Consider the following 57,671-nt stretch of genomic DNA (forward strand, 5'->3'; position numbering starts at 1 on the left):
CCTCAGCCTTGGTCTGCAGCGTCAGCAGTGTCTAAGAGACAGGGCGCCCTCTCCGGCGCGGGCGCCTTTGCGGCTGCCGCCTTGGCGGGCGCGCCGTTACCGTCGGCCTTTGCCTTCTCCGCCGCGGGCTTTGCTCCACCGAGGGATTCGCGCAGTCGGCGCGCGACGGGGGCCTCCACTGTGGAGGATGCGGATTTAACGAATTCGCCCTGTTCGCTCAGTCGGGCGAGTACTTCCTTGCTGGTTACACCGAGTTCCTTAGCCAACTCGTGTACGCGGGCCTTGCCTGCCACTTCTCTCCTGTCTTAGAGGCGACAGCGGTGGTAGGGCCGCGCCTCGGGTTTAGCTATGACGCATGGTCATCGTCTGGACTTCACGGTGTGCTCATGTTCTTCGCTGCCTGTTCTGTAGCCGGGCGCCGGGGCGCTTCGAATGATTCGAAGTACTCCAGCACCGCGGACGTTTCCGGTGAGCCGGTGATGCGCAACGCTCGGGCGAATGCTCGCCGCCGGATTGCTGCGTGCAAACACTGCTGATCGGGATGCAACCAAGCACCCCGCCCAGGCAGGTTACCTGCTGCGTCAACGGTCACGGCACAACTGCCATTCCCGCCGCCCACAGCAACTACCCGAAGCAGTTCGGCGGTCAGCTCTCGCTTCCGGCAGCCGACGCACGTCCGTACGGGTCCTTCCGTACTTCGATGCGGCGTTGCCGAATTCTCGCGCTGGATCACGCCTGAGTCTACCGTCTGAGCTCCCGCGGACCGAACCGGCTGCAGACTGCTATCGGTCGCGCGCAGCGCCGTGTGTCGCGCCCGGGCTCGACGGGCTGTCCTGCGCAGTTGCCGCGTCGCTGCGAATGTCGATGCGCCAGCCGGTCAACCGGGCCGCCAGCCGGGCGTTCTGGCCCTCCTTGCCGATGGCCAGCGACAGCTGGAAATCGGGGACCACCACCCGAGCCGCACGCCCGGCCTCATCGATGACCTGCACGGACACCACCTTGGCCGGGGACAGCGCGTTGGCGACGAACTTGGCCGGGTCCTCGTCGTAGTCGATGATGTCGATCTTCTCGCCGGACAGCTCACTCATCACGTTGCGCACCCGCTGGCCCATCGGCCCGATGCATGCACCCTTGGCGTTGAGCCCGGGCACCCGCGAGGTGACCGCGATCTTGGAGCGATGACCCGCCTCGCGGGCCACCGCGACGATCTCGACGGAGCCGTCTGCGATCTCGGGCACCTCGAGGGAGAACAGTTTCCGAACCAAGTTGGGGTGGGTGCGCGACAAGGTGATCAGGGGTTCGCGGGCACCGCGGCTGACGCCGACGACGTAGCAACGCAGCCGGTCGCCGTGTTCGTAGCTCTCGCCGGGGACCTGCTCGGCGGACGGAATGACGCCCTCCGAGCCCTTCGTCTCGCTACCCATCCGAACCACGACGAGGCCACGGGCATTGGCGCGACTGTCACGCTGGATGACACCGCCGACGATCTCGCCCTCGCGGGTGGAGAACTCGCCGTAGTTCTTCTCGTTCTCGGCGTCGCGCAACCTCTGGAGGATGACCTGTCGCGCTGTGGTGGCCGCGATACGGCCGAATCCCTCTGGGGTGTCATCCCATTCGTTGAGAACGTTGCCGTCTTCGTCTGTCTCCCGCGCCAGCACCTGGACCACGCCGGTCTTGCGGTCGATCTCGATGCGCGCGTCGGCTTCGTGGCCCTCGGTGTGGCGATAGGCGGTGAGCAACGCCGACTTGATGGTTTCGACGACGACATCGACCGTGATGCCCTTGTCGGCCTCGATGGCGTGCAGTGCGGCCATATCGATATTCATGCCGGCGCCCCCTTACCCGTTTGGCCTGCCAGTTCGAGCTCCCGCTGGTTCGGAGTCGAGAACTCCACCTGGACAACGGCTTTGGCGATGCCGCTGAGAGGCAGCTCGCGAACCGAGTAATTCCCCCTTGCCCCTTCGGGCACCACCAGGTACACGGCGCCGTCGCGGGTCTCGCCTAGCCTGCCTGTCAGCACAGAACCGTCGGACAGCGTCAGCTCGACCTTGCGGCCGCGGGCCCGCCGATAGTGCTTCTCGGCGGTGAGCGGCCGGTCCACACCCGGTGAGGTCACCTCGAGGACATATTCCGAACCGGACTTCGACGAATCCACCGTGTCCAGCAGGTCGGACGCGGACCGGGAAAGCGCGGCGATCGCCTCCAGATCGAGCCCATTGTCACCGTCGGCAATCACGGTGATGCGCGGTGGACGCGCGCGTGCGTCGATGACGACGTCTTCAATTTCGTATCCAACGCGCGCGAACTCACCGTCGAGTAGCTCGATCACCTGCTGCTGCGAGGGCAACCTCGCAGCCCGCAGCTGCGGATCCGATGCCACGGCGAGCTCCTCATGTTGAATTGTTCCGACGGGGCCAACGATACGCCAGTGAACATCTGGCGAACCGCAATCTGGCGGCCGTGCCCAGCGAATACACAGCGCCGATTTCGACAATGGCAGGATGTCGTCGTGCCGAGTGCCCTCCCCGTCGTCAGCAGGCGGCGCATGCTGTTCGGGACCGCGACCCTTGCGGCGTTGGGCCTCACCGCCGCCGCATGCGGCAAGCCACCGCCACCGCCAGACCTGGACGACCTCATGACGCAACTCGATATGGCGCACGGCGACAGCCAGCTGGCCAGCGACGCGGCCACCGCGGCGAAACCCGCGATGCGGCCTGCGCTGGCCGCCGTCTCGGCCGAGCGGTCCAAGCATGCCGAAGCACTGGCAAGCGAGATCGCCCGGATGACCGGTGAGCCGACGACGTCGTCGTCGACCACGACGACCAGCGCCCAGCAGCCGACGGCACCGACCACGAAAGACGTCATCGCAGCGTTGCGCCGGTCCGCAGATAGCGCGGGCCAAACAGCTGCCCAGCTATCCGGCTACCGCGCCGGGCTGCTCGGCTCGATCGCCGCGTCCTGCGCGGCGGCCTACCTGGTGGCCCTCGCGTGACCTCTGCTGAGTCGACCGGGCCGTCCCGGCCGCCCGACGCCGACGTCGCAGCCCTGTTCGACGCCGTGGCCACCGAGCACGCGGTCATCTACGGCTACGGGCTGGTGTCGGCGCATTCCACTCCGGACGACAACGATTTGGTGGCGGCGGCGATGTCGGAGCATCGCGAACGCCGCGAGGCCGCGATCGAGATGCTGGCGGCCCGCGGGGCGGACCCGCCGCTACCCGCCGCCGGGTATCAGGTGCCGATGCAGGTGGACAACCCGACCGACGCCGCCAACCTCGCGGTGCGGATGGAAGAGGACTCATCGGTGGCGTGGCGTGCGGTGGTCGAACAGGCGACCAGCACGCAACAGCGCGCCTTTGCGGTGACGGCGCTGACGCAGACGGCCGTCACGGCTGCGCGCTGGAGCAAGGTGCTCGGCGTCTGGCCGATCACCGTGCCGTTCCCCGGCGGCAACGAATAGTCACTTTTCCGCGCGAGCAGACGCAAAAGTACCCCAAAGTTGCTGATTGAAGGCACTTTTGCGTCTGTTCGCGGTTAAGAGGCGAGCGCCGCGGCGATCTTGGCGGCCGCGCCGTCGACGGCGATCTCGCGCGCCTCACCGCTACGCCTGTTGCGCAGCTCGACGACACCGTCGGCCCAGCCGCGGCCGACCACCACGATCCACGGCATGCCGAGCAGTTCGGCGTCCTTGAACTTCACCCCCGGTGAAGCCTTCCGATCGTCGAGCAGCACCTCGATTCCGAGCCGGTCCAGTTCGGCGGCCAGCTCGCCTGCGCCTGCGCGGGCCGCCTCGTCCTTGTTGGCGATGACGACGTGAGCGTCGAACGGCGACACCGACGACGGCCAACTCAGCCCGAGGTCGTCGTGATGCTGCTCGGCGATGACAGCGACCAGCCGAGACACCCCGATGCCGTATGACCCCATGGTCGGCCGGATGGGTTTTCCGTCCTCCCCGAGGACGTCGACGGTGAACGCGTCGGTGTATTTGCGGCCCAGCTGGAAGATGTGGCCGATCTCGATGCCGCGAGCGGACACCAGCGGGCCTGCCCCGTCCGGCGACGGATCGCCGTCACGCACACCGGCCGCCTCGATGGTGCCGTCAGCGGTGAAGTCGCGGCCCATCACCAGCCCCACGACGTGTTTGTTGGGCGCGTCGGCCCCGGTGATCCACGACGTGCCTGCCACGATCCGCGGATCGACCAGATATCGAACGCCGTTGTCCCGCAATGCCTTCGGACCGACATAACCCTTAACAAGGAAAGGATTCCTTGCGAAGTCCGCATCGTCGAGTAGGGCGTACTCGGCGGGATCCAGCGCGGCACCGAGCCGCTTCTCGTCGACGTCGCGGTCACCCGGCACGCCGACGGCCAGCAGCTCCCATTCGCCGCCGGGCTTGCGGGTCTTGAGCAGGATGTTCTTCAGGGTGTCGGCGGCGGTGATCTCCCGGCCCAGGTCGACGGTGTTGGCCCAATCCACCAGCGTGGCGATCGTCGGGGTGTCGGGAGTGTCGTACACCTTGGCCTCGGCCAGCCCGTCGACGGGCAACGCGGCGGGCGCCGAAGTCACCACGGCCTCGACATTGGCGGCATAGCCGGACTCCAGACAGCGCACAAACGTGTCCTCGCCGACCTCGCTCTCGGCGAGAAACTCCTCCGAGGCGCTGCCGCCCATCGCACCCGACACGGCCGAGACGATGACGTAGCGAACCCCGAGCGTGTCGAAGATGCGCTGGTAGGCGTCACGATGGCGGCGGTAGGCGGCCCGGAGACCATCGTCGTCGACATCGAATGAGTAGGAGTCCTTCATGACGAACTCGCGCCCACGCAGGATGCCGGCCCGCGGCCGCGCCTCGTCGCGGTACTTGGTCTGAATCTGGTACAGCAGCACCGGGAAGTCCTTGTAGCTGCTGTACTCCCCCCTCACCGTCAGCGCGAACATCTCCTCGTGAGTAGGCCCGAGAAGATAGTCGTTGTCGCGGCGGTCCTTCAGCCGGAAGACCCCGTCGCCGTACTCCGTCCACCGGTTCGTCGTCTCGTACGGTCCGCGCGGTAAAAGCGCGGGAAACAGGATCTCCTGCCCGCCAATCGCATTCATCTCGTCGCGAACCACACGCTCGACATTGCGTAGTACCCGCAGCCCCAGCGGCAGCCAGCTGTAGAGCCCTGGTCCGACCGGGCGGACGTAGCCCGCGCGGATCAGCAGTTTATGGCTGGGGACCTCGGCGTCGGCTGGATCGTCGCGCAGCGTGCGCAGGAACAGCTCGGACATGCGGGTGATCACAGCCCGCAAGCTTAGTGAGCGCTTTTGTGGCCGACGATTCAGGCGACCTTGACGCGGAAAACCTCGGTGTCCTCGGGCAGTCCCTTAAGGCGGTGGGCCCCCAAGTCTTCGAAGACAAGGCCGGACCCGACGGAGAGGTCACGCACCGTTCGGCTGGTCAGCACCTCACCGGCACCCGCCATCGCGCCGATCCGGGCGCCGACGTGGACGGCCATCCCGCTCCACTCGTCGCCACGCTTCTCGCATTCGCCGATGTGCACGCCCGCGCGGATCGGGATGCCGTGGGTAGCCAGCGCGGGCACAAGGTCGAGGCCGCACCGCGCCGCCTTCGTCGGGCCGTCGAACAATGCGAAGACCCCGTCGCCGGTGTGCTTGGCGCGGCGGCCGCCGTACCTCGAGAGCACGCTGTCCACCAGCCGGTCGTGATCGTCAAGCTGTCGACGCCAGTGCTCGTCGCCGTGGGCGGCAAGAAGTTCCGTCGAGCCGACGATGTCGGTGAACAGGACGGTGCTCAGCACACGCTCGGTCAGCGCGGCATCGGCCTGCTGGCCGACGAATTCGAGCACTGCACGAGGCAACAGATCCGTCAGGTCGATTGCGTAGTGCTCACCGGGCGGCAGTTCGCGAAGCTCGGCGTTGGGTATGCCCGACGCGAGAGCTGCCGATGCCTCAAAGGCGGCGACGCGATCTCCTCGCCTGGAGAGCACCAATGTCGGTGTGTGGACAGAGCCGAGCACCTCGCGAACATCGATCTGAAGGACGGCCTCCCACAGCAGACGGGCCATCATCGGACTCGCGGAGGCCCGCTGTTCCTTGCCGAGCATCTCGCGGACCCCGGGTACGTCGGCGATCGGCCCGAAGAACATCTCTGCGAATGCACCTGCGCCCCAATTGTTCTCAATGTCCTTACGAACCTCGTCAGCCTGTTCGGGACTAACACCCCATGGAAAATCAGGTAGCTCGGGTGAGAAACGTGCAGCTGTCCCGTACAGAACGAGAGAGCGCACACGTTCCGGGTAGGTAGCGGCGAACAAGATGCTCATCGTGCCGCCTTCGGACATTCCGACCAGGGCAGGCGATTCCATTTCGGCGGCGTCGAGCACGGCACGCAGATCATCCATGCGTTCGTCCAGGGTGGGCACGTCGGTCACTGGATCGGACAAACCCGTCCCGCGCTTGTCCCACACCACCAGACGGGTGCCGTGGGACATCCGCTCCGCCACCGCGCCATAGAGAGTCGTCGGATCTGCGTAGAGATCGACATTGCTCACCCAGCCAGGAATGAAGACCACGGGGATGTCGCCGTCACCCATCACCCGATAGGCAAGCCGGATGTCGCCGTTGCGTGCGTATTTGACGCGGCCGACGCTCACGCCGAAAGTGTGACATGCGCGCGGCTATGAGGTCGGACTTCTACACCGCGTCTTGTTCGAGGTCTTCCTCGAGCTCGCCGGCCTCGAACGCCTCGCGGGTGTGTTGCGCGGCCGCGATCTGTCGCGCGCTGAAACCGATCCCGAGCGCCGCGGCGCCGACCACCACCGCGATTCCGGCGACCCACAGCAGCGAGTAGGTGTATCCGGCGTCCAGCGCGTCGAGCTGGCTGGACGTCATGTCGGAGACCGGTCCCGTTGTGCCGCCCAGGTACAACGTCCGCGACGTGATGACGGCCTGAATCACCACCAGCACCAACGGGCCACCGAGGTTGTAGACCATCAACTGGATGGCCGACACCGGCCCGATCTCACGCGGGCCGACATCGGCCACCGCACAAAGCGGCAGGACCACCGAGATCACGCCGATTCCGAAACCGCCCACCAGGATCAGCACGACGAAATCGGGGAAGTACGAAATCGATCGGTCCAGCGTCGAGCCGTACAGCATGGCTGCGAGCACCAGCGTCCCGCATCCGATGATCAGCCACCGCGGGGCGATGTGCGGCGCGGCACGCGTCGCCAGCAGCGTGCCCAACCCGAACGCCCCGGCGAACGGCAGGAAGGCCACCCCGGCTCGCAACGCCGAATAGCCCATCACGTCCTGGACGTAGAGCCCGATGATCACGGTCGCGGTCAGCATCACCCCGCCCGCCATGAACAGCGAAACGAACGTCATGACGCGGCTGCGGTTGTCGAACACCGAGAACGGCACGATGGGGTGCTCTGCGGTGCGTTCGACGAGCAGGAACGCGGCAAGGAAAACCACGGCCGCCACGCCTGCACCGATCACCCACGGGTCGATCCAGCCACGGGCCGGGCCCTGCGTGAACACCAGCACCGCCGACGTGCAGGCCAGGGTCGCCAGCGACGCACCGGCGACGTCCAGTTTCAGTCGCTCATGGTGCGTCTCGGCCAGCCGGGTGACGGCGACCCAGATGATGAGGATGCCGATCGGGATGTTGATCAGGAATGCCAGCCGCCACGACACGACGGTCAGCGCGCCGCCGAGCACCAGGCCAAGCACCGAACCGGACGCCTGCATGGCTGCCGATACCGCGAACGCGCGATTGCGGGCATGACCGACGGCGTAGGTGGTCGCTATCAATGCCAGCCCGGTCGGCGCCGCGATGGCCGCGCCGGTGCCCTGCACTGCCCGCGCGATGATCAGGGTGACGCCGTCGGTGGCCAGGCCGCACACCAGCGATGCGATCGTGAACACGCCGACGCCGGACAGGAACGCGCGCTTGTGCCCGATGGCGTCGCCGACCCGGCCGCCGATCAACAGCAGGCCGCCGAACGTCAGCACATAGGCGGTGATGACCCAGCTCTTGCCTGCGTCAGAGAGGTAGAGATCGGCCTGCAGCCGTGGCAGCGCGACGATGACGATGGTGCCGTCGAGCGTCGCCATCAACTGCATGCCGGTGATCGCGAAGATCGCGATACCGAGAACGTGCGTTGTCAGACGCTGCCGGGAGGGGTCCGTCGACTCGCTGGAATCCCCCGCCGCAGACATGGACTGCCAGCCTACAGAGCCGTGATTTCGGCGCGCTCATCGACGCTGAGCGCACGCGAGCGCGCCGAAATCGCTACAGCTCTCCGTGGTCGATCGCGTCCTTGACTTCCTGCGCGTGCGCGACCTGATCGGCGGTGTAGCCGATGAACAGCGCGACAACGCCGACGATCACCGCCACTGCGGCGACCCAGAGCAGGCCGTAGGTGTAGCCCTGGTCAAGGGCGTGCAGTTGCACCGAGTCCATGTTCTTCACCGGGCCGGTGGTGCCGCCCAGGTAGAGGGTCCGCGATGTGATGACGGCCTGGACGATCGCCAGCACGATCGGGCCGCCGAGGTTCTGCAGCATCAGCGCGATGGCCGAGACCGGGCCGATCTGGTCGAAGCCGACGCCCGCGATGGCCGAAACTGTCAGCGGGACGACGATCATGCCGATACCGAAGCCACCAATGGTGATCGGTAGCACCAGATCGGGAAAGTATGGGATGCCGAGGTGCAGCGTCGACCCGTAGATCATGGCGCCGAGCACCAGGATGCCGCCCGCGATCGTCAGCACCCGAGGGCTGAACATCGACACCAGCTGCGACGACACGGCCAACCCAATGCCGAGCGCGATCACGAACGGGATGAAGCCGATGCCTGCGCGTAACGCGCTGTAGCCCAGGATGTCCTGCACGTAGAGGCCGATCAGCACCGTCAGGGTGAACATCACCCCGCCGGCCAGGAAGACCGCGGCGAAGGTGGCCACCCGGTTGCGGTCCTTGAACAGGTCGAACGGAACGACGGGGTTTTCCGCGGTGCGCTCGACGATCAGGAATGAGATGAGGAACACCGCAGCGGCGCTCAGCGAACCGATGGTGACCGGCTCCAGCCAGCCATTCTCCGGGCCCTGGGTGAACCCGAAGACCGCCGCGGTACAGCCAAGCGTGGCGAGGATCGCCCCGGCGGCGTCCAGCTTCAACCGTTCTTTATGGGTCTCCCGCAGCGTGGTGCGGGCCAGGTAGATCATCACAAGGCCGACCGGAACGTTGACCAGGAACGCCAACCGCCATGACACCTCGGTCAACGCGCCACCGAGGATGAGGCCCATGACGGAGCCGACGCCGGTCATCGCGGCGAACACCGCGGTGGCGGCGTTACGCGCCGGTCCCTTCGGGAACGTCGTGGCGATCAGGGCCAGGCCTGTCGGGGAGGCGATCGCGGCGCCGACGCCCTGCAGCAGTCGGGCGATCACCAGCGTGGCCTCGTCCCACGCCACACCGCACAGGATCGATGCGATGGTGAACAGCGCGACGCCGACGATGAAAGTGCGTTTGCGGCCGATGGTGTCACCGAGTCGTCCGCCGAGCAGCATCAGGCCGCCGAAGGTCAGCACATAGGCGGTGATGACCCAGCTGCGGCCCGCGTCGGAGAGGCTCAGCTCGTCCTGGATCTTCGGAAGCGCGACGATCGCGACCGTGCTGTCCATGGTCGCCAGCAGCTGCATGCCGCCGATCGCAATGACCGCGGCGATGAAGCGGCGCGATGGCAGCCACTCGGGGGACCTGCCGGTTTTCGCCGTGGCAGAGCGCTTTGCCTGTTCGGGAATAGCCCGTTCCGCGCGGCTTTCTGCGTCCCGGCGGATGGCGGCGCGCTCTGCATCGTTGAGAGCCGTCATAGGTGGTTACCTTACAGTAATCTTAAGATCCCTTTAACTGCCGAAGGCCGCTACCGGGCCGATCACGATGATCGCGGGAGGTCGCACACCCTCCGATCGGATGTCCTCTGGCGCGTCGCCCAGCGTCGTACGCAGCGTTCGTTGTGCGGCCGTGGTGCCGTGCTGAACCACCAACACCGGCGTTTCCGCAGGTCGGCCGCCCTTCAGCAGCACATCGGCGAATTGTTCGATCCGTTCGACGGCCATCAGCAAGACGATCGTGCCGCTCATCGCGGCCAGCGCATCCCAATTCACTAACGATTCGGGGTGCCCTGGCGCAACATGTCCGCTGACCACCACAAACTCGTGCGTGATGGCTCGGTGGGTAACCGGAACACCCGCCAACGCAGGAACTGCTATGGCACTTGTCACACCCGGCACGACAGTGACGGGGATGCCTGCGTCGGTGCAGGCGATCACCTCTTCATAGCCGCGCGCGAATACGAACGGATCGCCGCCTTTGAGACGCACGACGAACTTGCCCTCCTTGGCGCGCTCGATGAGGACGGCGTTGATGGCGTCCTGGGCCATTGCCCGGCCGTATGGAATCTTCGCCGCGTCGATCACCTCGACGTGCGGGGCCAGTTCTGCCAGCAGTTCCGGTGGCGCGAGCCGGTCGGCGACCACCACGTCGGCGTTGGCAAGGAGGCGCCGGCCCCTGACGGTGATCAGCTCGGGGTCACCCGGCCCGCCGCCGACCAACGCCACACCGCCGTGCACGACGCCTGGCGCTTCGCCGGTGATCAGGCCCTGCTGGAACGCCTCGTGAATCGCCGACCGGATCGCCGCCGAGCGACGGTGGTCGCCGCCCGCCAACACACCGACCGCGAGGCCCTCGTACTCGAAGGTCGCAGGAGTTACCGCGGTGCCCTCCCGGCCCGCATCGGCGCGGACGCAGAAGATCCGAAGGCGCTCGGCCTGGTCCACCACGGTGGCGTTGACGTCCGGATCGTCGGTGGCGGCGATGACGTACCACGCGCCGTCGAGATCAGCCGCCTGAAAGGGCCTCAGCGTCAATGTGATTCCGCTCATCGCCTCGACGGCCGGGGTTGCCGACCTGGAGATGACGTGCACGTCGGCGCCGGTGGCGATCAAAAGCGGTAGCCGGCGCTGGGCGACGGTGCCGCCGCCGACAACCACGACCTTCTTGCCCGCCAGGCGCAGGCCGACGAGGTAGGGGTTATCGGTCACCCGGCGAGCCTAGAGGTTGCCGCCGGGCCATCGGAAACGGTCACGAAAAGCCGGTGGAAAAAGTGTCCGGCCGGTCGGGCTTAGCCGCTCCTATCTCTGAGAGCAGCCCAATCCGGGCCGCCGTCACAGAATGGACAAGAACATGAAGAACGTCAGCGCGACTCAAGCGAGATCGGCTCCTGCTTACCGTTCGGCGAGCGTTGAGGGCTGGCTGACCAAGGATGAACCGCCAAGCGTCTACTCGACGAAGAGGCCGGCAATCGTGGCCGAGTTCAGGACCGCATCAGGCGTGGAAGTTCGGCTCGTGAACCTCTCGCACAGCGACGACAACCCCGACATCGGTGTGGTGTACACGAGTCCTAGGGTGTCGCACGGACGCAGTCCGGCGGCGACAATGATGTCACCCCTGGAGCTGTATCTGGCCTGCGAAAGTGGAAAACCAGCCCCCAAGTCGCTGCTGCGTCACCACCAGGGTCTAGCTCGCCGCGGCGTTTTCGCGCCGCAGCCCCGGGCACTACCGTTGCCGTTGTGGGCCGAGCCGAACCCGACCGCGGGCGATTCGCCCGGACTGTTCGGGACGTACGGACTCTGCGAGGGCGACTTCGCCGCGAATTGGCTCACCTTCTCGCTGGGTCATGGCGTAAACCGTCCCTACACGCAAGAGCCGTTCGAGATGTGGACTGGGTGGAGCGTGGTCACCGGTGTGTCGGGACCGCGGGCACTCGCGCTTTGTGCGCCACCGAGTCTGAACCCAGACCTGTTCTTCACCTTCACCTTCCTCAACCGAGAAGCCGGTGGCCAGTGGGAGGAGATTTGGGAGATAAGCAACCTCCATGACGTCGGCTTTACATCCTGGGGGCCCGACGCGGGCACAACGAAGATCCAGATCGCAACGGCGTTTGACCACCATGGCCTATTCCTTGCCGGCGCCAGCTGGGGTGAGCCGCAGGATTGGCTCAGCCCAAATCCGCTGCCTTAGCGAGGGATCGATGACTCACTTAGCACTTGCGGCGGCCGCGACGAAGTTTGTTACCGCGTCGGGCCGACCCGCCGGATGGGTGTGCAGATAGCTCGCGTGCACGCCCGCGCATACGGCGCCGTGGCGAACCGCCGCTTTGTCGTGGCCGCGATACACCCATGCCGGCTGGTAGCTGTCGGTGAACATCACTGTGGTGCGGTGGAATTCATGCCCGACGACGCGCTCCCCCTCGCTGTACAGCGACGAGCCGACGGCGGCCACGGCGTCGCGATAGGCCAGCGTGAGCTTGTCGGTGAACCGTGCCGTGCCGGCAAGCACACCACACATCGGATACCCGTCGAGTTCGTCGACCAGATATGTCAGGCCCGCGCACTCGGCGTGCACGGGTGCACCACCTGCCGCCAGCGCTGCGATCTGATGCCGAACGCGGTCGTTGGCGGACAATTCGGTGCTGAATTCCTCGGGGAATCCACCGGGCAGCACAAGTGCGGCTGTGTCCGGCGGCAACTGTTCGGTCAACGGGTCGAACTCGACGACGTCGGCACCGGCCGCCGTGAGCAGTTCGGGGTGTTCGGCGTAGCTGAAGCTGAACGCCTTCCCCGCCGCGAGCGCGACGGTGACCCGGTCGGCTGTGCGGTCGCCGACGGCGTTCTCGGGACTCCACGGTCGCGCCGCGACGTGCCCACCTGCGGTGGCAACGACGCCGGACAGGTCGACGTGCGCGGCGACCAGCGCGGTCATCGCATCGACCGCGGCACGGGCGTTCTGACCATGCTCCACCGCGGTAACCAGGCCCAGATGCCGTGCGGGAACGGTCAATTCGTCGCTTCGCGGCAATGCCCCGAGGACCGGGATGCCTGCGTGCTCGCACGCTTGCCGCAGCACATCGGCATGGCGCGGTGAGCCGACGCGGTTGAGGATCACCCCGGCAATTCGGGTGGAGTCGTCGAACGTCGAGAAGCCGTGCAGCAGTGCGGCCATGCTGTGGCTCTGCCCCTTGGCGTCGACGACGAGGATCACCGGAGCGCCGAGCAGCGCGGCCACCTGTGCCGTCGATCCGGCGGCAGGGCCGGTCATGGCGCCGTCGATGCGTCCGTCGAACAACCCCATCACGCCCTCGATCACGGCGATGTCGCAGCCGTTGCTTCCGTGCCGGTACAGCGGACCGATCAGTTCGTCACCGACCAACACCGAGTCGAGATTGCGGCCGGGCCTGCCCGCCGCAAGCGCGTGATAGCCGGGGTCGATGTAGTCGGGACCCACCTTGAACGGCGCCACCCGATGCCCCGCCTGCCGCAGGGCACCTATCAAACCCGTTGCCACCGTGGTCTTTCCGCTGCCTGACGCAGGCGCGGCGATCACCACGGCCGGGGTCACCATTCGATGCCCCTCTGGCCCTTGCGGCCGGCATCCATCGGGTGTTTCACCTTGGTCATCTCGGTGACCAGGTCGGCGGCGTCCACCAGCGGCTGAGGGGCGTCTCGACCGGTGATCACGACATGCTGGGTGCCGGGTCGCGATGTCAGAGTGGCGATCACGTCATCGATGTCGATCCAGCCCCACTTCAGCGGGTAGGTGAACTCGTCGAGCACATAGAAGTCGTGCCGCTGCGCCGCGAGCCGCGCCGCGATCTCGGCCCAGCCGTCGGCGGCGGCCGCGGCGTGGTCGACTTCGGTACCCGCCTTGCGCGACCACGACCAGCCGGCCCCCATCTTGTGCCACTCGACGGCCCCGCCGACACCGTGCTCATCGTGGCAGCGGCCGAGCTCACGAAAAGCCGACTCCTCGCCCACTTTCCACTTCGCGCTCTTGACGAACTGGAACACCGCGACGTCGAAGCCCTGGTTCCAGGCCCGCAGCGCCATCCCGAACGCGGCAGTCGACTTTCCCTTGCCCGCACCGGTGTGCACGGCCAGCAGCGGCGCGTTGCGGCGCGCGCGCGTCGACAGGCCGTCGTCGGGGACGGCGAGCGGACGGCCCTGCGGCATCTGAAGAGTCCTCTCTTACGCGGCGCTGGACTGGGTCGCGACGATCTGCGTCAGGGCGTCGGCCCGCAGCTGCGAAAGCCGCACCGACGGCGCGCCGAGCGCAACAGCCAACTGTTGCGCCAACCCCAGCCGCACGTAAGACGTTTCGCAGTCGACGACGACGGCGGCCGCGCCCTCGGCAACCAACCGCGCCGCGGCGACCCGGGCCCGGCCCAACGGGTCGGGTCCGCCCGTTGCCCGCCCGTCGGTGAGTACCACCACCAGGCTGCGCCGCGCGCGGTCGCGTGCCTTCTCCCGCACCACCACGTCACGAGCCGCCAACAACCCCTGCGCCAGAGGCGTTTTCCCACCGGTGTCGAACCGCGCCAGCCTGCGCCCGGCGATGTGCACCGACGACGTCGGCGGCAACAGCACCGAGGCCTGCTGCGCACGGAATGTGATCACCGCGACCTTGTCGCGGCGCTGATAGGCATCGCGCAACAGCGACAGCGCCGCGCCGCTGACCGCCGCCATCCGATCGCGCGCCGCCATCGAACCCGACGCGTCGACCACGAAGATCACCAGGTTCCCTTCGCGGCCTTCCCGAAGCGCGCGGCGGACGTCGTCGGCTTCCGGACGCGGACGCCCCGGTCGCTGCTGCCGACGCGCAGCCGCCAACAGTGTCGCGAAGATATGCACACCGTGGCCCTCTTCGGGTTCCCTTGTCGAGGACACGGTCGTCCCGGCGCGATTGCGCGCACGTGACCGCCGCCCCTGCGCTCCTTCCCCCACGCCCGGCACCACCAGTGTCCGGGTCCGGAAAACCGGAGAGGGAGCCGAGCTTCGCCGTGTCTGCGACGAATTACCTTGCGGTGCGGCGTGATCCGAATCGGCTTCCGGCGTGCTTCCGCCGCCGGGGGGTTCCGAGTCGGGATCGGGGTCGTCTTCCTGCTGCTGCGTCTGCGCCATCGCGTCATCGAGCTGCTGGGGGTCCAGCCCGGGATCGTCGAACGGGTCGCGCCTGCGCCGGTGCGGAAGCGCCAACTCGGCGGCCACCCGGATGTCCTCTTCACCGACGGTGTCAGAGCCACGCCAGGCCGCATGCGCCGCTGCGGTGCGCGCGATCACCAGGTCGGCCCGCATCCCGTCGACGTCGAACGCCGCACACAACGCGGCGATGCGCCGTAATTCGTTGTCCGGCAACACCACATCGCCTACTGTTACGCGAGCCGCGGCGATACGGCTGGCGAGGTCGGCGTCCTGTTCGGCGTATGAGGCGACGAAAGCGGCCGGGTCGGCTTCGAAGGCCATCCGGGCACGGATGACGTCGGCCCGCACGTCGACATCGCGCGACGCGCGCACGTCGACGGTGAGCCCGAACCTGTCCAGCAGCTGCGGACGCAGCTCGCCCTCTTCGGGGTTCATCGTGCCGATCAACACGAACCGGGCCTCATGGCTGTGCGAGACGCCGTCACGTTCGATGTGCACCCGGCCCATCGCCGCGGCGTCGAGCAACACGTCGACAAGGTGGTCGTGCAGGAGGTTGACCTCGTCGACGTACAGAACGCCGCCGTGCGCGCGGGCAAGCAGACCCGGCGAGAAGGCGTGCTCGCCGTCGCGCAACACGCGCTGCAGATCGAGAGAGCCGACCACCCTGTCCTCGGTGGCGCCGATGGGCAACTCGACCAGCGTCGAATCGGCATCAACCGCAGAAAGAACATCGGCAAGGCCGCGGACGGCCGTCGACTTCGCCGTGCCCTTCTCGCCGCGGATCAGCACGCCGCCGATCTCGGGCCGCACGGCGCACAGCACCAATGCCAGCCGCAGCTGGTCGTGACCGACGATGGCGCTGAACGGATAGATCGCTGTCACGACTGCTCGGTTTCGCTGTGCCCGCGCAGCATCGGCACGTGCGGGATTCCGTCGTCGAGAAATTCGTCGCCGTCGCGGACGAAGCCGTGCTGTTTGTACATGTCTTCCAGATAGGTCTGGGCGTCGATCCGGCAGGCGTAGTCTCCCACTTCGGCCAGCGCCGCCTGCAGCAGCCGACTCGCGTGGCCGTGTCCACGCGCCGTGCGTAACGTGGCGACCCGCCCGATGCGGAACCCCTTCCCGCCGCCGACGTGCTCTTCCATCAGCCGCAGCGTGCAGATCACCTCGCCGTCAGCGCCCTCCAGCCAGAAGTGCCGGGTCTCGGCAAGCAGGTCGCGGCCATCGAGTTCCGGATAGGGCGTCGCCTGCTCCACGACGAACACCTCGACCCGCAGCTTGAGAAGTTCGTAGAGCGTGGCGGTGTCGAGATCCTTGGCCCACGCGCGGCGCAACGCAACGCTCATAGCTCAACGCTCATGGAAGCGGCACCGTCACGGACACGATGCCCAGGTTATCCCGCGGGCATCGGCCCAAACCGGGCCACCTCGCCGCGGTTAAGGTAGCTGACGTGACCGCCTGGGAACCCGACGTACTGCCGGGCTACTGGCAGCAGACGCTGGCACTGGGCCTCGACCCCGACGGAGAGGGCGAACTGGTGGCCACCCTGATCCGCGCAGGCGATCAGGACACGGCCGCCGGGCACGCCGTATTGGTGGTGCACGGGTTCACCGACTACTTCTTCCACACCGAGGTCGCCGACTACTTCCTCCAGCGTGGCTTCGCCTTCTATGCCCTCGACCTGCACAAGTGCGGCCGATCCTGGCGGGAGGGTCAGACTCCGCACTTCACCACCGACCTGGCCCGCTACGACACCGAGCTGGAGCGCGCGCTGGACATCGTCGTCTCGGCCACCGGCGGGGCGAAAGTGCTGCTGTACGGGCACTCGGCGGGCGGTCTCATCGTGTCGCTGTGGCTGGACCGGTTGCGGCGCCGTGGCGCCACCGCCGCCAAGCACGCCAACGGCCTTGTGCTGAACAGCCCGTGGCTGGACCTACAGGGCCCGGCGGTACTGCGCACCGCCGGAACCGCAGCCATCGGCGCGGTATCCCGCTTCCGCAAGAAGCTGGTGGCCCGGACGCCGACCGCAGGCGGCTACGGCACCTCACTGCATCGCGACTACCACGGCGAGTTCGACTACGACCTGAACTGGAAACCGGTCGGCGGGTTCCCGGTGACGTTCGGCTGGATCAACGCGATCAGGCGCGGGCACGCACGGCTGCACCGCGGGCTCGACGTCGGAGTGCCGAACCTGATACTGCGCTCGGACCACAGCGTGCGGGAAGTACCCGATCCCGAGCTCATTGCGCGCGGCGACGCCGTCCTCGACGTCAAGCAGATCGCGCGGTGGGCGGGCTGCATCGGCAACCGGACCACGGTCGTACCCATCGTCGACGCGAAACACGACGTCTTCCTGTCCTTGGCCGAGCCGCGCGCGGCCGCCTTCCGAGAACTGAGCAATTGGCTCGACTGGTATGCCAAGTGGTCACAATCGGCGGGCGCCACAACACAATCCGAACAAGGATGACCCGGATGGAACATTTCGACGTCGCGATCATCGGTACCGGCTCGGGCAACTCGATTCTCGACGAGCGCTACACCGACAAACGCGTCGCGATATGCGAGCAGGGCACCTTCGGCGGAACGTGCCTCAACGTGGGCTGCATCCCGACCAAGATGTTCGTCTACGCCGCCGAGGTGGCCCAAACCATCCGGGACGCCGAGCGGTTCGGCGTCGACGCGACGCTCGACGGCGTCCGATGGAGCGACATCGTGTCGCGTGTATTCGGCCGCATCGACCCGATTGCGATGGGCGGCGAGAACTACCGCCGCTCTACGCCGAACATCACCGTGTACGACACCCACACCCGCTTCGCTGAGCCGACCGCCGACGGCCGCTACACGCTGCGCACCGATGGCGGCGAGCAGTTCACCGCGGCCCAGGTGGTGATAGCTGCGGGCTCGCGCATCTCGGTACCCGATGCGATCAGAGACTGCGGGGTCGACTACTACACCAGCGACACCATCATGCGGATCGGCGAGTTGCCAAAACATCTCGTCATCGTCGGTGGCGGGTTCGTCGCCGCCGAGTTCGCCCACACCTTCTCGGCGCTGGGCACGCGCGTCTCGCTCGTCATCCGCGGCGGCACGCTACTTCGGCATTGCGATGACACTATCTGCGAGCGGTTCACCGACATCGCGTCGAAGAAATGGGAGATCCACAACCACAGCAATGTGGTCGGCGCGAGCCAGGACGACTCTGGCATCACCCTGACGATGGACAGCGGCGCGACCTTGCAGGCCGATGCGGTGCTGGTGGCGACGGGGCGGATCCCCAACGGCGACCAGCTCGACGCACAGTTCGCCGGAGTCGAGGTTCGCGACGGCACCGTAGTGGTCGACGAGTACCAACGGACCACTGCGCGAGGCGTTTTCGCACTCGGCGATGTGAGCTCGGATTATCAGCTCAAGCACGTCGCCAACCATGAGGCCAGGGTGGTCAAGGAGAACCTGCTGCTGGACTGGGACGACACCGGTCTCCTCAAGAAGTCCGATCACCGCTATGTGCCGTCGGCGGTGTTCACCGATCCGCAGATCGCCTGCGTCGGCCTCACCGAAAACCAGGCCCGCGCGCAGGGGTACAACGTCGTTTCCAAGGTGCAGGATTACGGCGACGTCGCCTACGGCTGGGCGATGGAGGACACCACCGGGATCGCGAAGATCATCGTGGACGACGATTCGGGACTGATTCTCGGCGCGCACATCATGGGGCATCAGGCCTCATCGCTGATCCAGCCGATCATTCAGGCGATGAGTTTCGGACTGGGCGCCCAGGACATGGCGCGCGGCCAGTACTGGATTCATCCGGCGCTGCCGGAACTCATCGAGAACGCCCTGCTGGCACTGTGCGGTGAGCCGCCGTGGCCGCCCGCCCGCAGGCACTGAATTCACTCGACCGCTGGAGTCCAGCGCTTCTCGACCTGCCCGAACCGCCAAACCGCAACGGCGATCAACCATGCGGCGACGAAGAGCCCGACGATCATGAAGCCGACGAACTCGAGGTCCGCCGATCCGATCGCGGCCACCGGACCCGACTCGACGCCGAGGCGATCGGCCACAAGGCCTGCCAGCACGATGACGCCGATGACGAGCGCGACGACCACCGACAGCACGGTCACGGTCAGGTTGTAGTAGACCTTGCGGATCGGCTGCAGGAACGCCCACCCGTATGCCCTCGACATCAAGACGCCGTCGATCGCATCGAAAAGGCTCATACCGGCGGCGAACAACACGGGCAGCACAAGGATCGCGTACCAGGGCAACGTGAACGCCGCCGTCCCAGCGGCCAGCACCAGCAGCGCCACCTGGGTGGCCGTGTCGAAGCCGAGTCCCATGAGGAGCCCGACCGGATAGAGGTGCCACGGCTTGCTCACCCGACGCATGACCCTGGCGAAAAGACGGGCAAGGAACCCACGCTGTTGGAGTTGCCGTTCCAGTTCGGCCTCATCGAAGTCACCGCTGCGCATCCGCCGGAAGACCTTGGCGATGCCCACCGCCGCGAACAGGTTCGAAAGCCCGATCAGGATGAGGAACGTGCCCGCGACCAGGGAGCCGACCAAGCCCAGCGTCTGCAGCAGCGGTGAACCCTCGTCCTGCACCGGACCTACGATGGCGCGCACGCCGATCGCCAACAGGAACGCCAGCCCGAACACCACGCTGGAGTGGCCGAGCGAGAACCAGAAGCCCGCGGACACCGATCGGGTTCCCTCCCCGACCAGCTTGCGGGTGGTGTTGTCGATGACGGCGATGTGGTCGGCGTCGAACGCGTGCCGGACCCCAAGCAAGTAGGCCGTAACGCCGATTCCGACCCCGAATACTCCCGCGGACCCGAGCGTGATGTGTTGCGGTGCGACGCCGAAGATGAGTACACCCCAGCCGAAGACATGCAGCGCGAGGATGACGGCGCCCATCGAGGCGATCGTCGCCCAATCGGATCGGTCGAATCGGCTGGCAACTGGCGGTTCGGACTCCGTGACGACGCTCACCAGGCCGAGCCTAGGGCTGATTTCAACATCTGTCTAGATGAACAGATGTTCATGTGTCAGTCGTGTGCTTGTTCGGCGTGCTGGGCACCGATTCGGTGCAACAGTTCGTGGACGATCTCGTCCTCGAGCCGATAGCTGACCTCCCGGCCGACGCGGGTGGAACTCACCCAGCCCTGCTGCCGAAGCACCCGAAGCGCTTGGGAGACCGCGTTTTCGGAGCGCCCCAGCGCCGCGGCCAAATCGCCGACACAGATCCCGGGTGCCCGGTGCAGGCACAGCAGGATCTCCAGCCGGTTGGGATCGGACAGCAGGTCGAAGCGCAAGGTCCAGCCCGCGGTGTCGACGTCGGCCAGCGCCGATGACGCACGCTCCACCAGCACCTGCTTCACGGGCTTGTCCACTGGTGACAATGTAATCCAGCCGCAGGTAACCAGCGGCTGGATCACAGCGGTTGCTCGGGCTTACCCGGCGCTCTTCGTGCCGGTGACCAGAAGATATTCCGCGTGATAGGCGGTTTTACCCGGCTCTGCCGCTTTGTTCCACGCGGTGACGAATGCGAGGAAATCGCGGTCCAGGTCCGCCACCCGTTCTGGCTTGTCGGCGTTGAACTTGTACGCCGAGATCGTCGGGCCGTAGTTGCGCTTCCAGTACTCCCGGAACTCGAGCGGGCTCGGGCTGTGGTCGATGACGATCTCCTGGCGGCGCAGCTCGAGATTGGCCACCCGGTCGCCGAACAGCTCGCGCACATGGTCCTCATCGCCCCACAGCGGCGCCGGGCTGGCGCCGGGCAGTGGTGGCGGCGCGTAGGGCTTCATCGTCTTGAACAGGTTGCCGATGAAGCCCTGCGGCGTCCAGTTGATCAAGCCGATTCGTCCACCGGGACGGCACACCCGGATCAATTCGTCTGCGGCTGCCTGATGATGAGGCGCGAACATCACACCCACAGTGGACATCACGACGTCGTAGCTGTCATCGGCGAACGGCAGGGCCTCTGCATCGGCCTCCACCCACTCCAGGTCGACACCGCGCGCCGCGGCGATGCGGCGGCCCGCGTCGAAGAGCTCGGGGGTGAGGTCGCTCGCGGTGACGATGGCACCCGCCTCGGCGGCCGGGATGGCGGCGTTGCCCGAACCGGCCGCGATGTCGAGGACACGGTCGCCTGCCTGAATTCCGCATGCCCGGACGATCTCGGGGCCGAAGTCATCGATCAGCTCGGCCGCGACGGCCGGATAGTTTCCCGACGCCCACAGGGCACGGTGCTTCGCCTTGAGTTCACGGTCGGCGTCAGCGGTGGTGGTCATTGCAGGTGCTCCTTCAAGTCGGTGACTGACGCTCAAACGATGGGCCCACCGAGTTGAGTAACCCTTGTCCGATTATGAAATCCGCTGCTCAAGGGCCTGCCGGGCGAGCGCAACCGCTTCGGGCCCTGACAGGGTGTGGCCCTGGTCGGCTCCACCGCCGGCGCGTTGGCTGTCGGTGAGCGGGGAACCCTTGCCTTCGGCAACGAGCGCCCGATGCAGCGCGGCCGCCTCGCGGTGGGCGCCGACCCTCGCGAGAAACCGCGTCACATAGCGCAGGTTGAGCCACTGCTGGCTCCAGTCTCCGACTCGATCCCAATGGTCGATGACACCGATGAGGGCATCGGCCGCCGATGCGGTTTCGCCGTGCACGGCGCGGGTGGCCGCGGCCTCCATGAGCGCGATGCCATGCCACCAGAAGTTCTGCACCGAGGCGGCAAGGTCGGCCGCCTCATCGAACAGGACCAGCGCCCGTTCGGGCTCCGATTTCTTGCACACAAGGCCGAGCGCGTACCGCGCCATCGACCGAGCGGTGGGGTTGGCCGTCCGATCGGAAACCGCGACGGCCTCCTCCGCGGCGGCTACCCCGTCTTCGGGCACCCGCAGCGCGGCGTGACATATCGCCACGTAGAACAGCGTCCAGACGAGCCGGATCGGGTCGTCGTCGTCGCGGGCGCGCGCCATCTCCGCGTCGTAATACGTCAGCGCCGCATCCGCATCACCCTCGTACAGAGCCAGGTCTGCAAGTACGTCACCCGGGTACGCGACGCGGCCGCTGCCGCGGCCGGGGACACGCCCGTGCGCCGAACGCGCCAACCGGCGCGCCCGCTCGAACTGACCCTTGTTCCACGCCCCCCTTGCGGCGAACCCGACGGTGGCCGCGTAGAGCGGGTGGTCGGGTTCGGCCCGTTCGACCGTCCGCTCCGCCCAACCCGACGCCTCGTAACCGATTCGCAGATGCACGAATTCGGACAACGAGCTGACCAGTCGAAGCGCGGTCCCGACGTCGCCGTCGGCGATGACATGCTCGAATGCGACGCGCAGGTTGTCGTAATCGGGCAGCATCCGCTGGACCCAGGCACCCTCTTCTTGGCCGTGCATGCCGATCGCGGCACGCTCGGCGAGGTCTGTGTAGTACCCCGCATGCCGCGATGCCAGTTCATCGGCTATGCCGCTCTCCCGCAGCCGATCACGCCCGTATGCACGCAGCGTCTCCAGTAGGAAGTATCGCGATCCGGCGGGGCCGGTGCGCATCTTGACCATCGATTTGTCGAGGAGTCCCGTCACCACTTCCAGGGTGTCGTCATCCGTTTCGCCGTCCGCGCCGCAGACGCTGTGCGCTGCCTCGAGATCGAAGCCGCCAGCGAAAACCGACAGCCGGATGAACATCGCCTGCTCGGCTTCGGTGAGCAGGCGGTACGACCAGTCGATCGTTGCGATGAGGCTCTGCTGCCTTGGCAGCGCGTCCCGAGCGCCGCCGCTGAGCAGTCGCAGCCGATCAAGTCGTCGTGCGACGTCGAGGCTGCTCATCGCCCGCATGCGGGCGGCGGCGAGTTCGATCGCCAACGGCAGGCCGTCGAGCCGTCGGCAGATCTCGGCGACCGCGCCGACGGGCTCACGGTCGAGGTCGAAATCAGGCCTGCCGGCCTTGGCCCGCTCGGCGAACAGCTCCGTGGCGTCCTCGACCGGCAACGCAGGAACCGGCAGGATCCGCTCGCCCTCCACACCGAGCGCTTCCCGACTTGTCGCCAGCACCACGACATCCGGACAGTGTCGAACGATCTGGTCGACGAGTCGCGCCGCTGCCGGTAGCACGTGCTCGCAGTTGTCCACGAGCAACAACATCTTGTGTATCCGGAGGAACTCGATCACCGTCGCCTCGATGCCGAGGCCGTGCTGCTGCTGCAGCCTCAGCACCGCGGCGACTGCGTGACCGACGGCCGAACCGTCGTCGAGCGGTGCGAGTTCGCAGAAGCATGCGCCGTCGTCGAACCGGCCCTCCATTCGGCTCGCCACCTCGAGGGCCAGCCGTGTCTTTCCGACACCTCCGACACCGGTCAGCGTCACAAGGGGGTTGTCACCGAGAGCGGCAGTGACGCTTGCGATGTCGCCCTCGCGCGCGACGAAACTCGTGATGCGCCGCGGCACCCCGATGCGCGGCCGAGTGGTGACCGAGACGCGAGGCGCGGGTGGCCAAACCTGATGTCCGGGATCGCCATCGAGGATCTGCTGGTGTACCTGACGCAGGGCGGGCCCCGGATCGGTGCCCAGCTCCTCGACGAGTCGTTCGCGCATGGCACGAAAGGTCTCGAGTGCGTCGGCCTGTCGGCCACAACGGAATTGGGCGAGCATCAGCTGCCCGGCCAGTCGTTCGTCGAGAGGATGATCGGCAGCCATCGCCGCGAGTTGCGCCAACAACTCCCCGTGTCGGCCGACTCGCAGGCCCGAGTCGTTGCGGTCGAAGATCACCGCGAGGTGCTCGGCCTCCAGCGCGGTCCGAACGTCGTTCACCCACGGGGTATCGAGCGACGCGAACGGAACGCCACGCCACATCGCCAGCGCCTTCTCGAACAGACCGTCGGCGTCGGCGGGATCCGTCGCGGCGCGCGCCTTGACGGTCAGCTCGCGGAAACAGTGCAGGTCGATCGACGACGGATCGGCGGTCAGCACATAACCGCCGGACTGCCGTGCGATCTGCACGCCGTGTTGCGCAATCACCTGCCGAAGCCGGGACAGATAGCCGGCAAGCGAATTTCGGGCGCGGTGCGGCAGCTCGTCGGACCAAACACGCTCGATCAGCTGGTCGGTCGGAACGGGTCGATTCACGTCGACGAGCAGAGCCAACAGAACACAGCGCTGACGGGCGGGGCCGATGTCGAGCCGTTGCCCATCGGCCCGCGCCTCCACGTCGCCGAGTATCCGGAACTCCACCGCCACGTCTACCAGCATGGCTGGTTCGAGCCGTCTGAACAGCGGATTTCATAATCGCGACGGTCGTGCTGCTCTAAGAGCAGCACCCGTCGCAGACTCCGTTCGCGGAGAACTCTTTCGTGATCTGCTGGCTGATTTGAGTTCTCGAACCGCCATCTGCGTCGATGAACTTCGCGGCCGCGTAGATCTCGTCGTGCTCCTCCGGCATCCAGTCGAATTGGCTGTTGTCCTCGTTGAGTGAATAGGCGGGAACCAGGAATTCGCGTTGGTACTCCAGGCCTGCAGGCCCGGCGCGAAGAAACCCGGCGCTATCGGTTTGCGCGTGCGGGACGTTGAGGTAGACAAGGCTTTCGTCGCCTTCATGACCGTTGCCGTCGTCGGCCTGCAGGTAGTACACCATCCCGCCCGGCTTGGCCGGGTTGTCGTCGATGTGGACGAGGTACCCGACGGCATCTGCTTGCGCCATCGGGAACACACCCCTGACCGTCGTCCGGTAGTAGCCCGGCTTTCCGAAGTCCGGGCACAGGAAGACTGTGGCGCCGCTCGGTTTGGGTGCCGCCGCCGCCACGGTGAGGCCGGTCGTCAACCCGAAAGCGGTTCCGGCCACGGCGGCGCCGGCCAGCGCTGTCGAAAGTTTCTTCGTGTTCATTGGATTTCCTGTCTTGATGTCGTTCGCGGTCTGGTTAGTGGCAGCAGCCGTCGCAGATTCCGGAGACCTCGAAGTTGCGGGTGATCGACTGGGTGACTGCGGGCCTTGTGCCGCCGTCGCCGTCTTTGAAGGTGACGACGGCATAGACCTCGTCGGTGTCGTCGTCGGACAGCGGCTGCTTGTAGTCCTCGTTGAAATTCGGCCGCGGAACGGCCATTTCGCGGCGGTACGCGAGCCCGCCAGGGTCGGCCTGCAGATAACCCTCACTGGTCGTCGCCGTCGCCGGGTAGAAGCCATAGCCGATATTGCGGTCGTTATTGCCCTCGTCGTCGGCCTTGAGCTCGACAATCAAGCCACCGGGCTGGTTGCCGTCGTTCATGTGGATGAGATACCCGGCAGCGTCGGCCTGCTGCATCGGGTAGACGCCCTTCACGCTGATCCGGTAACTGCTGGGGTTGCCGACGTCCTGACAGATGTAGAGCATCGCGCCGTCGGTTTGGGTGGGCGCGGCCGCGGCCAAGCCGACGCCGACGGTCATCCCGAGTGCGGTGCCGACGACGGCGGCACCCCCGAGCTTCGTCGCCAACTTTTTCGTGTTCATAGGAGTCCTTTTCTCGGTGTCGCGAAACGGGGTGTTCCGCGGTTGCGAGATCAGATTCGACGAACAACGCGCCGCAGCCATCGGGAGGACTTCCCTATGTTTGGCCGGGGACGGCCTCGCGCGCTCTAGGTATTCAGTCCAGGAAGCCGTGCAGAAGCGCTTCCGAGCCTGCGACGTGCGCCAGCATCGTGGCGGCGGCACCGTCGCAATCGCCTGCCAGGATCGCCATAGTGATCGCCTCGTGCTGCTCGTCGGAATGCGCGATGTTGCGCGCCAACAGCGGGATCTGGTCGAGCAGCCCGTTGACGCGCATCCGGTTCTCGGCCACCAGGGTCACCAGCGACGGCGACCCGGCCGCCTCGGCGACGGCCAGATGAAAACGCGAGTCCAACCGCCGGTAGTCGGCTGCAGGCGCCCCCCGCACGTCCGTCATCCGAGCCCACAGAACCTCACGCTCGGCGGCGGTCAGTGTTCGACTTGCCGCCATTCTCGCCGCACCCACCTCGAGCACTTCCCGCAGCCGCAACGCGTCGTCGATGTCTGCGCGGGTCACGCGAGAGGTGTCGCCGGTGTGTGTCGGAAGCGGCTCGGCCAGGAACGTGCCGCCGTAACGGCCGCGCCGCGATACCAGGTAGCCGGCGTCGGACAGCGATTTGATCGCTTCGCGCACCGTGTCGCGGCTGACGCCGAGCCGGGTCGCCAATTCGCGTTCGGGCGGCAACGACTCACCCGGTTGCAGGACCCCGAGCCGGATCGTCTGCAACAGCCGACCGACGGTGTCCTCGAAGGCATTCCCCGGCCGCACCGGGCGAAGCAGTGCTTCGCCTGCGAGCGGAACGTCCGGGGTGGCCGACATGACTAGAGCGGAGTCACGTAGGCCGAGCTGATGCCGCCGTCCACCAGGAAGGTGGAACCGGTGATGAACGATGCATCGTCGCTGGCGAGAAACGCCACCGCGGCGGCCAATTCGTCCGGCTCGGCGAACCTACCCATGGGGACGTGTACGAGCCTGCGTGCGGCCCGCTCGGGATCCTTGGCGAAAAGCTCCTGTAGCAGAGGCGTATTCACGGGGCCGGGGCACAGCGCATTGACCCGGATGCCCTGCCGCGCGAACTGCACACCGAGCTCACGTGACATCGCCAGCACACCTCCCTTCGACGCGGTGTAGCTGATCTGCGAGGTCGCCGAACCCATCACCGCGACGAACGACGCTGTGTTGATGATGGAGCCCTTCTGCTGCGGGACCATGTGCCGCAGCGCGGCCTTACAGCACAGGTACACCGACTTCAGGTTGATGTCCTGCACCCGCTGCCATGCATCGAGTTCGGTGTTCTCGATCAGATCATCCTCGGGCGGCGAGATGCCCGCGTTGTTGAATGCGATATCCACCGACCCGTATGTCTTTGCGGCGGTGTCGAACAGCGCATCGACCGCAACCTGGTCGGAGACGTCGACGGGGACGAACAAGCCCTCGAGTTCGTTGGCTACATCCTTGCCGGTGGCAGGGTCGATATCCCCGATGACGATCGTGGCGCCCTCGGACCGCATCCGCTTGGCGGTCGCCAACCCGATGCCGCTGGCGCCGCCGGTGATGACGGCGACCTTGTCCGCCAGTCGCTGGGTAAGGTCCACTAGCTCTCTCCGATCGCGAAGAAGACGTTCTTGGTTTCCGTGAAATGTAGTGGCGCATCAGGGCCGAGCTCGCGCCCCAGCCCGGACTGCTTGAAGCCGCCGAACGGCGTGTTGAAGCGCACCGACGAGTGCGAGTTCACCGACAGGTTGCCCGATTCCACCGCCCGGGACACCCGCACCGCCCGCGACAGGTTGTCGGTCCAGATCGAGCCGGACAGGCCGTATTCGGAGTCGTTGGCCAGGGCGATGGCGTCGGCTTCGTCGTCGAAGGGCAGCACCGTGACGACGGGTCCGAAGATTTCCTCTGTCACGGTGCGGTCGGTGCGCTGCGGCGTCAACACCGTTGGCGGGAACCAGTATCCGGGGCCGCTCGGCGCGCTGCCGCGGAACGCGACGGGCGCATCGTCGGGCACATAGGCGGCCACCGAATCGCGGTGCGATGCGGACACCAACGGTCCCATCTCGGTGTCCTTCGACGTCGGATCGCCGACGACGACGCCCTTCACCGCGGGCTCGAACATCTCCATGAACCGGTCGTAGACGTTGCGCTGCACCAGGATTCGGCTACGCGCGCAGCAATCCTGGCCTGCGTTGTCGAACACGCCGTAGGGCGCGGTGGCCGCCGCCCGTTCCAGGTCGCAGTCGTCGAAGACGACATTGGCGCTTTTGCCGCCGAGTTCCAGCGTCACCCGCTTGATCTGCTTGGCGGCGCCGGCCATCACACCGATGCCGACCTCGGTCGAGCCGGTGAAGACGATCTTGCGAACGTCCGGGTGAGTGACGAAGCGCTCGCCGATCACCGACCCCTTGCCTGGCAACACCTGGAACAGGTCCTCCGGCAGCCCGGCATCGGTTGCCAGCTCCCCCAACCGGATCGTGGTGAGCGGCGTCCACTCGGCCGGCTTCACCAGTACGGCGTTGCCCGCGGCCAGCGCGGGCGCGAAACCCCACGACGCGATCGTCATCGGGAAGTTCCACGGCGTGATCACACCGACGACGCCCAGTGGCTCGTTGAAGGTGACGTCCAGTCCCCCTGCAACGGGAATCTGCTTGCCGGACATGCGTTCCGGGCCGGCGGAGTAGAACTGCAGCACGTCGCGGACGTGCCCGGCCTCCCATTGGGCATTGCCGATGGGGTGGCCGGAGTTGGCCACCTCGAGCGCCGCGAGCTCGTCGACATGCGCATCGACGACGGACGCGAATGCCCGAAGCGCGGCCGCCCGGTCGCCGGGTGGCAGTGCCGCCCACTTTCGTTGCGCGGCTTTGGCGCGGGCTACCGCGTCGTCGACACCCGCCTCATCAACCCGTTCGACAGTTCGCAACTCCTGCTCCGTGGCGGGGTTGATCAGAGTGGACGTGCTCAAGCGCTTACCTTTCCTGTCGCATAGTCAGCGGCGGCATGCACCACCGCGATGAACAGCCGAATATCGTCGAGGCGCTCCTCGGGGTGCCACTGCACGGCCAGAACGAAGTTCTCCCCCGGTATCTCGACGGCCTCGATCACCCCGTCGGAGTCCTGCGCACAGATGACAAGGCCCTCACCGAGTAGATCGATGGCCTGGTGGTGGTAGCACTGTGCATCCGATGATTCGCCGATCAGCCCCGCGAGCCGGCTGTTGGGCACCGTGTGCACCGACGAGGTGGAGAACACCGCGTTACCCAGCTGGTGTCGGGTGTGCCCGATGACGTCGGGCAGGTGTTGATGCAGCGTGCCGCCGAGCGCCACGTTGATCACCTGCGCGCCGCGGCAAATGCCCAGTACCGGCATGCCGCGCCGGATCGCCCCGCGGACCAGCGCGATCTCCCACGCGTCGCGGTCCTGATTGGCTTGGACGGGTTCGTCGGTCTCCGGATGGCGCTGCTGACCATAGGCGGCCGGGTCCATATCCCGGCCGCCGGTGATGATCAGGCCGTCCAGCCCGTCGAGTACTCGGTCGGGCGCATCGATGGGTTGCGGCGGCAGCAGCACGGCGGTCCCGCCTGCGAGGTTGACACCCTCCATGTAGATGGCGGGCAGAAACGTTGCATGCACATCCCAGATCCCTGACTGCGCCTGTTGCAGGTAGGTGGTCAGACCCAGAAGCGGTCTCGGGTCAAAGCCGCTCAAAGCCGCGCACCCTTTCCCAGTCGGTGACCGCCGCGTTGAACGCACTGAGCTCGATGGCCGCGTTGTTGAGATAGTGCTCGACGACCTCTTCACCGAATGCCTCGCGCGCCACGGTCGACTTGCCGAACAGCTCGGCGGCCTCGGTCAGCGTGGTCGGCAGACACTCCGCTCCGCTGGTATAGGCGTTGCCCACCATCGCATCCGACAGTTCGAGCCCCTGCTCGATGCCGTGCAGGCCGCCGGCGATCAACGCCGACACCGCCAGATACTGGTTGACGTCGCCACCCGGCGCACGGCATTCAACCCGCATGCCGTGGCCGTGTCCGACCACCCGCATGGCGCATGTCCGGTTGTCCATGCCCCATGCGATCGCGGTCGGCGCGAAGCTGCCTTCGACGAATCGCTTGTAGGAGTTGATGTTCGGCGCGTAGAACAGTGTCATTTCGCGAAGCGTCGCGAGCTGGCCCGCTATGAAGCTGCGGAACATCGCCGACATACCGTCGGGCGCGTCCGAATCGGCGAACACGGCGCCGCCGTCGTCACCGCGCAGCGATATGTGGATATGGCAGCTGTTCCCTTCGCGCTCATCGAATTTCGCCATGAACGTCAGGCTCTTGCCGTGTTGGTCGGCGATCTCCTTGGCGCCGTTCTTGTAGATCGTGTGGTTGTCGCACGTCACGCGGGCGTGGTCGTAGCGAAATGCGATCTCCTGCTGCCCGAAGTTGCACTCGCCCTTGACGCCCTCGCAGTACATGCCCGCGCCGTCCATGCCGAGCCGGATGTCGCGAAGCAGCGGCTCCATCCGGGTCGATGCCAGCATCGCGTAGTCCACGTTGTAATCGGTGGCCGGTGTCAGCCCGCGGTACCCGGCCGCCCACGCCTCGCGGAAGGAGTCGTCGAAGACGATGAATTCGAGTTCGGTGCCCACGTAGGGCACCAGGCCCTTATCGGCCAACCGGGCGATCTGCTTGTTGAGGATGCTGCGCGGCGCCTGGGTCACCGGGTTGCCGTTGGTCCAGGACAGGTCGGCCATCACCAGCGCGGTGCCCGGCAGCCATGGCAGCAGGCGCAGCGTGGAGAAGTCCGGCGTCATCACCATGTCGCCGTAGCCGGTTTCCCAGCTCGACATCGCGTAGCCGTCGACGGTGTTCATGTCGACGTCGACCGCGAGCAGGTAGTTGCAGCATTCGGCCCCGTGGGCGGCGATGTCCTCGACGAACAATCGCGCCGCGACGCGTTTACCGGTCAACCGGCCCTGCATATCGCAGAACGCGACGATAACGGTGTCGATGTCACCAGCGGCGATCAACGATTCCAACTCGGTTTGCGACAGCATTCCAGTCACTCCCTAAAGGTAGGTCATCAGACCATTAGCTCGCTAGCGCAACGAGGAGATCGGTGCCGACTGGGCCTGCCGGTTGATGCGGATGTCGAACGCCTCGGAGACATGCCACTCCCGCGACAGCATGACCGGTGTTCCGTCGCGGTCGTAGTCGGTCTCCTCGATGTACAGCAGCGGCTTGCCACGCCGGACCCCAAGCACTTTCGCCGTGAAACTGGTGCTGGCGACGGCGTGCAGAGTGGCGGTCGCGTGGTCGGCGGCATGCCCGGACGAACTGAGCAGCGCGAACAGCGAGGGATCGAGGCTTTTCAGATCGAGGTCGGCTCTCAGCAGCCGGGCGGGGATGCGGTCACGTGAGTAGATCACGGGCTGCTCGTCGGCGGTTCGCACGCGTTCCACCGCGAGCACTTTTTCGCCCCTGCTGAGCTGTAGTGGCCCGTCGATCTTGCCGCCGTGCTCGAACGCCGCGTCGAGCACCCGCATCCCGGCGTGTGCCCCGGCGCTCTCGATCATGGCGAGATAACTCAGTGTCGAGTCCAGCCCGTGTGGCATGCGCCGACGCTCGGCGACATAGCTACCCGATCCACGTCGACGGGTGACGTAGCCGGCCTCCACGAGGCCACCCACCGCTTCTCGGACGGTCGCCCGGGAGACCCCGAATCGCTTCGACAGTTCACCCTCGGTTGGCAGCTTGGTGCCCGGCTGCAACTGCGAACTGGTTATCTCCTCCAGCAGCTCGTCGCGCAGCCGGTCGGCAAGCAAAGTCCGGCCAGGCATTTAACGAGCCTACGTGGTGCCCTGGGCTGCATCGGCCGCCGACGCAGTCTCCTCGAGGACCCGTCGAACCTGGTCTGCGATCGACGGGGCACCCGGCAGCAGGCCGTCGAAGATCGCGCTGCCGATCGTGTAGCCCCATGCGCCCGCCTCGCCGACGGCGATCGCCCTTTCGATGCTTGCGATGGACCCCGCAACGATCACCGGCCCGTTCGACTTCGCCGTCACCTCGCGGATCAGTTCGAGGACGTCGGCGGTCGGGTGCCGGTACGCGAGCAGGTCGAGCCCGCTGACGTGGTCGAGCGCCGTCAGCCGCTCGGCGTCCGCGGCGATCTCGTCGATCGAACCGAGCAACACGCTCGGGTGGTCGACGACACGGCCGGGGAACGGGCAGTACTTCACGCCGTCAGGCAGCATGCCCGCCGTCTCCGAGCCGTGGGTGCCGCCGAGCACCCAGTCGAATCCCGCCTGTGCCGCCGACCGCAGCGACGACATCTCGGCCTCCTTGCTGGTCGACACCACCTCGAGCATCACCTCGAAGCCGGCGTCGTGAGCGAGCGAGACCAGCTCACGCTGCTTGGCAAGGTCGGCTCCGACGTCCTTGAACCCGACGTAGCGCAGCCCGGTGTCGGCCAGTGTCGGCATGATCTCGGCCGCGTTGTCGACGGTGCGGTCGTCGTGGGTGAGCATGAACACAAAATGAGCCACTAGTCCTCCTTCATCCTTTTTCGGCGTCGGCCACGATCGACCGCGCCGTGTCGTCCGACCAGACGCCGAGTAGATCGGCGAGGTCGACGATCGAGATCCGTTCGCGCAGTAGGTGGGAATTGCGCAGCGCCCAGAACAGCAGGCCCTCGTCGTAGCCCGCGCCCAAGTCTTTGGCCCGCGTCGGCAGCCCGCTTGCGTGGCTCACCTCGTCGAACTGTTCGGGTGTCGGCAGCGTCAGCGTTGCCGTGAACCCGTCCCAGTCGGCGATCATCGCCTCGACGTCGGCCTGGTGTTCGAGCAGCCAGTTCCGCTTCGCCGAGTAACCCGTCCAGCACTCCTCGACGGTCTTGGCGCCGAGCTCTGCAAAGGCCAACTCCGTCGCATCGCGGCGCGACGGCTCGTCGGGCACCTGGATCTGTGCGCCTGAGGAGATCGCGCTGTCCACGAGCTGCCAAACCCGCAGCGCCAGCCGGGTTGCGACCGTCACCTGCATGCCGTGTGGCGCGCCAGGCGCCTGCCGTTGGGCCAGCGCCATCTCCAGCAGGTGCGACACCGCATGTTCGTTGCCAGAAGCGGGCGCCGTCGAGCCGACGATTCCCATCGAAAGGCCACTGCCCGCGAGCAGCCGGGCCAGATCTGCCAGCCCGCCGGGCTCGGCGTCCCGCGCGGCTTGCGCAAGCGAAGGCAGCGCGGGCATGGCGGCAAGCACCTGTTCGACGACCGCAGCGTCGTAGGCGGGGCCGTGGCCAAGCCAGGAGGCGAGTTGCCATTCGGCGACGGCGTTGGGCACCGTGGACAGGTCGCCGACGCCTGCGAGGTTCATCCGCGGCGGCGCCGCGGTGATGATGTCGGAGTCGGCGATGAGCATATCGGGCCACCGCGACACCACTGTGCGCTTGGCTCCCGCGATGACCAGCACGCTGCGGTCGGCGATGAAACCGTTGATGCTGCAGGCAGTTTGGACCGCGACATGTCGGCTACCGGTGCGCTGGGCGGCCACCTTGGCGATATCGGTGAGCGTGCCGGCACCCACGGAGATCAGCAGCCGCTGGGCACCGACCGCGTTCACCGCGCGTTCGACGGTGTCCTCGTCGGCCCGCACCATACCGGTGCCGAGCTGAATCACCGGGCAGCCGCCGAGCTGCTCGGCCAGCCGCTCCACGACTGGTATCTCACGTGCGCGGTACGGGCCGCCGTCGCTGATGATCACCGGCTCAGGCGTGCCCGGCATCGCGCGTACGTCCGCGATCGCGCCATCCAAAACCGAAGCACCGACCCGGATGTCGACGTCGGGCAGGTCGTGATGGCCGGCTTCGCGAAGGCCGGCGAGGATGTCGTTGGGCTCTGGAATGGTAGTCACGTGGCCAATGCCTCCTCGACGGCGTCGAACGCGGCCAGGTAGCGCCCGTATGCGTCGGCATACTGCCGTTGCGCTGCGGGGTCGGGATCGATCGAGTCCGGATCCAGTTGCACGGCAACCGATGCCGCCGAGAAGTCGACGAACACCCCGGCCCCGACGCCGGCCACCATGGCCGCGCCGACCGCGGTGGCCTCCTCGGTGAGGACGCGGCGGACCGGCCTGCCGAGCACGTCGGCCTTGATCGACGCCCACAGGTCGTCGCGCGCTCCGCCGCCGACGATCCGTACCTCGCCGTGACCGAGGCCGAGCGCATGGAGCCGGTCGACGATGTCGCGCAGCGCGTATGCGCATCCTTCGAGGACCGCCCGTGCGGCGTGTGCGGAGGTGTGATTCATGGCGAGGCCGAGGAATGCGCCGCGCATCGCATCGTTCCACCGCGGTGCGGTCGAGCCCGATAAGGCCGGCAGGAACAGCACGCCGTCACTGGCCGGTGGTGCTTCCCTTGCCCGCGTGAAGATCTCCCCCTGCGGCACCCCGAGCAGGTGGGCCAGCCACAGCGTGCTGCCGCCGCTGACGAATCCGGGGTTTTCGATCAACCATGAGCCGGGCACCGCGTGGCCGTGTGTCTCCACCACGCCGAGTGGATCGCGGACGGGTTCCGCGGCGACCGTCGTCACGGGTTCCGCGGTGCCGCTGACGTCGACGACCACGCCTGATTCGATGGCACCTGCGCCGACGGACGCGGCGTGTTCGTCTCCCGTGCCGACGACGACTGCACACGTGGAGGGCAGCCCGAGATCGGCGGCCACATCGGGTCGCAGGGTGCCCACCACGTCCGTCGACGGCCGCACGTCGGGCAGCATCGCCGGATCGACGCCCGCCGCCTCACACAGCGCAACGTCGAAGTCACCCTTGGCGACGTCGTAGACCATGGTCGACGACGCATTGGCGGCATCCTGAGCGTGCGAGCCCGAAAGATGATGCAGCACATAGGATCCGACGGGGGCGAGCATGGCGGCCCGCTGCCAGACCTGCGGCTCGTTGTCTCGGATCCACATCATCTTCGGCGCGCTGTGCGATGCATCGGCCACCAGCCCGGTGCGCTCGGCGAGCAGGTCGGAGCCCACCGCGGAGACCAGCTGGTCGCATTCCTTGGTGGCCCGCTTGTCCAGCCAGATGATCGCCGAGCGCAGCGGCGTGCCGTCGGCGTCGCAGGCGACGACTCCGTCGACCTGGCTACCGAGACCCATTGCGACAATCCGATCCGCCTGCACGCCTTCGACTGCGGCGCGAACGGCGTCGCGAAGGGCCGTGCAGTAGGTGAGCGGGTCCTGGTCGGCCCAGCCGTCGTGCTCGTGGGTCATGGTCAGCGACGCCGAGCCGGAGGCGACGACGTTACCGCCCTCGTCGACGATCACGGCCTTGATGCTCTGCGAGCCGACGTCGACTCCCAGGACCAGAGACACGACTCCCCCTCAAGTTGGCGGTGAAACCTGCAAACGGTACTGAAAGTGACGGCGTGCGGGGAGGATTGGGCGGTGATCCTCCCCGCCGGTCACGCCTATGGTGACCGAGTCGGCGGTTCGTCCACCACCACCGAGATCTCGGTGACGGAGACCGTACCGTACCCCTCTTCCTGCAGGTGCGCGCCGTGCTTTCCGTGCGACATGGCGAATTCCTCTTCAGGCGACAGCACCAGCTTGTGCCGTCCACGAATCGCGAAATAGATGATGCCGATGATGAAGTACACCAGCGTGCCGTAGACACCTGGCCGGTAGTCCTCGTTGAAGAACAGCGACACCAGCGCCACCAGCGCGATCGCACCGGCGATCGCGGCCCCCACGATGCCCACCGGGCTGCGGTACGGCCGCTCGATGTTCGGCAGCTTGCGGCGCAGCACGATGAACGCCAGGCACTGCATGAAATACGAGATCACCGCTCCGAACACGGCCATGTACAGCAGCGCGCCGACGATCTTGCCCGCAACGGCGCTCTCGCTCTGTCCGGCGAAGTAGATGACCAGCGACAGGACGTAGCCGATCACCGCACCGGCGATCAGCGCGACGTAGGGCGTGTTGCGGGTCGGGTGGGTGATCGACAGGCTCTGTGGGAAATAGCCTGCGCGCGATAGCGAGTACGTGTTTCGACCGTAGGCGTAGATGATCGTGAAGAAGCTGGCGATCAGACCGATCAGCGCGAGCAGACCGAGCAGCGAAGCCCCGACGCCCTCGCCGAAGACCGCCTTGAAGCCGTCGAAGAACGGCGTTGCCGACGTTCCGATCGCCGCGGCGCCGCCACCGACGCCCGTGTTCAGGAACAGGATTCCGATGGCGAAGAACATCAGCGTCGTCAGTCCCCAGATCGTCGCGCGGGGGATGTCCTTCTTCGGATCGTGGGACTCCTCGGCGGCCAACGGCAGTTCCTCGATCGCGAGGTAGAACCAGATCGCGAACGGTAGCGCGGGGAAGATTCCCGCGATTCCGTGTGGCAGGAAGCTGCTCTGCCCCTCGTCGGGCGGGATGTTGGTCAGCAGGCTGGCGTCGAAGGCTCCGCTGACGAGCACGGCGACGAAGAAGAACGCCAGCACCGCGAGCGCCGCGACGGTGATGATCACGGTGAACCGCATGGTGATCTCGATGCCGAGGATGTTGATGCCGACGAAGATGATGTAGTAGACGGCCCACCACAGCACCGGGCTGTTCCACCAGCCGTCGGCCCCGGTCAGGTCGAAAACGATGTCGTGGGAGAGGAATCCCATTGCGCCGACCACCACCGCCGGGGTGATCACGTACTCCATGTTCTCGGCAAGCCCGGTGATGAAGCCGCCCCACGGGCCCATCGCCGATCGCGAGAACGAATAGGCGCCGCCGGTGTGCGGCAGGGCAGGCGACATCTCGGCGATGGAAAAGCACAGCCCGTAGTACATGATCGTGATGACGATCCCGGCGATCAGCAGGCCGCCGAAGCCGCCTGCGTCGAGGCCGAGGTTCCATCCGTAGAAGTCACCGGAGATCACGGCGCCGACGCCGAGTGCCCACAGCGACCAGAAGGCGGCGTGACGACGCAGCTGCCGCTTTTCGAAATAGCCTTCGCCGGCTTCGGTATAGGTGACCGAACCTACTGCTCGGGTGTTCTCCGCCATCGCTCCTCCTCGGCTTCCGACTGGCTGCAGAGCACAAGTTGTCAGACAACTTGGAGAATAAACCTGGGCGGATGCGAGGTCAACGGCCTATCGTCAAGATTTACGCAACCGACACCGCCAAAGGTAGGACACCAGACCTTTGGAGCCTTATTGTGCCTATGCGAGTTCTGTTCCCCACCCCCGAAGGAGAATCGCCGTGCCAGAGGGCCACGAACACCTAGACGATGACGAGAGACATCTCGCCAGCCTCGGCTACGTCCAGGAGTTGTCGCGCTCCTGGTCTGGATTTTCCAACTTCGCGATCTCGTTCTCGATCATCTCGATCCTGGCGGGCTGCTTCACCTCATTCGGCCTCGGCTGGAACAACGGCGGGCCCGCGGCGATCGCCTGGGGCTGGCCCCTCGTCTCGATCTTCATCCTGATCATCGGGCTGTGCATGTCCGAGTTGGTGTCCGCATTTCCCACGTCTGGCGGAATCTACTGGTGGGCAGCGAAACTCGGTGGCCCCAAGGCGGGCTTCTACACCGGTTGGCTCAACCTGATCGGCTTGATCGCCATCCTGGCGTCGGTCGCATACGGTTGCGCGACGTTCCTTGACCTGACGCTCGGCACGTTCAGCGAGACGTGGCTGAACGGCTACAGCCTGACGCGGACATTCATCCTATTCGTGGTCATCCTGGCGATCTCGGCGGTCATCAACATCTTCTCCAGCCATCTGTTGGCAGTCATCAACAACATCTCGGTGTGGTGGCACGTGGCGGGTGCCGCAGCGGTGATCCTGATCCTGTGGCTCATCCCCGAGCAGCACGCGAGTTTCGGTGACGTCTTCGCCAAGACCATCAACAACAGCGGCATGTTCGGCGGCTCGACGTCGAGTTTTGGCTTCCTGTTCTTCTGCCTGCCGATCGCGGCGATCTTGACCCAGTACACGATCACCGGCTACGACGCATCGGCGCACCTCTCCGAGGAGACCAAGAGCGCGGCCGACGGCGCAGCCAAGGGCATCTGGCGGTCGATCTTCTACTCGGCGATCGGCGGCTGGATCCTCCTGCTGACGTTCCTCTTCGCCGTGCAGGACTCAGACGCGGTTTCGGCAGGTGGCGGCGCGGTGGTCACCATCTTCACCCAGGCGATGGACTCCAAGTGGGTCGCGATCGTCCTGTTCATCTCCACGGCAGGTCAGTTCTTCTGCACCACCGCTTGCCAGACCAGCGCGTCGCGCATGTTGTTCGCGTTCAGCCGCGACCGCGCCGTGCCGGGTCACCAGCTGTGGTCAGCGCTGAGCTCCAAGAAGATCCCCGCCAACGGCGTCATGATCACCGCAGTCCTTGCCGCGGTCATCACCTTGCCCGCTCTGGTCGAGGTCGACATCAACGGTGCGCCAGTCCCGATCGCGTTCTTCGCGGTGGTCTCGATCGGAGTCGTCGGGCTCTACCTGTGCTTCATGGTCCCGATCTACCTTCGCTGGCGGATGGGTGACGCCTTCCCCATCGGTAGATGGAATCTGCGGGGGCACCACAAGTGGATGGCGCCCGTCGCGATAGTCGAGATCATCGTCACCTCGATCATCGCGATGTTCCCGACCTCTCTTGGCGGCATGCCGTGGGACCCGAGCTTCGAGTGGAAGTTCGTCAACTACACCCCGTTGCTGGTGGGTGGCGTGTTGATCCTGCTCTACGTCTACTGGCACGTGTCGGTGAAGAACTGGTTCACCGGGCCGATCAAGCAGGTCGACGAGACCGGCGAGCTGGAGGGGGTGTCCTAGCCGGTTCGCCCCGACACGCTGGACGGAGCGCCACCCGGTAGGGTCGAATCGATGTGTGGAGCCACCGGCGAGGTGCGACTCGACGGCCGGACGCCCGATGTCGCGGCGGTGACGGCCATGGCAGAAGCCATGTCCCGTCGCGGTCCGGACGGCGCGGGCGTCTGGTCGCAGGGCAGGGTCGCACTCGGCCATCGACGCCTCAAGATCATCGACCTGTCCGAAGCGGGCGCGCAGCCGATGGTCGACAGCGACCTCGGCCTCGCCATCGCGTGGAACGGCTGCATCTACAACTACAAGGACCTGCGACGGGCACTGACCGGGCACGGCTACCGGTTCTTCTCGACCAGCGACACCGAGGTGCTGCTGAAGGCCTACCACCACTGGGGCGACCGCTTCGTCGAGCGGATGTACGGCATGTTCGCGTTCGCGATCGTCGAGCGCGACAGCGGTCGGGTCCTGCTTGGCCGCGACCGACTCGGCATCAAACCGCTCTACATCACCGAGGACGCCAACCGCGTGCGGTTCGCTTCGTCGCTGCCCGCGCTTGTAGCAGGCGGCGATGTCGATACCCGAATCGACCCGGTTGCGCTGCACCACTACCTCACGTTCCACTCCGTCGTGCCGCCCCCTCGGACGATCCTGCGCGGCGTCGCCAAGATCCCGCCCGCCACGCTCGTCGCGATCGAACCGGACGGCCGTCGCACCACCAGCACGTACTGGGCGCCCGACTTCAGCCGTCACGATGACCGCAAGGACTGGACCGAAAAGGACTGGGAGGAGGCGGTTCTCGCCTCGTTGCGCGTCGCGGTCGACCGCCGCATGGTGGCCGATGTGCCGGTGGGCGCTCTGCTGTCGGGCGGCGTCGACTCCAGCCTGATCGTCGGGCTGCTGGCCGAGGCGGGCCAGACCGGGCTGAAGACGTTCTCCATCGGCTTCGAGTCCGTCGGTGACGTCGAAGGCGACGAGTTCAAATGGTCGGACATCGTCGCCGACCGGTTCGGCACCGACCACCACCAGATCCGAATCGACACCGACCGGATGCTGCCCGCCCTCGATGGTGCGATAGGCGCGATGAGCGAGCCGATGGTCAGCCACGACTGCGTCGCCTTCTACCTGCTCAGCCAGGAGGTCGCCAAACACGTCAAGGTGGTGCAGTCGGGACAGGGCGCCGACGAGGTGTTCGCCGGGTACCACTGGTATCCCCCGATGGGCGAACCCGACGCCGCCTCCCTCGACGGGTCGGTGGCCGCCTACCGTGCCGCGTTCTTCGACCGCGACACCGCCGGCGTCCAGGCGCTGGCGGCAGCCGGCTATGTCGCCACCGACGACCCGAGCGGTCGGTTCGTCACCGAGCACTTCGCCCGACCGGGCGCCCAAAGCGGTGTCGACCGCGCACTGCGGCTGGACACCACCGTGATGCTGGTTGATGACCCCGTCAAGCGGGTAGACAACATGACCATGGCCTGGGGTTTAGAGGGTCGAGTGCCGTTTCTCGACCATGAACTCGTCGAGCTGGCCGCGACCTGTCCGCCGAATCTCAAGACCGCACATGGCGGCAAGGGTGTGCTCAAAGAGGCCGCGCGGCGGGTCATCCCATCGGAGGTCATCGATCGTCCGAAAGGCTACTTCCCGGTGCCCGCGCTCACCCATCTCGAAGGCCCGTATCTCGATATGGTTCGCGACGCGCTGTACGCGCCGGTCGCCAAGGAGCGCGGCCTGTTCGCACCCGATGCGGTCGACGGGCTGCTCGCCGACCCCAACGGTCGGCTGACCCCGCTGCGCGGCAACGAACTGTGGCAGATCGCGCTGCTGGAGCTGTGGCTGCAGAAGCACGGCATCTCGGGGCCCGCGGCGTGATGAGCACCAGCGCCGCCGAACGTCCAGAAGAGGCAATCACTCTCGGGCTGCACGACGCCTCTCCCCCACACATGGTCGACGCGATGGCCAACGACGTGGTGCTCGAACTCGGCTGGGGCCGACTGATTTTCGGCCAGACCTTCGCCGACGCCAACCACCTTGCGGAAGTGTTACGCGGAGAGGCGCATGGCCGGCGCGACATCTGCATCTACGCTCGCGAGTCACACGTCCTTGTCTCCCTTGCCCCCGCGGAACTGTTCATCGATCCGAGCCACACCTATCGGCTGCGATTCACCGAGGACGACGAGCCGGCGCCTTCGCCGTCCGGGTTCAGCATTCGACCGCTGGGCAGTCCCGACGACGCTGACACGATCAATCGCGTCTATGTGCGGTGCGGCATGGTGCCAGCGCCCGTCGACGTCATCTGGGACAACCAGCAGAACAACGACGCGGTGACGTATCTGATCGCCGTGCGCGACGACGACGGCAGCATCGTCGGTGCGGTGACGGGTGTCGACCACCAGAAGTTGTTCGCCGATCCGGAGAACGGTTCGAGCCTGTGGACACTGGCCGTCGACCCGACGTCGAGCCTGCCCGGTGTCGGGGCGGCGCTCACCCGCGCGCTCGCCGACGACTTCCGCGCACGCGGCCGTGCGTACATGGACCTCTCGGTGGCCTACGACAACACCGCGGCCATCAGCCTCTACGAGAAACTCGGCTTTCAACGGGTTCCGGTGCTGGCGGTCAAGCGAAAGAACGCGATCAACGAACCGCTGTTCACCCACGCACCCGAAACAGTCGACGACCTCAATCCGTATGCGCGGATCATCGCCGATGAAGCGATACGGCGCGGAATCTGGGTCGAGGTACTCGACGCCGAATCCGGTGAAATGCGGCTGTCGCACGGTGGCCGCAGCGTCGTCACCCGAGAGTCGTTGTCGGAGTACACCTCCGCGGTCGCGATGAGCCGCTGCGACGACAAGCGGCTGACCAGACGTTTGGTCGCCGAGGCCGGAATCGTCGTGCCGAAAGGCCGGCTGGCGACCTTCGACGAAGACGATCACGCGTTCGTCACGGAGGTCGGTGACGTCGTGGTGAAGCCGACAAGGGGCGAGCAGGGCAAGGGCATCACGGTCGGCGTGGACGGACGTGAGGAACTCGAGGCGGCGCTGACCCGGGCGCGCGAGCAACACCCGGAGGTGTTGATCGAACAGCGAGCGCCGGGCGACGATCTGCGGCTGGTGGTGATCGACGGCAAGGTGGTCGCGGCCGCGCTGCGCATTCCCGCCGAAGTCGTCGGCACCGGTCACCACACCGTGCGGGAGCTGATCGAGGTGCAGAGCAGGCGGCGCAGTGCGGCGACCGGCGGCGAATCTCGGATTCCCGTCGATGAGGTCACCGAGGCGACCGTCAAGGAGGCAGGCTGGTCATTCGATGACGTGCTGCCAGAAGGTGAGCGGCTGCGGGTGCGGCGGACGGCGAACCTGCACCAGGGCGGCACCATCCACGATGTCACCGCGGAGGTGAATCAGACGCTGTGCGACGTCGCGGTGACCGCCGCCGAAGCGATCGGCATCCCGGTCACCGGTATCGATCTGTTGGTGCCGGATGCCAAGGCGGCGGAATACGTCTTCATCGAGGCGAACGAGCGCCCGGGGCTGGCCAATCACGAGCCGCAACCGACCGCAAAGGCGTTCGTCAACTATCTGTTCCCCGGCACGCCTGCGGTGCCCCAGGCGTGGAGTCCTACCGAGGCGTCTGACTGAGCGCGTTCACCACGTGCTCGTGCGCATCACGATTTCGGCGGCCAACTGCGCGGTGGACTCCTGTGCATTTCGCCTGCCCAACAGCTCCACCAGCCGAAAGTCGCCGTAGACGTATCGCTGGCTTGCGCGCGCCACCGCGCGGGCGGCCGGCGTGCTGACCAACGCGGTGGTGTTCATTTCCACGGGTGGGCAATGCTCGTCGCGGATCACGCCGGACTGGTCGGCGACGCGCGGGTGACCGCGGTCGATCACCACCAGACCGATGAAGCGGTCGAGTCGGGTCGCGGCCAGCTCCCACGCCAGCTCACCGCCGATCCGATCGCCGACAAGCAGCCCCCACTGCACGTCGAGCATGTCCATGATGCCGACGACGGATTTCGCGGTCAGCCGCGGATCCGGGCCGACCACGATCGTCCGCAGCGACGCGGTGTGCAGGCGTTGGCAGACGGCGTCATACGCCGACGCCGCCTGCTGCGCGGCGCCAAGCAGCACCACGACGGACCCCTTGTCCGCGCCGGCAATATCGACAGGAACGGGGAAACCGTCGACGGTCACCATCGTCGAAGGCATTCGGTCACGCTACAGCCAGTCAGCAGTCGGCGGGCCGTTTTTGCGCTGGTCTTCACGTGTCAGTCAGCCGTTCCGCAGTCGCTCGGCCTGTTTGCCACTGATCTCCAGAAACGTCTGTGGCAGCGTGGCTTTGACGGTAATGGTCGGATTCGGTGTAGGAAACGCGATTCCGAAAACAGCCATCTGGTCCACGTTTTCGAACGAGAAGAACACGCTGCTCTCCACCCCGCTGAGGTCCATTGTCTGCTGGTAAACCAGCGCGTCGGGACGCGGGGTCGCCAGCCTGGTGGTGGTCATCGGGATGCCTTCCGACGACGGGTCGAAGAAGGTCTGGTAGCTGGCGCAGCGGTCCGCCGTCGCGGCGAGCTTGTCCAGATCCAGGTTCCACGTCAGCACGGTCATCACGATTCGCGCACCGTCGTAGGTGACGACGTATTTCGAAGCACTGCCCGCACCTCGTTCGGCCGCCGCGGCGATGACCCGCGTCAGCCCGTCAGCACACCCTTCGGGTCGGGACAGCATCGCGGGTGGGCCGCCTTCGCCGTCGGGCTGTCCCGGTTTCTCGATGAGTTGGTCGTATTGCACTCCCGGCGGGAAATCCGCGGCGGTCAGGATTGTCCTGTCCAGCTTTGCGCCGGGCCACGTCGCGGTTCCCGCGATTGTGTTCGCGCAACCGGCGACCAGCGTGACCATGAGTAGCGCCAACGCAGACGCCCGCACGTGCCGCCCGGTCATGAGGCCAGGCTACCTACGAACAGCGCCGGCGCGACGAACCTAGCGGCAGGTGTACCCACCGTCGACCGGCAGGGACACCCCGGTGATCATCGAGGCGTCGTCACTCAACAGGAAGGCGATGGGACCGGCGATCTCGTCCTCGGTGGCCCACCGGCCGAGCGGCATCTGCGCCAGGAACGCCGGGCCGATGTCGGGGCGTCCCCAGTAATAAGCGGACATGTCCGTCATGACCACGGTCGGATTGACGCTGTTCACTCGGATGTTGTGTTTGCCCAGTTCGAGCGCGCTCACCCGGGTGATGTTGTCCACCGCGGCCTTGGACGACCCGTAGGAGATATGTCCGGCCAGCGCCACAAGACTTGCTTGGCTCGAGACGTTGACGATCGATCCGCCACATCCGCGCTCGATCATCCCTGGCGTCACGTGCTTGATGACCAGCAGGCTTCCCCGTGCGTTGACGCTGATGACGCTGTCGAACACCGCGATATCCGTGTCTTGGGGCGTCGCGATCTCCCCTCCGAAACCGCCGCAGTTCACCACGCCCCACAGCTCCAGCCCTGACACGGCGGCACGGACCTCGTCTTCCGAAGAGAGGTCGAACGACACGGGCGCAGCGCCGGTCTCCTCGGCTAGCTCGGCGAGTCTCATGGCGTCGCGACCGCCCGCATAGACTGTCGCACCCTGGCCGATGAGACGTCGGACGGTGGCCGCTCCGATGCCGCCGGTCGCGCCGGTGACCAACACTGCGCGCTCGCTGAAATCACCCATGCGCTGCTCGCTTTCGACGTCGTTGTGAGCAGTGTCGGCCATCATCACACGCAGCGACACCGCCGGTGCCATTACCCTGCACCTCGTGACCATCGAGACAGTGAGCTTCGCCGTCGACGGGCTTCTGCTCGACTGCGACGGCGTGCTCGTCGACTCGCACGACGCCGCGGCCGTCGCCTGGAATCAGTGGGCGAAACGGTGGGCGCCGGGGTTCGACTTCCACCGGGACATCGAGCACGGCAGGCGGATCAGCGATCTCGTCGCTGAATTGATAAGCAACCCAAGCGATGTCGCCACCGCAGTGGCCGAACTTACACAGCACGAAATCGACTACGCCACCAATGTGGACGAGATGCCCGGCGCACGCCAACTCCTGGACTCCTGCCCCGACGGAAGCTGGGCCGTCGTCACGTCGGGAAATCGTGCTCTTGCCACCGCCCGGATGGCATCGGCCGGGCTGCCGTCCGCGGCCGTGCTGGTCACCAGCGAGGACGTCGCGAATGGCAAACCCTTCCCGGATCCCTACGTCACCGCCGCGCAGCGACTGCATCTCGCCCCCACCCGTTGCGCGGCATTCGAGGACGCGCCCGCCGGTGTGGAGTCGGCGCGCAACGCGGGCGTCGTCACCATCATCGGCGTCGGCGCCGAAGTGGCCGCCGCGCCCGTCACGCTCGCCGTTGCCGATATGCGCGGCGTCCGGTTCGACGGCAGCCGACTCGACATCGAACGCTCGTCGATCCTGCCTCAGACCGAGGTGTAGGTTTCTGCGCCAGGATCGTCACGCCCGCTCAGCAATTCGACTTGTACGCCGCCGCGCCGCCTTCGCCGTCGAGGTTCTCCGGCGTGATGATCGTGAAGCCGGTCTGCACTTTCTTGGTGTTCTCGCCGCCATCGAGTGCCGTGACCGCCTCGTCGACACCGAACTTGCCGATGAGCCCAGGATCCTGCGCGACGAGCGCCTGGACGGTGCCCTGCCGCAGCGCTTGGATCTGATTGGGACCGGCGTCGAAGCCGACGACCTGTACCTGGCCGCTCTTGCCCGCCTGCCGGACGCCGGTCGCCGAACCCTCGGCTGAGAACAGATTCGTGGCGAACACGCCAACGAGATCCGGATCCTTCTGCAGCTGTGCGCCGATCAGCTGTGCGGCGGTCGCCGGATCATTGTGGCTGTATTGGACGCCGACGTATTGAAACTTGCTGTCGCCCTTGACGGCTTCCTCGAACCCCTTGGCACGGGCGTCGGTCGTCGAGACGCCGGGATCGATATTCATCACCATGACCTTGCCGCCCTCGGGGCGCAGCTTCTTGATCGCCTCGAAGGCCGCCCGGCCGCCGCCTTCGTTGTCACTGGCGATCTGCGACACCGCATACGACGGATCATCGGTCGTGGTGTCCACCAGGACCACCTTGATTCCGGCGGCGGCCGCCTGTTGGAGCGGCTGCTGCATGGCCTTGACGTCGGTTGGTGCGACCAGCAGCGCGTCGGGTTTGGCGGCCACGATCGAATCGAGGATGGGCTTCTGCAGCGTCGGGTCGAACTTCTGCGGCCCCTGCGTCGAGACCTTCACACCCAACTTGGCCGCCTCGTCCTGGGCACCACATTGCATCGTGATGTAGAACTGGTCGCCGGTGACTCCCTGCAGCAACGCAATGTTGTATTCCTTGCTCGCCTTTGGCGGTGCGGCCACAGTTGTCGCGGCAGCTTCCTGTGAGTTGCCGTTCGACGCCTCCCCCGCATCGGATGATTCGGGTTTCGACGACGTACAGGAAGACAGCGCTAGTACCACGGTGCCCAACATTCCCGCGGCCAGCAGTGCGCGTTTACGGTTCACTGGCGTTCCTTTCATTGCGACTTTCTGCGTTTGAACAAGCTTCTGGAGCGCGCACCTCGCAGCGCTGCCGCGCGCCGGGACTGATCGACATAGACGGCGGCGATCAGCACCGTGCCGACCGCGACACCCTGCCAGAACGGCTGTACACCGATGATGACGAACCCGGACTGCAGGACCGCGGGGATGAACAGGCCGACGACGGTGCCGAAGATGCTGCCTTCACCACCGAAGATGGACGTGCCTCCGATCACCACGGCGGCGATCACGTTGAGGTTGGTCAGCGACTGCCCGGCGATCGTGGTGGTGCCGAACTGGGCGAGGGTGAGAATCGCACCGATGCCTGCCAGCGTGCCGGCGAACGTGTAGACGAGCACCAGGTGCCGCGTCACCTTGATGCCGGTGCGGCGCGCCGCCTCCTCGTTCGAGCCGATCGCGTAGGTGTACCTGCCGAACCTGGTCTTGTGCAGCAGGATTCCACCGATCACCACGACCACCAGGGCCACGAACGGCAGGCCGGGAATGCCCAATACCTTTGTGTAGACGCTGAAATCGGTGAGCTCGCTGGGCACGGACCGGATGTCGATGCCGCCGGTGAGCACCTGAGCCAGACCGAGCGCGACCGAGAGAGTGCCGAGGGTGACGATCAGCGCGGGCACCCTGGCCACCGCCACCAACACTCCGTTCACGATGCCCCACGCCATACCGCCCACGATGGCGGCAACCAAGCCGACGGCCGCCACCCCGGGACCCGTGCCACCCATCGCCTCCATCACCTTTGCCGACACCACCGACGCGAATACCAGCACCGAGCCGACCGAAAGGTCGATGCCCGAGGTGATGATCACGAACGTCATGCCGACGCCGAGCACGGCCCACACCGCGACGTTCTGGGAGATCAACGAGAAGTTCCCGGCGGACAGGAAGCGGTCCCCGGCGAGGACCGCGAAGCACAGGCAGATGACGATCAGGACGCCGAGAATCCAGAATGCCTGAAGACCTGCAACGCGTTTGAGGAACGAACTTGACGGGTCCATGTCGGGGGCCTCTGCGGAGACCGCTGTCGAACCGGCGACGGTGTTCATGCTTCTCGCTCGAAACTCATGCGACGTCTTCCCGTGAATCCAGCGCCCCCGTCATCGCGCCGACGAGCTCCTCGACAGTGGTCTCGCGGCCAGGGAAAGTGGCGACGCGCCTACCGAGACGCAACACCTGGATACGGTCACACACATCGAGCACGTGCGGCATCGAATGGCTGACGAACACCACTGCTATACCCTTGTCCCGCACCCGTTTGACCGACTCGAGCACGTTCTTGGTCTGCACGACTCCCAGCGCCGCGGTCGGCTCGTCGAGAATCAGCACCTTGTTCGCCCACGCCATCGCCCTGGCTATGGCGATCCCCTGCCGCTGGCCGCCCGACATCGAACGAACCGGTGCGGCAAGCGAATTCACTGTCGCCCCCAGTTGGGCGAATGATTCCTTCGCGCGGCGGCGCATCTCCTTCTCGTCCATGAACCCGAGATGTCCGAGAAGGCCTTTCCGGGAAATCTCTCTGCCGAGAAAGACATTCTGGACTGGGTTGAGGTGTGGCGCGAGGGCCAGATCCTGATAGACGACTTCGATGCCGAGTTCTTCGGCGTGCCGCGGGCCGGACAGCCGGACCCGGTCACCGTCGAAGTAGATCTCACCTTCGTCCAGGTCGAGGTTGCCCGACATCGCCTTGATGAGTGTCGACTTGCCCGCCCCGTTGTCGCCGATCAGGCCGACGATCTCGCCGGGTTGCACGTCGAAGTCGGCGCCGTCGAGCGCCCGGACATGGCCGAAGCTGCGCGAAAGGCCACGCGCCTCCAGAAGTGCGGTCATGGCGCGCCCTCCCGTGCGTTAGGTGCCTGCGGTGGCGGCCAGGATTCGCCAGGCCTGCAGACGAGCAGTCGTACCTCGCCGTCGACGTGCCAGTCGCCTGCGACCGACGGCACGACCACCGTGTTGCCCGCCCTCACCACGATGGGGTCGCCGTCGGCGGACCGAACCGTCCCCTCGCCGGAAAGCACCACCGCGACGGCGAAACCCGCGGGGACGTCGGCCCGCGCTGTGAGCACCTCCATCCGGAAGTACTCCGCCGCCGCATCGGGCAGGACGTCAGTCAGGCCCGCCGTCTCGGCGCGGGTGTGGCGCGTCAGTCCGCCGACGTCGGCGAGTGCCTCGACGTCGACGGCCGACAGCGCGACATCGCGGTCGAGGCCGAGGAAGATCTCGTCGTCGGATGCGGCGGTGTTGACCCGCTCCAACAGGATCGACTGATCGGTCGGTTCCTGCGCCTCGATGAGCAAAACGCCCTGTCCGATGGCGTGCGGCGTGCCGCCCGGCACCAGCACCCCGTCGCCCGGTCGCACCGGGATCCGATTCATCAACGCCAGCATCGCCTCGGTGTCCTGCGTGTCGACCAGGCTCGAGAGCCGTTCGGGCGCAACCTCTTCGCGCCACCCGACCCAGACCGTCGCATCGCCGGCGGCCTGCAGGATGTACCACGCCTCGGTTTTTCCGTACGGACATCCGAGATGACGGCACGCGAACTCCCTGGTGGGGTGCACATGTACGGGCAGCCGTTGCCCGGCGTCCAGCAGCTTCACCAGCACACCGGTGTCACCGGGCTCGCCGTCGTCGCGGCCGAGCCAACCGACGGGATCGCGGGCGATCGCGTCGCGTAACAGCTCTCCAGACGCCATCGGGGCCGGGCCGAGGTCGGGTTCGCCGAACCGGGCGACCGTGGCGCCGATCCACTCCTCGGGAGAGGACTCCCCTACCGGCGGAAGGCCGCGCCACGCGGCCAAGGCGGGGCCGCCCGCGTACCAGTGCGGAACCACATTCGGAGGCAGGAGTTGCGGTTGCGCGGACACTCGTTCGGCGCCTCCCATCTGTGTTACCTACGTCACGCTCGCTCTCGGCCTGTGCCGGACAGTACGCCACCTTCGCGACTATGTCACCGGTGTCAGAAGAAATCGCAGTCAGCGGTATGACATCGGTGACATACTGACCGCTGATCGCACGAGGAGGACCGGTCGATGACCACGATGCGCGATGTCGCCCACCGCGCAGGCGTCAGCGCAAAGACCGTCTCGCGGGTGGTCAACAACGACCGCTATGTGTCCGCCGATGTGCGCGAGCGCGTCGAGGCTGCGATCGAGGAATTGCAGTATGTCCCCAACATGCTGGCCGTCACGTTCCGTGCAGGACGAGACGCCGCCATCGGCGTCGCCGTTCCCGGTGTGGCAGATCCCTTCTTCGCCAGCATCATCGACGCGGTCGAGCGCGAGGCCAGCAAGCGCGACGTCGCAGTCATCCTGACCACCGTGGGCTGGGAACCCTCCCACGAGCAGCGGTCCATCGAAGCGGTGTTGAAGCGGCAGGTAGCCGGCATGATCATCTGCCCCGTCGGCCGCGACATGTCCTACCTGCGGCCATGGCAGAAACGCGCACCGCTGGTGTTCGTCGACCGGGAACCAGGGAAACTGAACGCGGATGCGGTGGTCCAGGACGATGTGGGCGGCGGACGCGACGCGACGCGCCACCTCATCGCGCACGGCCACCGCAGCATCGCGTTCATGGGCGACGACACCTACACGGGTGTGCTGCGATTGAAGGGCTGGCGGGAGGCGCTGGACGAGGCAGGCCTGGCGCACGACCACGTCCACGTCGGCGAGCACGACGTGGAGACGTTGACGGCCGCGATGCGCCGGGTGCTGGCCGCCCCGGACCCGCCGAGCGCGGTGTTCTCCTCCAATGCCCGCTTCACCATCGCATTGATCTCGGCCCTGCAGAGGTTGCGCCGCAAAGACATCGGGTTGATCGGTTTCGGCGACTTCCCCACTGCAGCGGCACTCAAGCCCGCGATCACCGTGATCCACCAGGACGGTGACGCCATGGGGCGATTCGCGGCCGATCGCCTGTTCGCCCGGCTCGACGAGCCCGACCGGCGGCTGCGACGGCGAACCGTGTTACCGGTGTCGCTGGTGACGCGCGCATCGTGTGCGATGCCCGGCGAGAAGGTGCGTGGCGGGCACGGCTAAACCGAGGTGACGATGGTCGGCCGCTGGGGCGGTGGCGTCTCAAGCAGCCCGAGGATCGCGTCGATGTCGGTGTGGGCGGCCAACAGGTCGGCCATCAGGTCCAGTTGGGCATCGCGTCGCGCCGACACATCGACGTCATCGGCGACGACGAATCCGTGCCGCCCCGCGGCCGCGGCGGCGTCGGCGAGCCAGCGGCGCCGCACGTCGTCGTTGTCGAACAGGCCGTGCCAGTGCGTGCCGTAGACCGCGTCCCGCCGCAGTCCCACGCCGAGCCAGTCGTCGTCGACCGATCGTGACACCTGGCCGTGGTGGATCTCGTAGCCGTAGAGCGGCGCCGCGTGTCGGCGAAGCGTCTTTTCGGGGGCGAACACGATGTCGGCGTCGAGCAGACCGAGGCCGCCGACCCCACCCGCACCCGACTCGACGGCGTCGTCGATGCGGCGGCACAGCATCTGGAAGCCACCGCAGATACCCAGCACGGGCCGCCCGGACCGGGCATGCGCGGCGATCCCGTCGGCCAGGCCGCGGTCGCGAAGCCAGGTCAGGTCGGCGACCGTCGCCTTGCTGCCGGGGATGACGACGACGTCGGCGTCGGGCAGGTCGGCGGGGTCGGTCACCCAGCGCACCAGCACGCCGGGCTCGCAGGCCAGCGCCTCGACGTCGGTGGAGTTGGAGATGCGGGGCAACCGGATCGCGGCCACCCTCAGCCACTGCTCGCCGATCGGCTGTTGTGGCTGCCCGACGACGCGATGGGCCTGCACCGACACCGAGTCCTCCGCGTCGAGCCAGAACCCGTCGTCGAAGGGCACGACGCCGTAGGTGGGCCGCCCGGTCAGGTGTTCCAGCTGTACCAGCCCGGGCGCAAGCAGGGCCGGATCGCCGCGAAACTTGTTGACCACGAAACCGGCGATGAGCGCCTGGTCCTCCGGCGCGAGGATCGCAACCGTGCCGAACAAGTGGGCGAGCAGCCCGCCGCGGTCGATGTCGCCGACCAGGACGACGGGCAGGTTTGCCGCACGCGCCAACCCCATGTTGGCCAGATCGGTTGCGCGCAGGTTGATCTCGGCGGGTGACCCGGCACCCTCGCAGATGACCGCGTCGAAATCGGCTTGCAGCGATCTCAATTCATCGGATACCACCGCGGCAAGCATGTCGCGGTGTTTGAAGTAATCGCCCGCGGACACAGAGCCCGCGACATGACCGCGCACCACCAACTGGGACGTGCGGTCGCTTCCCGGCTTCAACAGGATCGGGTTGAACCGGACACTTGGCGAAAGGCCCGCCGCGCGCGCCTGCATCGCCTGCGCCCGGCCGATCTCCCCGCCCTCGACGGTGACGGCCGAGTTGTTCGACATGTTCTGCGCCTTGAACGGCGCAACCGCAATGCCCTTGCGCGCCAGCAGCCGGCACAACCCGGCGACCACCATGGACTTTCCGGCGTCGGAGGTGGTGCCTGCGATCAGCAACGCCCCGCTCACGGGGTCACCTTTTCAGCGCGAGCAGACGCAAATGTCCCCAATTTCGCGGCCCGAGGGGTACTTTTGCGTCTGCTCGCGGGAGAAATCTCACAGCTGGGTCAGGATCTCGGCGCCGTCGTCGGTGACCACCAGCGTGTGCTCGAACTGCGCGGTCCACTTGCCGTCGGTGTTGACGACGGTCCAGTCGTCGTCCCAGATCTCGTAGTCCAGCGCACCGAGGTTGATCATCGGCTCGATGGTGAACGTCATGCCCGGCTCGATGATGGTCTCGACGGCGGGCTGGTCGTAGTGCAGCACCACAAGACCGTTGTGGAACGTGGTGCCGATGCCGTGCCCGGTGAAGTCGCGAACGACGTTGTAGCCGAAGCGGTTTGCATACGATTCGATGACCCGCCCGACGACCGACAGCGCGCGGCCCGGTCGGACGGCCTTGATCGCCCGAATCGTCGCTTCGTGCGTGCGCTCGACGAGCAGCCGATGTTCCTCGGACACGTCGCCTGCGAGAAACGTCGCGTTGGTGTCGCCGTGCACACCGCCGATGTAGGCGGTGACGTCGATGTTGACGATGTCGCCGTCCTCGACGACGGTCGAATCCGGGATGCCGTGGCAGATGACCTCGTTCAGCGAAGTGCAGCAGGACTTCGGGTAACCCTTGTAGCCCAGCGTCGACGGGTAGGCGCCGTGGTCGACCATGAACTCGTGTGCGATCCGGTCGAGCTCGTCGGTCGTGACTCCCGGCGCGACGGCCTTACCGGCCTCGGCGAGTGCACCAGCCGCGATCCGACCGGCAACCCGCATCTTGTCGATCACCTCGGGCGTCTGCACCCACGGTTCTGTGCCCTCCCTGGCCGTCGGCTTCCATACGTACTCGGGACGCTCGATCGAATTGGGCACCGGAAGGGTCGGCGACACCACGCCGGGGCGAAGTGCGGTGCGAACAGGCATGACACCAGAGTAGTCGGTCGCGGCTAGCGGCGATCGCGGCCGAACAAGGTCTTGCGTGGCCCGCGGATGTCGACCGAGCCGCAGACCACCTTCCCGGTGAGCACGACGTGGGGCGTGCCTTCCGCGGGCGCGTCCTTGCGGTGGTCGTGGGCGCTGCCGACGACGACCTCGACGTCATCGATGGACGCGCTGGCCCCCTCCGGCAGCCGGAGATCCAGCCCGCCGAACTTCATGTCGAGCTCGATGATGACCATCGGACCCGCGAAGCGCGCCCCGGTCAGGTCGAGGTCGACGGAGCCCATCCGGCGATACAGCGCCAGCCGGGTCGGCACCGTCCACTCGCCCTGACGTTTCAACGAGCCCATCACGCCGCGCAGCTCGACCCGGTCGGTCGCCGACGTGACGATCGCGCCGGGTCCGGGCAGGTCGTCGACCAGGGTGTCGAGATCGGTGCGCAGCCGCGCCTGCGACACCATCGCGGAGCGCTCCTCGAACTCGTCGATGTCGATCAGGCCAAGGGCGACGGCGTTGTGCAGGCGGCGCAGCGTTCCGTTGCGGTCTGCGTCGGAAACGCGCAGCGCCGCGGGTTGCTCGTTGATACCGGTCATGGCCATTCCAAAATACCGCCGCTGCCCTCTTCGTGAATTAAGCATCCCCGGGTCGGATGTTTGCGCGTTTACGCTGATGTTTCCACCGCAGCGAGCGCCGGATGCTGGCTAGCATGAGCGAAACGCAGTGGAGCGACCTGGTAGTAGGCGGGGTCATGAGCGAGCTTCCCACCGGCACAGTGACGTTGCTGCTGGCCGACGTCGAGGGCTCGACGCGGCTGTGGCAGACCCAGCCTGACGAGATGACGGCCGCCGTCGCACGCCTTGATACCGCCCTCGTCGAACTGCTCGTGGCACACGGCGGGGTGCGGCCGGTCGAACAGGGTGAGGGCGACAGCTTCGTCGCGGCGTTCGCCCGCGCCAGCGACGCGGTAGCGTGCGCCCTGGATCTGCAGCGGGCGCCGCTGGCGCCGATCCGGCTGCGCATCGGCGTGCACACCGGACAGGTGCAGTTGCGCGACGAGGGCAACTACATCGGGCCGACCATCAACAGGACCGCACGACTACGCGACCTGGCCCACGGCGGCCAGACCGTGTTGTCGGGCGCCGCAGAGCAGCTGGTCGCCGACTGGCTGCCCGGCGACGCCTGGCTGTCCGATCTGGGATCGGTTGAGCTGCGCGATCTGCCTCGGCCGGAGCGGGTGACGCAGCTGTGCCATCCGGATCTGCGCAACGAGTTCCCGCCGCTGCGTGTCGCGAAAAGCGCTGATGAACAAAGGCTTCCGGCGCAGTTGACGAGCTTCGTCGGCCGCGTGACGCAGATTGCCGAGATCCGCACGCTGTTGGCCGACAACCGAATTGTGACGCTGACGGGTGCCGGTGGTGCGGGCAAGACGAGGCTGGCAATTCAAGTCGCGGCAGGCATCGCGGCCGAATACCGCGACGGTGTCTCCTATGTGGACCTGGCACCGGTCACGCACGAGGCCGTGGTGCCCGTGGCCGTCGCCCGCGCTCTCGGCCTGCCCGACCAGCCCGGCCGCTCGACCATGGAGACGCTGACGAAATTCGTCGGCGACAGTTCGATGCTCGTCGTGTTGGACAACTGCGAGCACCTGCTCGACGCGGCCGCGACGCTTTCTGCCGACCTGCTGGCCGCCTGTCCAGCGCTGCAGATACTGGCCACCAGCCGTGAGTCGACTGGGGTGCCCGGCGAGGTGACGTTTCAGGTGCCGTCGTTGTCGCTGGCCGACGAGGCCATCGAACTGTTCGTCGACAGGGCCCGCCGGGTCCGGCCCGAGTTCACCATCGCCGCGGACAACGCCCCCGCCGTGACCGAGATCTGCAAGAGGCTCGACGGCATGCCGCTGGCGATCGAGCTGGCCGCCGCCCGCGTCCGTGCACTCTCGCTGGAGGAGATCCTCGGCGGCCTGCACGACCGTTTCCGTCTCTTGACCGGTGGTGCACGGACGGCGGTGCGTCGTCAGCAGACCCTGCGTGCGTCGGTGGACTGGTCGCATGCCCTGCTGACCGAGACCGAGCGAATCCTGTTTCGGCGGCTGGCGGTCTTCCTCGGCGGGTTCGACCTCGACGCGGCCCAGGCCGTCGCCGGTGACGCCGAAGTGGAGCGCTATCAGATCCTCGATCAGCTGGCCCTGCTGGTCGACAAGTCGTTGGTCATCGCCGAAAACACCAGTGGCCGAACGCGATACCGGTTGCTCGAGACCGTGCGCCAATACGCGCAGGAGAAGCTTGGCGAATCGGGCGAGGCCGAAGCCGTCCGGTCGCGTCACCGCGATCACTACACCGCGTTGGCCGCGCTCTTGGACGCCCCGGCGCGCACTGATTATCAGCATCTCATCGAGCAGGCCGATCAGGAGATGGACAACCTCCGCAACTCTTTCGGCTGGAGCATCGAAGCCGGCGACCTCGGGAACGCCTTGGAGATGGCTTGCTCACTGCAGCCGTTGTGGGTGTCCCGCGGTCGCATCCAGGAAGGACTCGAATGGTTCGAAGCGGCTTTCACCGACGGTGAGCCGCCAATCGGTCTCGCACCCGACGTGCGCACCCGAGCGCTTGCCGATAGGGCCGTGCTCTACGCGTGGGTGGCCGACTACCGCCTGGCGGACGCGGAAGAAGCTCTCGCGTGCGCCCGCGAGCTCGACGATCCGGCGTTGTTGCTACGAGCACTCACCGCGTGCGGCAGCTCAGCCGTCTACGACCCCGAGGTGGCTGGACGCTATTTCACGGAAGCGATCGGAATGGCTCGCAACCTCAGCGACCACTGGAGGTTGTCCCAGATTCTCGGGCAGCAGGCCCAGGTCGCTTTCGTCGCGGGCGACCCTATGGCGGTGCGTGCAGCCGCAGAAGAAGGACGCGACCTTGCCGATACCATCGGTGACGGCTTCAATTCGCGGCAATGCCGGTGGCGGCTGGCCGGCGCCTACCTGTTCGAGGGTGATCTCACCCGAGCGATCGCCGAGTACCGCGCAGTAGAGGCAGACGCAGATGCCGATCACGACGTGATGTCGCAAGTCACTGCGCTCATGATTCTGCCGCATGCGCTCGCCTTCCACGGAGAGGCAGGGGCGGCCAGGCTCGCCGCCGAGTCCGCCATCGAAGCCGCCACAGAACTCGGGGGTGTCTATCTCGGTGGGATTTACATCTCGTTGATGACCTCGCACCTGGCCGCCGGCGATATCGCACTGGCATCGGACGCGGCCGATGCCGGCTGGTCGCACCTCAGCAACCTGCACGGGACCGCGTCGATCAACAGCGTCTACATTGCCCAGCTCAACCTCGCGCGAGGGGATCTGGCCGCGGCGCAACGGAGAGCCGACGACGCCGTCGCTGCAACAGCGGGATGGATACGAGGATGGGCGCTGACGATACGTGCGCGCATCGAGATCGAACAACGTGAGCTCGAACAGGCAGAGCGCGACGCGTACGAAGCCCTCGCTTGCTTTTCCGACCTCAAGGCGTACCTCGGGGCGTCGAACACCTTCGAGTATCTCGCGGATATAGCCGGCAGTTCCGGCAGCCACCGCGAAGCGGCCAGACTCTTCGGCGCCGCGGACGGCATTCGCCGGCGAACCGGCGAGATCCGTCTGCCGTTCTACCAAGCCGACTACGACGCGTCGGTCGAGTCGCTTCGAAATGCCATGGGCAACAGCGACTTCAATGCTGCATGGGCAGAGGGCGCAGCGCTCTCCACCGAGGAGGCCATCGCCTACGCGCAACGCGGCCGTGGTGGACGCAAGCGGCCGTCGAGCGGTTGGGGCTCGCTGACTCCGGCCGAGCGAGACGTGGTACGGCTCGTCAGCGACGGGCTCGGCAACAAAGACATCGCCACGCGGCTGTTCGTTTCGCCGCGGACCGTGCAGTCGCACCTCACCCGCGTCTATACGAAGCTCGGACTGTCCTCCCGCGTCCAGCTCGCGCAGGAAGCCGCCCGCCGGTCGCCCGCCACAAATAGCTGAATCGCCCAACGGACGGGCTCTGTACTGATAGTTGTCTCATCATGGCGAATGACAGCTCGCGGGTGCCCAAGACCGTCGAGGCATGGGCCTTCGTGCAGAAGATGATCGGCGACATCACGAACATCGTGGCCGCGGACGCCGAGAACGAACGCGAAATGCTGGAGGGCTTGGGCGTCGTCTCGCGGGTCACCGCGCTGTGCTCGGAGCTCACCGTCGAGGCCGACCCGGATCTGCCGTGGTTCTTCGACATGTGCTCACCCACCCGGCTGGTCGGCGGGCCAAACCCCGATGGGCGGTACCTGCTGGCGATGATCCGCGGCGACCGCTCCTACCGGGTCACCGGAACGCGGGGCACCACCGCGTATCTCGGTCTGCAGGTGCTGGCAGGCACCGGTATGACGCCCCGTCGCATGGCCGCCTATGTCAGCGATACCGACCTGAAGCTGAATGACGGCACGTTCGCGCTGGTGTTCTCGGCGACCGAACCGTCAACGGCCGAACTCGACGGAGCGCAGTGGGTGCAGATACCGCACGACGCGACGTCGATCGTCGTCCGCGAATACATCGCCGACGCCGCCACCGAGCAGTCCGCGACGCTCGATATCGAGCCGCTGACCGCACACCCGCCGCAGACGATCACCGATGACGAGGCGGCAGAACAGTTCACCGCGATGGCCTGGACCATCATGAAGCTGACCACCCTGCACCGCACCATCAAACCCGAGCTGATGGACCAGCCCAACACGCTCGTCACCTCGGAGGCCGCCGATCTCGGCGAGGCCGACACCACACCGGACAACCTGTACATGCTCGGCACGTTTCGGCTAGCCACCGACGAGTCGCTGGTGCTCGAGTTCGAACCGCCCGACACCCGCTACTGGAACGTCACGCTGGAGAACATCTGGCACGAGTGCCTCGAACCGCGCAGGCGACACAGCTCGGTCACCAACAAGGGTGTGGCACCCGATGCCGACGGAGTGGTCCGAATCGCCGTCGGCGCCAATGATTTCGGCCATGGCCACTGGCTGGACACCGGTGGCAGGCACCGCGGCTTCGTCGTGTTTCGCTGGCTGGACAACCCCGACCCGCCGAAGATGTCGGTCAGTGTGCGCGGGGCAGCACGGTGAGCGCCGCCGACCGGTTCGACCCCGCCGCATTGATCGAACAGGCCTGTCAGTGGGCAGGCAGCGAGGACTTCGGAACAGAGTTCGACGAGAAGGAGACGTGGCGCGAGGGGTTGGGCCTACTGTGCGACGGGTTCGTGGCCGAGGCTCGACTCAACGACCTCGG

Annotated in this window: 51 protein-coding genes and 1 pseudogene (1 of these 52 running past the window's edge); 13 read left to right on the forward strand and 39 right to left on the reverse strand. The window is 66.6% G+C overall.

Annotated elements, in window-relative coordinates:
* Positions 1–41 precede the first annotated feature (41 nt).
* The 4 genes and pseudogenes from D6M19_RS02855 to rimP form a co-directional block, all read right to left on the reverse strand.
* A pseudogene (locus D6M19_RS02855) lies at positions 42–293 on the reverse strand (translation initiation factor IF-2 N-terminal domain-containing protein); the annotation flags it as partial.
* Between the two features lie 80 nt (positions 294–373).
* Positions 374–733, reverse strand: a complete 360-nt coding sequence (locus D6M19_RS02860; protein WP_123023675.1) for a YlxR family protein — start codon at positions 731–733, stop codon at positions 374–376.
* A 49-nt stretch (positions 734–782) separates the two neighbouring features.
* Positions 783–1,826, reverse strand: coding sequence for a transcription termination factor NusA (gene nusA, locus D6M19_RS02865; protein ID WP_123023676.1), 1,044 nt, complete (start codon positions 1,824–1,826; stop codon positions 783–785).
* Complete coding sequence (gene rimP / locus D6M19_RS02870) at positions 1,823–2,380, reverse strand: ribosome maturation factor RimP (protein ID WP_123023677.1); 558 nt, start codon at positions 2,378–2,380, stop codon at positions 1,823–1,825. Before rimP ends, nusA begins: the two co-directional genes overlap by 4 nt.
* A 129-nt stretch (positions 2,381–2,509) precedes the next feature.
* On the opposite strand from rimP, the gene D6M19_RS02875 reads away from it, so the two are divergent.
* Positions 2,510–2,992 (forward strand): hypothetical protein, encoded by a 483-nt coding sequence (locus tag D6M19_RS02875; protein WP_327389776.1) that lies wholly within the window; start codon positions 2,510–2,512, stop codon positions 2,990–2,992.
* The gene (locus D6M19_RS02880; RefSeq protein ID WP_123023679.1) at positions 2,989–3,459 is read left to right on the forward strand and encodes a ferritin-like domain-containing protein; all 471 of its coding nucleotides are present in this window, start codon (positions 2,989–2,991) and stop codon (positions 3,457–3,459) included. Before D6M19_RS02875 ends, D6M19_RS02880 begins: the two co-directional genes overlap by 4 nt.
* A 74-nt stretch (positions 3,460–3,533) precedes the next feature.
* Here the strand turns inward: D6M19_RS02880 and D6M19_RS02885 are convergent, their stop codons facing one another.
* The 5 genes from D6M19_RS02885 to cobA all read right to left on the reverse strand — a co-directional run bounded on the left by D6M19_RS02885 (position 3,534) and on the right by cobA (position 11,109).
* Positions 3,534–5,279: a proline--tRNA ligase gene (locus tag D6M19_RS02885; RefSeq protein ID WP_123023680.1), complete on the reverse strand. Its 1,746-nt coding sequence runs from the start codon at positions 5,277–5,279 to the stop codon at positions 3,534–3,536.
* A 38-nt stretch (positions 5,280–5,317) separates the two neighbouring features.
* Positions 5,318–6,652, reverse strand: coding sequence for an adenylate/guanylate cyclase domain-containing protein (locus D6M19_RS02890; RefSeq protein ID WP_123023681.1), 1,335 nt, complete (start codon positions 6,650–6,652; stop codon positions 5,318–5,320).
* Between the two features lie 40 nt (positions 6,653–6,692).
* Positions 6,693–8,129: an MFS transporter gene (locus D6M19_RS02895; RefSeq protein WP_234834701.1), complete on the reverse strand. Its 1,437-nt coding sequence runs from the start codon at positions 8,127–8,129 to the stop codon at positions 6,693–6,695.
* Between the two features lie 169 nt (positions 8,130–8,298).
* Complete coding sequence (locus tag D6M19_RS02900; protein WP_123023683.1) at positions 8,299–9,879, reverse strand: MFS transporter; 1,581 nt, start codon at positions 9,877–9,879, stop codon at positions 8,299–8,301.
* A 33-nt stretch (positions 9,880–9,912) separates the two neighbouring features.
* Positions 9,913–11,109, reverse strand: a complete 1,197-nt coding sequence (gene cobA / locus D6M19_RS02905) for a uroporphyrinogen-III C-methyltransferase (RefSeq protein WP_123023684.1) — start codon at positions 11,107–11,109, stop codon at positions 9,913–9,915.
* 142 nt (positions 11,110–11,251) lie between these two features.
* Between cobA and D6M19_RS02910 the strand changes: the two genes are divergently transcribed.
* On the forward strand, positions 11,252–12,088 hold the full coding sequence (locus tag D6M19_RS02910) for a hypothetical protein (protein WP_164478309.1): 837 nt from the start codon (positions 11,252–11,254) through the stop codon (positions 12,086–12,088).
* Between the two features lie 15 nt (positions 12,089–12,103).
* Here the strand turns inward: D6M19_RS02910 and D6M19_RS02915 are convergent, their stop codons facing one another.
* Genes D6M19_RS02915 through D6M19_RS02930 form a run of 4 tightly spaced genes read right to left on the reverse strand, consistent with a single transcriptional unit; the run spans position 12,104 to position 16,391 of the window.
* The gene (locus D6M19_RS02915) at positions 12,104–13,468 is read right to left on the reverse strand and encodes a cobyrinic acid a,c-diamide synthase CobB (protein ID WP_123023686.1); all 1,365 of its coding nucleotides are present in this window, start codon (positions 13,466–13,468) and stop codon (positions 12,104–12,106) included.
* The gene (cobO, locus tag D6M19_RS02920) at positions 13,462–14,076 is read right to left on the reverse strand and encodes a cob(I)yrinic acid a,c-diamide adenosyltransferase (protein ID WP_123023687.1); all 615 of its coding nucleotides are present in this window, start codon (positions 14,074–14,076) and stop codon (positions 13,462–13,464) included. Before cobO ends, D6M19_RS02915 begins: the two co-directional genes overlap by 7 nt.
* Before the next feature lie 15 nt (positions 14,077–14,091).
* On the reverse strand, positions 14,092–15,927 hold the full coding sequence (locus D6M19_RS02925) for a magnesium chelatase subunit D family protein (protein WP_123023688.1): 1,836 nt from the start codon (positions 15,925–15,927) through the stop codon (positions 14,092–14,094).
* Positions 15,924–16,391: a GNAT family N-acetyltransferase gene (locus D6M19_RS02930; RefSeq protein ID WP_123023689.1), complete on the reverse strand. Its 468-nt coding sequence runs from the start codon at positions 16,389–16,391 to the stop codon at positions 15,924–15,926. The genes D6M19_RS02925 and D6M19_RS02930 overlap by 4 nt, the downstream gene beginning before the upstream one ends.
* Before the next feature lie 104 nt (positions 16,392–16,495).
* On the opposite strand from D6M19_RS02930, the gene D6M19_RS02935 reads away from it, so the two are divergent.
* Together D6M19_RS02935 and mtr are read left to right on the forward strand one after the other, a co-directional pair.
* Positions 16,496–17,512 (forward strand): alpha/beta hydrolase, encoded by a 1,017-nt coding sequence (locus D6M19_RS02935; protein ID WP_123023690.1) that lies wholly within the window; start codon positions 16,496–16,498, stop codon positions 17,510–17,512.
* Positions 17,513–17,517: 5 nt separating this feature from the next.
* Positions 17,518–18,930 (forward strand): mycothione reductase, encoded by a 1,413-nt coding sequence (mtr, locus tag D6M19_RS02940; RefSeq protein WP_123024097.1) that lies wholly within the window; start codon positions 17,518–17,520, stop codon positions 18,928–18,930.
* Positions 18,931–18,932: 2 nt separating this feature from the next.
* On the opposite strand, the gene nicT is transcribed toward mtr, so the two are convergent.
* The 16 genes from nicT to D6M19_RS03020 form a co-directional block, all read right to left on the reverse strand.
* A complete protein-coding gene (gene nicT, locus D6M19_RS02945; protein ID WP_123023691.1) occupies positions 18,933–20,030 on the reverse strand; it encodes a Nickel transporter NicT in 1,098 nt (365 codons plus the stop codon).
* A gap of 56 nt (positions 20,031–20,086) precedes the next feature.
* Entirely contained in the window at positions 20,087–20,431 is a 345-nt protein-coding gene (locus tag D6M19_RS02950; protein WP_234834676.1) for an ArsR/SmtB family transcription factor, read from the reverse strand.
* A gap of 60 nt (positions 20,432–20,491) precedes the next feature.
* Positions 20,492–21,331: a class I SAM-dependent methyltransferase gene (locus D6M19_RS02955; protein ID WP_123023692.1), complete on the reverse strand. Its 840-nt coding sequence runs from the start codon at positions 21,329–21,331 to the stop codon at positions 20,492–20,494.
* A gap of 72 nt (positions 21,332–21,403) precedes the next feature.
* Positions 21,404–24,277: an ATP-binding protein gene (locus D6M19_RS02960; RefSeq protein WP_234834677.1), complete on the reverse strand. Its 2,874-nt coding sequence runs from the start codon at positions 24,275–24,277 to the stop codon at positions 21,404–21,406.
* A 55-nt stretch (positions 24,278–24,332) separates the two neighbouring features.
* The gene (locus tag D6M19_RS02965) at positions 24,333–24,908 is read right to left on the reverse strand and encodes a hypothetical protein (RefSeq protein ID WP_123023693.1); all 576 of its coding nucleotides are present in this window, start codon (positions 24,906–24,908) and stop codon (positions 24,333–24,335) included.
* A 34-nt stretch (positions 24,909–24,942) separates the two neighbouring features.
* Entirely contained in the window at positions 24,943–25,509 is a 567-nt protein-coding gene (locus tag D6M19_RS02970; RefSeq protein WP_123023694.1) for a hypothetical protein, read from the reverse strand.
* Between the two features lie 133 nt (positions 25,510–25,642).
* On the reverse strand, positions 25,643–26,365 hold the full coding sequence (locus tag D6M19_RS02975) for a FadR/GntR family transcriptional regulator (protein WP_123023695.1): 723 nt from the start codon (positions 26,363–26,365) through the stop codon (positions 25,643–25,645).
* A gap of 2 nt (positions 26,366–26,367) precedes the next feature.
* A complete protein-coding gene (locus D6M19_RS02980; RefSeq protein WP_123023696.1) occupies positions 26,368–27,141 on the reverse strand; it encodes a 3-oxoacyl-ACP reductase in 774 nt (257 codons plus the stop codon).
* Positions 27,141–28,505 carry an aldehyde dehydrogenase family protein gene (locus tag D6M19_RS02985; RefSeq protein ID WP_123023697.1) on the reverse strand — a complete coding sequence of 455 codons (1,365 nt, stop codon included), beginning with the start codon at positions 28,503–28,505 and terminating at the stop codon, positions 27,141–27,143. Before D6M19_RS02985 ends, D6M19_RS02980 begins: the two co-directional genes overlap by 1 nt.
* Positions 28,502–29,248 carry a gamma-glutamyl-gamma-aminobutyrate hydrolase family protein gene (locus D6M19_RS02990; RefSeq protein WP_123023698.1) on the reverse strand — a complete coding sequence of 249 codons (747 nt, stop codon included), beginning with the start codon at positions 29,246–29,248 and terminating at the stop codon, positions 28,502–28,504. Before D6M19_RS02990 ends, D6M19_RS02985 begins: the two co-directional genes overlap by 4 nt.
* Positions 29,235–30,584, reverse strand: a complete 1,350-nt coding sequence (locus D6M19_RS02995) for a glutamine synthetase family protein (RefSeq protein ID WP_123023699.1) — start codon at positions 30,582–30,584, stop codon at positions 29,235–29,237. The genes D6M19_RS02990 and D6M19_RS02995 overlap by 14 nt, the downstream gene beginning before the upstream one ends.
* A 42-nt stretch (positions 30,585–30,626) precedes the next feature.
* A complete protein-coding gene (locus tag D6M19_RS03000) occupies positions 30,627–31,367 on the reverse strand; it encodes a GntR family transcriptional regulator (RefSeq protein WP_123023700.1) in 741 nt (246 codons plus the stop codon).
* Between the two features lie 9 nt (positions 31,368–31,376).
* Positions 31,377–32,072 (reverse strand): beta/alpha barrel domain-containing protein, encoded by a 696-nt coding sequence (locus tag D6M19_RS03005; protein ID WP_123023701.1) that lies wholly within the window; start codon positions 32,070–32,072, stop codon positions 31,377–31,379.
* 10 nt (positions 32,073–32,082) lie between these two features.
* On the reverse strand, positions 32,083–33,432 hold the full coding sequence (locus D6M19_RS03010; RefSeq protein ID WP_164478310.1) for an iron-containing alcohol dehydrogenase: 1,350 nt from the start codon (positions 33,430–33,432) through the stop codon (positions 32,083–32,085).
* Positions 33,429–34,898 (reverse strand): xylulokinase, encoded by a 1,470-nt coding sequence (locus D6M19_RS03015; RefSeq protein WP_123023703.1) that lies wholly within the window; start codon positions 34,896–34,898, stop codon positions 33,429–33,431. Before D6M19_RS03015 ends, D6M19_RS03010 begins: the two co-directional genes overlap by 4 nt.
* Positions 34,899–34,993: 95 nt before the next feature.
* A complete protein-coding gene (locus tag D6M19_RS03020; RefSeq protein WP_123023704.1) occupies positions 34,994–36,574 on the reverse strand; it encodes an amino acid permease in 1,581 nt (526 codons plus the stop codon).
* A gap of 196 nt (positions 36,575–36,770) precedes the next feature.
* Between D6M19_RS03020 and D6M19_RS03025 the strand changes: the two genes are divergently transcribed.
* The 3 genes from D6M19_RS03025 to ngg are packed head-to-tail and all read left to right on the forward strand — an operon-like array spanning position 36,771 to position 41,962.
* Positions 36,771–38,339, forward strand: coding sequence for an amino acid permease (locus tag D6M19_RS03025; RefSeq protein ID WP_123023705.1), 1,569 nt, complete (start codon positions 36,771–36,773; stop codon positions 38,337–38,339).
* Between the two features lie 51 nt (positions 38,340–38,390).
* Complete coding sequence (locus D6M19_RS03030) at positions 38,391–40,196, forward strand: N-acetylglutaminylglutamine amidotransferase (protein ID WP_123023706.1); 1,806 nt, start codon at positions 38,391–38,393, stop codon at positions 40,194–40,196.
* On the forward strand, positions 40,196–41,962 hold the full coding sequence (ngg, locus tag D6M19_RS03035; RefSeq protein WP_123024100.1) for an N-acetylglutaminylglutamine synthetase: 1,767 nt from the start codon (positions 40,196–40,198) through the stop codon (positions 41,960–41,962). The genes D6M19_RS03030 and ngg overlap by 1 nt, the downstream gene beginning before the upstream one ends.
* A gap of 6 nt (positions 41,963–41,968) precedes the next feature.
* On the opposite strand, the gene D6M19_RS03040 is transcribed toward ngg, so the two are convergent.
* From D6M19_RS03040 to D6M19_RS03050, 3 genes are all read right to left on the reverse strand, one after another.
* Positions 41,969–42,532, reverse strand: coding sequence for an alpha/beta fold hydrolase (locus D6M19_RS03040; RefSeq protein ID WP_123023707.1), 564 nt, complete (start codon positions 42,530–42,532; stop codon positions 41,969–41,971).
* A 63-nt stretch (positions 42,533–42,595) separates the two neighbouring features.
* Positions 42,596–43,267, reverse strand: a complete 672-nt coding sequence (locus D6M19_RS03045) for a hypothetical protein (protein WP_123023708.1) — start codon at positions 43,265–43,267, stop codon at positions 42,596–42,598.
* Positions 43,268–43,306: 39 nt separating this feature from the next.
* On the reverse strand, positions 43,307–44,107 hold the full coding sequence (locus D6M19_RS03050) for an SDR family oxidoreductase (protein WP_206428434.1): 801 nt from the start codon (positions 44,105–44,107) through the stop codon (positions 43,307–43,309).
* A 13-nt stretch (positions 44,108–44,120) separates the two neighbouring features.
* On the opposite strand from D6M19_RS03050, the gene D6M19_RS03055 reads away from it, so the two are divergent.
* On the forward strand, positions 44,121–44,795 hold the full coding sequence (locus tag D6M19_RS03055; protein ID WP_234834678.1) for an HAD-IA family hydrolase: 675 nt from the start codon (positions 44,121–44,123) through the stop codon (positions 44,793–44,795).
* Between the two features lie 28 nt (positions 44,796–44,823).
* Here D6M19_RS03055 and D6M19_RS03060 read toward each other — a convergent pair whose 3' ends face one another.
* The 4 genes from D6M19_RS03060 to D6M19_RS03075 are packed head-to-tail and all read right to left on the reverse strand — an operon-like array spanning position 44,824 to position 48,782.
* Complete coding sequence (locus tag D6M19_RS03060; RefSeq protein WP_123023709.1) at positions 44,824–45,867, reverse strand: ABC transporter substrate-binding protein; 1,044 nt, start codon at positions 45,865–45,867, stop codon at positions 44,824–44,826.
* A gap of 11 nt (positions 45,868–45,878) precedes the next feature.
* Positions 45,879–46,949 carry an ABC transporter permease gene (locus tag D6M19_RS03065; RefSeq protein ID WP_123023710.1) on the reverse strand — a complete coding sequence of 357 codons (1,071 nt, stop codon included), beginning with the start codon at positions 46,947–46,949 and terminating at the stop codon, positions 45,879–45,881.
* A gap of 16 nt (positions 46,950–46,965) precedes the next feature.
* Complete coding sequence (locus D6M19_RS03070; RefSeq protein ID WP_123023711.1) at positions 46,966–47,730, reverse strand: ATP-binding cassette domain-containing protein; 765 nt, start codon at positions 47,728–47,730, stop codon at positions 46,966–46,968.
* Complete coding sequence (locus tag D6M19_RS03075; protein WP_123023712.1) at positions 47,727–48,782, reverse strand: class I mannose-6-phosphate isomerase; 1,056 nt, start codon at positions 48,780–48,782, stop codon at positions 47,727–47,729. Before D6M19_RS03075 ends, D6M19_RS03070 begins: the two co-directional genes overlap by 4 nt.
* A gap of 147 nt (positions 48,783–48,929) precedes the next feature.
* On the opposite strand from D6M19_RS03075, the gene D6M19_RS03080 reads away from it, so the two are divergent.
* The gene (locus D6M19_RS03080; RefSeq protein ID WP_123023713.1) at positions 48,930–49,934 is read left to right on the forward strand and encodes a LacI family DNA-binding transcriptional regulator; all 1,005 of its coding nucleotides are present in this window, start codon (positions 48,930–48,932) and stop codon (positions 49,932–49,934) included.
* Here D6M19_RS03080 and D6M19_RS03085 read toward each other — a convergent pair.
* The 3 genes from D6M19_RS03085 to D6M19_RS03095 all read right to left on the reverse strand — a co-directional run bounded on the left by D6M19_RS03085 (position 49,931) and on the right by D6M19_RS03095 (position 52,965).
* Positions 49,931–51,412 carry a cobyric acid synthase gene (locus D6M19_RS03085; protein ID WP_123023714.1) on the reverse strand — a complete coding sequence of 494 codons (1,482 nt, stop codon included), beginning with the start codon at positions 51,410–51,412 and terminating at the stop codon, positions 49,931–49,933. The two genes, D6M19_RS03080 and D6M19_RS03085, sit on opposite strands and share 4 nt — an antisense overlap.
* 87 nt (positions 51,413–51,499) lie before the next feature.
* Positions 51,500–52,357 carry a type I methionyl aminopeptidase gene (map, locus tag D6M19_RS03090; RefSeq protein WP_123023715.1) on the reverse strand — a complete coding sequence of 286 codons (858 nt, stop codon included), beginning with the start codon at positions 52,355–52,357 and terminating at the stop codon, positions 51,500–51,502.
* A 23-nt stretch (positions 52,358–52,380) separates the two neighbouring features.
* Positions 52,381–52,965: a DUF1707 SHOCT-like domain-containing protein gene (locus D6M19_RS03095; protein WP_123024103.1), complete on the reverse strand. Its 585-nt coding sequence runs from the start codon at positions 52,963–52,965 to the stop codon at positions 52,381–52,383.
* Between the two features lie 113 nt (positions 52,966–53,078).
* Here D6M19_RS03095 and D6M19_RS03100 point away from each other — a divergent pair, with 113 nt between their 5' ends.
* The 3 genes in view from D6M19_RS03100 to D6M19_RS03110 are tightly spaced (at most 41 nt apart) and all read left to right on the forward strand, a layout consistent with a single transcriptional unit that may run on beyond the window.
* On the forward strand, positions 53,079–56,381 hold the full coding sequence (locus D6M19_RS03100) for a helix-turn-helix transcriptional regulator (RefSeq protein WP_234834679.1): 3,303 nt from the start codon (positions 53,079–53,081) through the stop codon (positions 56,379–56,381).
* Positions 56,382–56,422: 41 nt separating this feature from the next.
* Positions 56,423–57,508, forward strand: coding sequence for a DUF1214 domain-containing protein (locus D6M19_RS03105; protein ID WP_123023717.1), 1,086 nt, complete (start codon positions 56,423–56,425; stop codon positions 57,506–57,508).
* A protein-coding gene (locus D6M19_RS03110; protein ID WP_123023718.1) for a sulfotransferase family protein crosses the window boundary here: on the forward strand, positions 57,505–57,671 show its 5' portion. The gene runs 1,015 nt beyond the window's last position; 167 of the gene's 1,182 nt are visible here — the first part of the coding sequence; the start codon lies at positions 57,505–57,507; its stop codon lies off the right edge, out of view. The genes D6M19_RS03105 and D6M19_RS03110 overlap by 4 nt, the downstream gene beginning before the upstream one ends.

This window comes from Mycolicibacterium stellerae (genome assembly GCF_003719305.1).
Lineage (GTDB): Bacteria > Actinomycetota > Actinomycetes > Mycobacteriales > Mycobacteriaceae > Mycobacterium > Mycobacterium stellerae.

Coding starts and splice junctions, on each gene's coding strand:
- D6M19_RS03020 (WP_123023704.1), bottom strand. CDS start 36,574: ATGGCGGAGAACACCCGAGCAGTAGGTTCGGTCACCTATACCGAAGCC.
- D6M19_RS03100 (WP_234834679.1), top strand. CDS start 53,079: ATGAGCGAAACGCAGTGGAGCGACCTGGTAGTAGGCGGGGTCATGAGC.
- D6M19_RS03095 (WP_123024103.1), bottom strand. CDS start 52,965: ATGACCGGTATCAACGAGCAACCCGCGGCGCTGCGCGTTTCCGACGCA.
- D6M19_RS03080 (WP_123023713.1), top strand. CDS start 48,930: ATGACCACGATGCGCGATGTCGCCCACCGCGCAGGCGTCAGCGCAAAG.
- D6M19_RS02995 (WP_123023699.1), bottom strand. CDS start 30,584: ATGCTGTCGCAAACCGAGTTGGAATCGTTGATCGCCGCTGGTGACATC.
- nusA (WP_123023676.1), bottom strand. CDS start 1,826: ATGAATATCGATATGGCCGCACTGCACGCCATCGAGGCCGACAAGGGC.
- D6M19_RS03050 (WP_206428434.1), bottom strand. CDS start 44,107: ATGGCACCGGCGGTGTCGCTGCGTGTGATGATGGCCGACACTGCTCAC.
- cobO (WP_123023687.1), bottom strand. CDS start 14,076: ATGCCGCAGGGCCGTCCGCTCGCCGTCCCCGACGACGGCCTGTCGACG.
- D6M19_RS02975 (WP_123023695.1), bottom strand. CDS start 26,365: ATGTCGGCCACCCCGGACGTTCCGCTCGCAGGCGAAGCACTGCTTCGC.
- D6M19_RS03030 (WP_123023706.1), top strand. CDS start 38,391: ATGTGTGGAGCCACCGGCGAGGTGCGACTCGACGGCCGGACGCCCGAT.
- D6M19_RS03040 (WP_123023707.1), bottom strand. CDS start 42,532: ATGCCTTCGACGATGGTGACCGTCGACGGTTTCCCCGTTCCTGTCGAT.
- D6M19_RS03070 (WP_123023711.1), bottom strand. CDS start 47,730: ATGACCGCACTTCTGGAGGCGCGTGGCCTTTCGCGCAGCTTCGGCCAT.
- map (WP_123023715.1), bottom strand. CDS start 52,357: ATGCCTGTTCGCACCGCACTTCGCCCCGGCGTGGTGTCGCCGACCCTT.
- D6M19_RS02930 (WP_123023689.1), bottom strand. CDS start 16,391: ATGAGCGTTGCGTTGCGCCGCGCGTGGGCCAAGGATCTCGACACCGCC.
- D6M19_RS03105 (WP_123023717.1), top strand. CDS start 56,423: ATGGCGAATGACAGCTCGCGGGTGCCCAAGACCGTCGAGGCATGGGCC.
- D6M19_RS03075 (WP_123023712.1), bottom strand. CDS start 48,782: ATGGGAGGCGCCGAACGAGTGTCCGCGCAACCGCAACTCCTGCCTCCG.
- D6M19_RS02965 (WP_123023693.1), bottom strand. CDS start 24,908: ATGAACACGAAGAAACTTTCGACAGCGCTGGCCGGCGCCGCCGTGGCC.
- D6M19_RS02960 (WP_234834677.1), bottom strand. CDS start 24,277: ATGCTGGTAGACGTGGCGGTGGAGTTCCGGATACTCGGCGACGTGGAG.
- D6M19_RS03065 (WP_123023710.1), bottom strand. CDS start 46,949: ATGAACACCGTCGCCGGTTCGACAGCGGTCTCCGCAGAGGCCCCCGAC.
- D6M19_RS02955 (WP_123023692.1), bottom strand. CDS start 21,331: ATGACCACCACCGCTGACGCCGACCGTGAACTCAAGGCGAAGCACCGT.
- D6M19_RS02970 (WP_123023694.1), bottom strand. CDS start 25,509: ATGAACACGAAAAAGTTGGCGACGAAGCTCGGGGGTGCCGCCGTCGTC.
- D6M19_RS02915 (WP_123023686.1), bottom strand. CDS start 13,468: ATGGTGACCCCGGCCGTGGTGATCGCCGCGCCTGCGTCAGGCAGCGGA.
- D6M19_RS02900 (WP_123023683.1), bottom strand. CDS start 9,879: ATGACGGCTCTCAACGATGCAGAGCGCGCCGCCATCCGCCGGGACGCA.
- D6M19_RS03000 (WP_123023700.1), bottom strand. CDS start 31,367: ATGCCTGGCCGGACTTTGCTTGCCGACCGGCTGCGCGACGAGCTGCTG.
- D6M19_RS03045 (WP_123023708.1), bottom strand. CDS start 43,267: ATGACCGGGCGGCACGTGCGGGCGTCTGCGTTGGCGCTACTCATGGTC.
- mtr (WP_123024097.1), top strand. CDS start 17,518: ATGGAACATTTCGACGTCGCGATCATCGGTACCGGCTCGGGCAACTCG.
- D6M19_RS02910 (WP_164478309.1), top strand. CDS start 11,252: ATGAAGAACGTCAGCGCGACTCAAGCGAGATCGGCTCCTGCTTACCGT.
- D6M19_RS02895 (WP_234834701.1), bottom strand. CDS start 8,129: ATGCAGTTGATGGCGACGCTCGACGGCACCATCGTCATCGTCGCGCTG.
- ngg (WP_123024100.1), top strand. CDS start 40,196: ATGAGCACCAGCGCCGCCGAACGTCCAGAAGAGGCAATCACTCTCGGG.